Here is a 56,709-nt window from a genome sequence, read left to right on the forward strand (position 1 = left end):
CCCGGCCTTCGCCGCCCAGCAGGCCACCGGTGAGGTCGTCAAGCTGCCGCTGGCGGTACTGATGCGCGACCACTGGGCGGACGTCCTGCGGGTGGTCGCGGGCGCGCTCGTCGCCTCGGTCAGCACCATCTTCACGGTGTGGGCGCTGGCCTACGCGACCAGCGACTCGGTCGGGATGAGCCGCACCTCCATGCTGTGGGTGGGCGCGCTGGCCAACGTGGTCGCGCTGGCGGCCATCCCGGCGTGGGCCACGCTCTCCGACCGCATCGGCCGCCGTCCGGTGTACCTGATCGGCGCGGCCGGCAGCGCGGTGATGATGTTCGCCTACCTGTGGGCCATCTCCACCGGCTCCTACCCGCTGATCCTGCTGCTGGGCATCGCCACCTTCGGCGTGGTCTACAGCGCCGCGAACGGCGTGTGGCCCTCCTTCTACGGTGAGATGTTCTCCACCCGGGTCCGCCTGTCCGGCATGGCGATCGGCACCCAGATCGGCTTCGCGGTGGCCGGCTTCGCGGTCACCTTCGCCGCGCAGATCGCCGGCCCGGACGGCGACGGCTGGTCCTCGGTGGCCCTCTTCACCGCGGCGCTGTGCGTCCCGCCGGTGATCGCGGCCCTGTCGGCCCGGGAGACCGCGAAGATCCCGACGGAGCAGCTGGGTGAGCGGGGGGCGCGCAAGGCGTCACAGCCGGAAACGGTTACCGCCTGATCCAGGGTCCGCCGCGGAGATTCGCCCCCGGTACTCCGTGACGTCGCAACTCCCTGAAACGTGACGGCGTAACTCTCCGAAACGGGATTTCCGTGGCTCCCGGTTCCGCGACTCCCGAGCCCCCGGCCGCCTTCTCGGCGCCGGGGGCTCGGCCGTGCGGGCCGGTGGGGCAGGGGGGCGACGGGTGGGAGGACGGGCATGATGACCGGCAAGGGGTGACGGGCAAGAGGTGACGCTCAGTCCTGGGAAACGCCGGGAACGGCCCCCTCGACCGCCGCGTCCAGCAGGGGAGCCAGCTCCGTCGCGACCGTCGTCAGGGCCCGGACGTCCCGTTCCGCCCGGGCGATCAGGATCGCTCCCTCCAGGGCGCTGATCATGAGGGTGGCGAGTGAGCCGGCCCGGGCCGCCGGGACCCCCATGCCGGTCAGGGCCTCGGCGACCGGGCCGGTCCAGGTGGCGAACGCGGCGGCCGCGGCCTCCCGGGTGGCGTCGCCGGAGGCCGCGCAGTCGACGGTCGCGGCGGCGACGGGACAGCCGGCGGCGAACCCGGACGCCGCGTACTCGTCCGTCCACTGGCGCACCATCGCGGCGAAGAGCCCGGCGGGAGTCGGCCCGCCGGCCCTCGCCGACTCGTCCAGGAATCGGGCCACGCGTTTGCCGGCGTAGCGGCCCGCCCAGTCCACGGCCTCGTTGACGAGCTGCTGCTTGCCGCCGGGAAAGTAGTGCTGGAGCGAGCCCCGGGGCGCACCCGCATGGACGGCGACCTCCCGCATTCCGGTCGCGCCGACTCCGTCGCGGCGGATGAGCTGGGCCGCGCTGAAGACCATCCGCTCACGGGGTCCGCGTTCGGGCACCGGCATGGTCGGCCTCCTCCGGGCTGGGGCACTCGCCGCATCCAGCGAAAGGGGAATCCTATGACCGCCGTCATAGGATTCGCTACTATGACCGCTGTCATAGGACACCGCGGTCACAGGACACAGGGAGAGGCAGGCGCCATGCAGGTCGGATTCATCGGTCTGGGCGTGATGGGGCGCCCCATGGCGCTGCGGCTGGCCCGCGCCGGGACGCCCCTCGTGGTGTGGAACCGTTCGGCGGCCCCCGCCGAGGCTCTGCGGGCGGCCGGCGCCGAGGTCGCGGCGGACCCCGCCGAGGTGTTCACCCGCGCCGACGTCGTGATCCTCATGCTGGCCGACGAGTCCGCCGTCGACACCGTCCTCGGCCGCGGCACCCCGGACTTCGGCCCGCGGGTCGACCGGCGCGTGGTCGTCACCATGGGCACGACCTCGCCCGAGTACTCGGGCGCACTGGAGGCGGACGTGCGCGCGGCGGGTGGCCGCTACGTCGAGGCGCCCGTGTCCGGCTCGCGGGTCCCGGCCGAGCAGGGCCGGCTGGTGGCGATGCTCGCCGGCGAGGAGGAGGCCGTGGACACCGTACGGCCGCTGCTCGCCCCCATGTGTCACGAGACGTTCCGCTGCGGCCCGGCACCCGGCGCGCTGCTGATGAAGCTCGCGGTGAACCTGTTCCTGATCACGCAGGTGACCGGCCTCACCGAGGCGTTCCACTTCGCGCAGCGGCAGGGACTGGACCGGCGGCTGTTCCTGGAGGTCGTGGCGGCCGGCCCCCTGGCGAGCGGGGTCTCGCGGATGAAGGCGCCCAAACTGCTGACGGGCGACTTCGCGGTGCAGGCCGCCGCGCTGGACGTCCTGAAGAACAACCGCCTCATCGCCGACGCCGCACGCGCGTGCGGCCTGGCCTCCCCGCTCCTCGACACCTGCCACGCCCTGTTCGAGGAGACCGTGGCCCTGGGCCACGCGGGCGCGGACATGGTCGCCGTCCTGCACGCCCTGGAGGCCCGCAGCGACGCCGGCCACGGCAACGGCTGAACTTGATCGCTGGTCGACGGCGCCCTGCCTGCTCCGGCCTGGACCTCGGCCAACCGCCGAGCCCGTAGGACTGGCACGGCCGGGGCGACCGTCACCCCCCGACGACACCCGCCTCTGGCGTGGGCGGATAGAGGTCGAGAACGATGTCGAGCCCCAGTCCGCCGACCTCGGCAAGCAGACGCGCCGGCAGCACGCAGCCTCCCTGACCGTTCTCACTGCCGAAACCGAGATACAGCTCCAGATCACAATCGGCGGACAGCCGCGTCAGCTCCTCACGACACCCGTCGACCAGTCGGACCAGTGCCGCGACATGCTCCTCGAGCCGGTTGCCGCTTCCCAGTCCACTCCGCCGGATCCAGACACTGCTCTCCCGCCGGTGACTGTCCGGATTTCGGGGGCTCATCAAGCTCCCCCGCTCGAACTGCTCGTCGGGGACGATCCCCAGACGAACCGAGATCTCCTCGGCACGGACGGTCCGGCTCGTGATGCGGATCGATCCGACCGACCACTTCGTCTCCGGCAACGGCGCACGCATCGTCAAATGTTCTGGCACGTGCTCACGATCGCAGGCCGGTCAGGGGCAGGCGAGTGCATTCCTCAGGCGGTCCCTGCAGCCTGCCCACCCGACAGAGGCCGGCCGCCCGGATGCACTACGGAGAGGTGATTGCCACCGCACATGGCAGTCATGGGCTCGTGTCCCGCGCACCCGCGAGGACCAGACGGTACGCCATATGCAGACGCTCACTCCCAGCCATCGGCGTAAGTTCCGCATTTCCACATACGGTTGCCGCGTTCCGTCCTTGACGTCCACTCCCGCTCTGCTACTCCTAGTAAATCCGAGCACTTCGTCGGGGGGCTGCATGTCCGCATCACGCTTTCGCGCGTCGATCAACGGCTTCTGGTGTCACAATGAAAGCTGGGACGACGCGTTCAACTGGGACGGAAAACATGACGAGGTCTTTATCGATGTCAACACGAAAGTCGTTGACGCGAGCGGATCCGTACTCCAGAACTTCGACAGTGAAAGCGAGTTGATGGGCGATACGTGGAGGCTGCCCAATCGCGTACAGGCGGGTTCCGCGTCCGACCGCGGTGGAATCGTCAGTGGCGACAAGTTTCCGCCGTCCCCCACTCCCTGGCTCCGTTCCGGTTCGCTCAACGCACGACGCTTCCCGCCGTACGCGATCTGGGAGGGCGATCTACGCCCAGGTCAGGACATGATCCTGCTGACCCCCACGATCTGGGAGTGGGATCCGGGCGCCGGGTTCTGGGACGGGTGGCTCGACTGGCAGGTTCAGGTCGATGCGAAGTACGGGCAACGAGCCAAGGAGATATTCGGCAAGATCTGGCCCGTTTCGACTCCCGTATTCGATGCGGTTTCGCTCGGCATCCAGACCGTGGGGTCGATGGCCGGGATATGGTCACCGTTCGGCAAGTCCATGCGGCGACCGATCGGAACTCGTCGCAGTCCGGACGGTCCGGACGGAACGCTGTTCAATCCGATCACGATTGCGCTGAACAGTGAAACGGCCGAATATCTGGTCGCGAACAACCTGCAGGGCTATGGCAACGGTATCGTCGAGTTGAGGTACGCCGACGACCCCTATCTGCGCGGGGTCTACTCTCTCTTCGTGCAGATCGAAAAGATTCGGGACGGAAGTGACGGGAAAGGCGGAATCAGCGGTTGGCGGGACGTCGACGGTGCAGACCGGGTCGTCTCGATGGCTGCCGCAGACGGCCGCCTCTTCGCCGTCACGGCGGACAAACGACTCTTGATCCGCGACTCCGTGGAGCGGGAAAGCAGCTGGACGCACATCGGCAGCGCGGTGGGAGACGCGGGGCTCGCGGCCACCGGCGGACGTCTGTTCTGCGCAACGCGGGAGAACGAGCTCTGGACACGCCAGGCATCGCCGATCGACATGGAGTGGACCCGCATAGGTCACGCCAACGGCGTCGTCGGCTTGACCGCCCTCAACGGATCCCTGTTCTGCGCCACGGGAAACAACCGGCTCTGGACTCGCGCGCCGATCCTCGCCGACGTCGACTGGAAGGACATCGGTCACGCCAACGGCGTGATGAGCCTCGGCAGTTCACTGTCGGATCTCCACTGTGTCACCAGCGACGGCAGGCTGTGGCGTCGACCGCCGAGCATGACGGACACACCGTGGACGGAGGTGGGACCCGCCCCGAAGACACATGCACTGGCCGGCACCTCCAGGGGCCTGTTCGCGGCAACCGAGGAGGGCCGCCTCCTGTTCAAGCTCATCCCTCCGCCGGGGTTCTGACAGCAGGCACGGCGCCGCGGTCGGGCCGCACCGGCCTACCCGTCGTTGGCCCCCTTGGGGATGCCGTACGCCCGCTCCACCCGGAGGCGCAGCACCAGGCGGCGGTCGCGGACCATGGCGGCGCGGTAGTCGTCCCAGTCGGGATGCTCGCCCGCCAGATCGCGGTAGAGGCGGACCAGTTCCTCCACGGTGGCGTCGTAGGGGTCCTTCGCGACCGGTGAGAGGTCGGCGGCACCCTCGGCGACCGTGTAGGCGCGGCGGTCGGTGGCCGTGACGTGGTACGACGCCCGGGGGTCGCGCCGCAGGTTGCGGGTCTTGGCGCGGTCGTCCGTGACGGAGATCCGGATGACGCCCTCGTCCGGGTAGTAGCGGTGGCTGACGTTCGACAACTGGGGGCGGCCGTCGCGCTTGAGGGTGACCAGTACCCCACCGCGGCCCTCGGAGAGCAGTGCGAGCAGCGCGTTCTGCGTCGTGTCCTGAGTCATGTCGACACAACCGGCGGCGCCCCGGGCCGCATTCCCCCGGGTCGCATTTCCCCCGCCTCGATCCGGCGTCCGAGCCGAGGCGTGGGTAGACACTGTCTACGTCAACCTGGTAGACAGTGTCTATGAGTGACCCCGAAAAGCCGGTACCCAAAGAGTCGGCCTCCGAGAAGCCGGACCCCGATCTGCGGACCCGTCTCGTCGACGTCGGCGTGGACCTGGTCTCCCAGGAGGGCGCCGGAGCACTCACCCTGCGGGAGATCGCACGCCGGGCCGGCGTCTCGCACGGTGCGCCGCGCCGCTACTTCCCCACCCATCTGGAGCTGCTGTCGGCCATCGCCCACCGCGGCTTCGCCCAGCTGGGCGCCCGGGTGTCGACGACCCTCGGCGACGGCACCGCCGGGCCTCGCGAACAGCTGACCGAACTGGCGCGCGTCTACCTGGAGTTCGCGCTGGGCAATCCCGGCATGTACGAGCTGATGTTCCGTCACGATCTGCTGGAAAGCGGTCATTTGAGGCTGCGGGACACCAGCCTCCCTTTGTTCGGCGTCCTGGTGGACCTGGTCGGCCGGGTCCGGCCCGACGCCGACGCCCGGTCGGTCGCCGGCGCGCTGTGGGCGAACCTGCACGGCATCGCCCAGCTCTGGCGCTGGGGAAGCCTCCAACTCGCCACGGGGACCGATGACTTCGTCCCCCTTCTGCGGACCGCCCTGGACGCGCATCTCGGTGCGGAGGCCGGCCGGTGAAGCGTTCCCGCCCCTCCCTGCCGCTCACGCTGGCGAGCAGCGTGGCCGGTGCCATGGTGGTCGCCCTGGACGGCACCGTGCTCACCGTCGCCCAGCCCACCCTGCGCCGCGACCTGGGCGCCTCCTTCACCCAGGTCCAGTGGACCAGCACCGGATATCTCGTCGCGGTGGCTGGCCTGTTGGTGTTCGCCGGGCGGCTCGGGGACCGTTACGGACACCGGCGCACCTTCGCCCTCGGCATGCTCGGCTTCGGCGCCGCATCGGCGGGCATCGCGCTGGCGCCGGACGTCGGCTGGGTGATCGGGCTGCGGGTCGTGCAGGGGGTGTTCGGAGCGCTGTTGCAGCCGGCCACCCTGGGGATGCTGCGGGCCGCCTACCCGCCCGAGCGGCTGCGGACACCGATCGCCGTGCGCACCGCGTCCATCGGGGTGGCCGCGGCGGCCGGACCGGTGGTGGGCGGCGCGCTGGCCACCGAGTTCGGCTGGCGGGCCGTGTTCCTCCTCAACATCGTGCCCGCGCTGGTGTTCGGCCTGCTCGCCCTCGCCTCCCGGGACCGCCCGGAAGGCCGGGGCCGAGGGGGCCGTTCGGGTCCGGCCGCCGGCGTCCCGCTCGACCTGCCCGGCGCCCTGCTGCTCGCCGTGGCCCTGGCCTGCCTGGTCCACACCCTCGTCGCCCTCCCCGGCATGACGTGGTCGGCGCCGGTCGCCCTCCTCGCCGGCGCCGCCTTCGTACGGCACGAGCGCCGGACGGGCTCCCCGCTGCTGCCGCCGGAGGTCGTGGGTTCGCGGGCGGTGGGCGCGGCGCTCGGTGTGCTCGTCGTCGCGTCCGCGGCCCTCAACGGCGGACTGCTGACCTGCGTCTACGTGCTCCAGGACGACCTGGGGCTGACCCCGCTGCGCAGCGCGCTGCTCAGCCTTCCGCTGGCGGTGCTGCTGGTGGCCGCCGCGCCCACCTCCGCCGTCCTGCTGCGCCGCTCCGGGGCCCGCGCCACGGTCGCCGGAGCGATGGTCGTCCTCGCCGCCGGGCTTCTCGTCCTCGCCCGGGCCTCGGCGCCGGTCGCTCTGTGCGCCGGGTTCGCGCTGGTGGGCGCCGGGTTCGGCACCGTGATGGTCGCGGCGACCCATGTCGTCGTACGACAGGCCCCCGCGGAGTCGGCCGGGGTGGCCGGCGGGTTGCAGCAGACCGCGATGAACGTCGGACCGGTGCTGGGGGTGGCTTCGGCGACCGTGCTCATGGACCTCGGGGCGACGCGCTCACCCCTGGCCGTACTGGCGTTCGTGGCCGCGGCGGCGCTCCCGGTCTGCCGGGCACTGCCGGGCGGTCCGCGGACCGCCCCCGCCCCCCTTCCCGTCGGTCCCCCGGCTGGTGGAAGCGACGCAACGCACACCGATCACGGCGCCGAAAGGGGTCCGCACACGCGTTCCCTACGCGACCATGAGGTCTGAGGTCGTCCGGGCGGGGTAGGCCGGGACCGCACCTTGAACAAGCGCACCGGAGGAAAACCATGGCACTGCTGCGGCAAGAGGTCGACCCGAGCGAGGTCGGGCTGGACGCGAAGGCGCTGGACCGGCTCGACCAGCACGTCGCCCACTTCGTCGACGAGGGGCGCCTGCCCGGGTTCCTCGTGGCCGTCTCCCGCGGCGGCCGGGTCGCCCACCTCACCACGCACGGCCACCGTGACATCGCGGCCGGGCTGCCGGTCGAGGCCGACACCCTCTACCGGATCTACTCGATGACCAAGCCGGTCACCTCGGTCGCCGCACTGATACTGGTCGAGGAGGGCCGGCTGGGCCTCGACGACCCGGTCGCCGACCACCTCCCGGCCTTCGCCGACCAGCGGGTGTACGTGGAGGGCTCGGGCGCCGACCTCACCACCCGCCCGGTCGGGCAGCCCCTGCTGGTGAAGCATCTGATGACCCACACCGCGGGCCTGACCTTCGCCTTCTACCACTGCCACCCCGTCGACGCCCTGTACCGCGAGGCCGGTCTGGAGTCGGCGGTGCTGCCGGGCTCGGACCTGGCCGGGACGGTGGAGGCGTACGCGCGGCTGCCGCTCCAGTTCGAGCCGGGCACGCAGTGGAACTACTCGGTGGCCACCAACGTCCTGGGCCGGATCATCGAGGTCGTCTCCGGCCGACCCCTGGACGAGTTCATCGCCGAGCGGATCTTCCGCCCGCTCGGCATGCCGGACGCCGGCTTCCAGGTCACCGACGAACAGGCCGGCCGACTGGCGGAGCTGTACAGCGACGCCGACAGCGGGGGGATCGAGCGGATCCTGGGCCTGCCGCTGTTCGGCCGCCCCCGGTTCCTGTCGGGCAGCGGCGGTATGGTGGCGACCGCATACGACATCCACCGTTTCAGTGAGCTGCTGCGCCGCCGCGGCGAGCTCGACGGCGTGCGCCTGCTCCAGCCCGAGACGGTCGACCTGATGACCCGCAACCACCTCCCCGGCGGCGCCGACCTGCGTACCTTCGGCAGCCGCCCCGCCCACGACGAACCCGGCAACGACGGTGTTGGCTTCGGTCTCGGGGTCTCCGTGGTGACCGACCCGAGCCGCACCCAGGCTCCCTCCGGGCTCGGCACCTACGGCTGGAGCGGCGTCGCCACGACCACGTTCTGGATCGACCCGAGCCGCGATCTGAGTGTCCAGTTCCTGACCCAGCTGAGGCCGCGGAAGTCCCTGAAGCTCTACCCCGAGCTCAAGCGACTGGTCCACGAGGCGATCACCGACTGACCGGCCCGTCAGCCCGCGACCCGTAGCGTGAACTCGAGCCCCTGGTGACCGAGTTCACGAAGCCATTCCTCGGAGCGCGGTGCCGTCTCGGCCGCGCGGCTCAGCCCGGGTGACAGGGAGCCGTCCAGGATGTGCCGGACGCCCAGAGCGAGCGGTCGGGAGACGCAGCGCGCCATCGCGCTCTCCTCCTCGTCGCCCTCCAGGTCCAGCAGGTAACTCCCGGACCACACCGTGCCGTTGCCGACGCCCTCGGCCTGATCGCCCGCGTCGCCGCCGTCACCCGTGCCGCTCCCGGGCACCCGCACCTCCAGCGACACGGCGAGGACCACGCGGTCGCGGTCGGCGTCCGTGGTCGGGTGGGCTGCCGCCAACTCCTGGGCCAGCGCGGCGATACCGGCGTCGTCGTCCGTCCTCAGCCGCTCGAAGACCGTGTCCCAGGCCCGCAGCCAGCCGTCCAGGCGCAGGGTGCCGCGTACGAAGGTCTGCGGCTTCCAGGCCCGTGGCAGCTCGTACTGCTCGATGAACGGAACGCTGTCGCGGTTGGGGTAGACCTCGAAGGTCTCGCCGTCGACGAGGTGCTCCCGGGTGGCCTCCCAGGGCCGGCCGACCACGGTCTCGGTGCCGTTCTCGACGTAACGCGCGGGCGAGCGCAGGGCGTTGAGGACGCCGAAGGGTGCCCAGCTGAAGCGGTACCTGAAGTCGTTGGGAACGGCCGGGATGCCTCCGCAGTACGAGGTGAGGCGGTACGTGGCCGCCGTGTCGTCGCCGATCGCCCGCCGGGCGCGCGCCACCAGGCTGTGCGCGAAGAGGTGGTCGATGCCCGGGTCGAGCCCGGCCTCGGTGAGAACGACGAGCCCGGCCGCGGTGGCCGCGGGCACCTGCTCCAGCACCGCGTCGGAGACATAGCTGGAGCAGGCGAAGTGGGCCCGCCGGGTCACGCACGCCGCCAGCAGCGCCGCGTGCTCGGACGCGGGCAGCATCGACACCACGACGTCCCCGGGCGCCAGTCGCTCGGTGAGCGCGTCGAGGGTGTAGGCGAGCGGCTCGGCGCGTCCGGTCAGACCCAGCCGGTCCAGGGCCTCGGCCGCCCGCTCCACCGTGCGGTGCCACAGCCGTACGCCGTCGGTGTGCTCGCACAGGGCGGCCAGACCGCTGCCCGTGGAGAGGCCGGCACCGATCCAGTGGACGGTACCGGTCGCCGGAACCAGATCAGTCACGGCCGAACTCCTCTTCTGCCACTCCGAGTTCACGGGTGGCGCGATCGAAGCGGTCCAGACAGCGGCCCCACGGTCCGGCGACGCCGAAGTCCATCAGCCGGGGCGTCAGGTCCGCCGAGAAGTCGACGCTGGACTCGCGCGGCAGCAGGGACGGCAGGTTGTCGATGGCGATCAGGTCGAGCGGGGGTTCCTTGCGCAGCCGGCGCACGGGGTCCGTCCACTCGGTGGTGCGGTCGTACACCGGCAGGACGTTGAGGGGTGAGCCCACGTCGCAGGTGACGTCGGAGAGGGTGCGCAGCCGGCGGGCCGGGTCGTCGAGGTCCTGCTCACGGACGAACGGCGGCACCGGGGTCGTGGCGAGGACGCAGTTGACCATCACGTCGTGGGCCAGCAGGGCGGGGCGGTCCAGGTCGCCGGTCTCCGCCAGGTCCCAGCAGGTGGGTTCGGCTCCGGCCGTGGCGAACGCGGCCCGCGCACCCCGGCCGCTGCGGCCCAGGGCGCCGACGACGAGGGCGGTGAAGGCCTCGTCACCGGCTGCCGGACGCAGCGCCTCGTCCAACGCGTCCTTGCCGGTGGGAAGCAGGGGGGCGGTCAGCCGGCCCCGGTGCTGGAGGACCGCCAGGGCAGCGCCCAGGTAGCCCGCCCAGAAGCCGAAGGCGGCGAGCCTGCGACCGTCGTCGTCGACCAGGTACTCCAGGTCCAGGAGCGCCCCTCCCCCGGCGGCGAACCGACGCAACAGCTGCGCGGCACCCGGCTGTTGCTTGTACGCGTGCCCGAAGAAGACATGACGGTGCCTCAGCTGTGCCGGTTCATCCGGGAGTTCCTTCAGGCCGAGGACGACCGCTTCGGGCGGCGCGGACACCCAGGAGCCGGCGGGGGCGATCCGGGCGCCGACGGCCTCGTACTCGCGCGCCGGGAAGACGCGCTGCGGGGAGTCCTCGACGGTCAGTTCCACACCGGCCTCGACGAGGCGGCGGGCGTCGTCGGGGACGACCGGGGTGCGCCGTTCGGTGGTGCGGACCTCGTGCCGCAGCCACAGGTGCAGTTCGGTCATACGCGATTGGCCTCCGGACGCGGGGCGTCGGCCGCGAAACGGTCGGCGCTCAGGGGGGTGACGTCCACGAAGGGTACGCGGCCGAGACACAGGTCGCGGACGACCTCGCCGACGGCCGGCCCCTGGAGGAAACCATGACCGGAGAAGCCGGTCGCATACAGAAAACGGGATACCGAAGACGCCTCGCCGATCAGCGCGTTGTGGTCCGGGGTGACCTCGTACAGCCCCGCCCAGCCACCCGTGCGGCGCAGGTCGAGCAGGGCGGGGGCACGGCGCTCCATGGCCGCGGCGAGCCGGGGGATCCACCGGTCGTGGGTGTCGGTGGCGAAGCCCGGCCGTTCGTCGGGGTCGGACATGCCGACCAGCAGACCGGGGCCCTCGCCGTGGAAGTAGAGGCTGCTGGTGAAGTCGATGGTCATGGGGAGGTCCGGCGGCAGGCCGGGGACCGGTTCGGTGACCGCGATCTGGCGGCGCAGCGGCTGCACCGGCAGTTCCACGCCGGCCATCGCGCCGACGGCCCGGGACCAGGCGCCGGCCGCGCAGACCACCGTGTCGGTGGTGACGCGGCCGAGCGTGGTCTGCACGGCGGTGATCGTGGCGCCCTGCCGTTCGATGCCGGTGACCGCGGTGTGCCGCAGGATGCGCGCCCCGTACCGGCGGGCGGCGGCCGCGTACCCGTGGACGACGGCCTCCGGGGTGCAGTGCCCGTCGTCGGGCGAGAACGCGGCCGCGAGTAACCCGTCGGTGCGGATCAGCGGGGAGAGGCGCCGCGCCTCGGCCGGGTCGATCATGCGGCTGGGCACCCCGAGCGCGTTCTGGAGCCGCACGCCCGCCTCGAAGGAGGCGACCTCCTGCGGCGTGGACAGCAGGAACAGGTAACCGACGCGGTGCAGCCCGATGTCGTACCCGGTCTCCTCCTCGAACCGGCCGAAGCTCTCCAGGCTGCGCGCCCCGAGCTGGATGTTCAGCTCGTCGGAGAACTGGGCGCGCACCCCGCCGGCGGCTTTCGAGGTCGAGCCCGCGGCGAGTTCGTCGCGCTCCACCAGCAGGACGTCACGGACGCCTGCGGCGGCGAGGTGGTAGGCGATGCTCGTGCCCATCACCCCGCCGCCGATGACGACTACCGAGGCATGCGTGTTCACCCGAGCGGCTCCTTGTCACGGCGGCACCGGCCCGTACGCCGGGACCGGGGCTGTCGTACGCCATGGCCGCCGTGATCCCTACCCGTCGGGGCGGCGGTCCCACCCGCGATCAGGACCAGTGCGCCACCGCGTCCAGGTGGGGCAGCCGGTGGTCCAGGCGCTCCCGCTTGGTACGCAGGTAGGTGATGTTGTTCTCGCACGGCTCGATCAGCAGCGGGACCTCCTCGGCGACCCGGATGCCGTTGTCCACCAGCGCCTCGCGCTTGCGCGGGTTGTTCGACATCAGGCGGACGGAGTCGACGCCCAGGTCGCGCAGGATGTCGGCGGCCACCTTGTAGTCGCGGGCGTCGACCGGGAAGCCGAGCGCGACGTTCGCCTCGACGGTGTCCAGGCCCTCCGCCTGCAACGCCATCGCCCGCAGCTTGCCGAGCAGCCCGATCCCCCGGCCCTCGTGCCCGCGCAGATAGACGACCACGCCGCGGCCCTCGGCGACGACCGCCCGCAGCGCGGACGCCAGCTGGTCGCCGCACTCGCAGTGCTGGGAGCCGAACGCGTCGCCGGTCAGGCATTCCGAATGCAGCCGGGTCAGTACGTCCTCGGTGCCGATCTCGCCGTAGACCAGGGCGACTTGCTCGTCACCGCGGTCGTGGTCCATGTAACCGACCGCCTGGAAATTCCCGTACACGGTGGGCAGGGGGGCATTCACCACGCGTTCCACACCGGTGCGCTGCGGGGTCTTCGTGCCGAGTACGCCAATTTTTTCTGTCATGATCTGGTTCCTAAGCAGAGACGAAGGGCCGGGAAGAAATGAGTGGTTCGGAAATACGGTCGGCGGCGTACGGACTGGTGCCGACGGACACGTCCGAGGACGTAAGGACCCGGGGTGCCGGCGTCTCGACACAGGTGGCGGTCCTGCCCGTCGGAAGCTTCGAACAGCACGGACCGTACCTGCCGTTGGCCACCGACACACTGGTCGCCTGTGCCATCGCCCGGGAGATCGCCGGGGCGTACCCGGTGCACCTCCTCCCGCCGGTGACCATCGCCTGCTCGCACGAGCACGCGGCCTGGCCGGGAACCGTCAGCATCTCCTCCGTGACCCTTCACGCGGTGGTACGGGACATAGCGGCGTCGCTGCGCCGCTCGGGCGTCGAGGCCTTGGTGCTGGTCAACGGACACGGCGGGAACTACGTCCTGGGCAACGTCGTCCAGGAGTCCTCCGCCGCAGGTGAGCGGATGGCCCTCTTCCCGGCCCCGGAGGACTGGGAGGCGGCGCTGGAGCGGTCCGGGGTGTCGACCTCGCTGCTCACCGACATGCACGCCGGGGAGATCGAGACGTCGATCCTGTTGCACGCCCACCCCGAACTCGTCCGGCCCGGTTATGAGTCGGCCGATTTCGTCGCGGACGACCGCCGTCATCTGCTCACGCTGGGAATGTCCGCCTATACCGATTCGGGCGTCATCGGCCGTCCTTCCCTGGGGTCCGCGGAAAAGGGGAAGGAACTCCTGGCGAGCCTGGCGGATTCCTTCGGCGCGTATTTCTCCTTGCTGACCACGGGAACTTCGACGGCTTCGGGAACCGAAATCCGTACCGCCGCGACCGGTGAGTCCGACGCGGGCGACGACTCCGGAGCGGGTGCCGCGACGTCGTCGTGACGCCGCTCGTCGAGCCCGGGGCCCGTCTTCGCGGCGGCCCCGGCCCGCAGCCCCGCGTACCAGCGGGCGACCAGCACGACCGCCCCCGGCAGCGCCGCCACGAAGCTGAGCACGCCGTACACGACGGCGACCGCGAGACCGGTGCTCGCGCCGAGCCCGGCGGCGCCGAACGCCCACGCGGTGACGCCCTCGCGGGGGCCCCAGCCGCCGACGTTCAGCGGCAGGCCCATGGCGAGCAGGGCGAGGACGGCGATCGGCAGCAGCTCGAGGACCGAGGCGTCGGAGCCGGCGACCCGCGCTGCCACGACGAACATCCCGAGGTGCCCGGCCAGTACGACCGCCGACGACACGGCGACGCCCGGCCCGTTGCGCCGCGACAGCAGTCCCTCGCGCGCCTCGGCCAGTCCCGCCCGCAGCCGGCCGCCGCGTCGCGGTGCCGAGGAGTTCATCCGGACGGCGAGGACGACGGCGAGCGCGCCCACGCCGGCCAGCAGGACCAGCGGGGCGATGTGCCGTACGTCCTGCATGACCGGGGAGGGCAGGGTCAGCAGGACCGTTACGCCTGCGACGGCCAGCACGAGCTGTCCCGCGGTGCGCTCCAGGACCACGGCCCGCACGCCGCGTCCGACGTCACCGGCGCTCTGCCCGTGCCGTACCGCGCGGTGCACGTCGCCGAGGACGCCGCCGGGCAGGGCCGCGTTGAGGAACAGCGCCCGGTAGTAGTCGGCGACGGCCGGGCCGAGCGGCAGCCGGATGCGCAGCCCGCGGGCCACCAGCGCCCATCGCCAGGCGCTGAACACCGTGGTGACCGCGCCGATCCCGAGCCCCACCAGCAGCGTCGGCACGTCGATCCGGCGCAGTCCGTCCATGAAGACGCCGGTGCCCAGCCGCCACAGCAGCACGCTGAGGATGGCGACTCCGGCGACCGTCCCGAAGTGCGTGCGGACGGCCCGGTTGCCGAGCAGGGCGCGCAGCCGGGAGGGCTTCTTCGCCCGCGGCCCGGTCACGATGACACCGATCCGGGCCTCGGACACGGCGGCGCCGGTGCGGGCCACCGAGGGGCTGCGCCGGGGCCGGCGCGCGACCGTCCTGACTCCCTCCGTCCAGCCGGCCGGCGGCGCGACCGTCACCCGGGGGCTCACCGTCTCCGCGCTCATCAGACCCCGCCCGTCGGCCGGGCCAGTGCCAGCAGGTCGCTGTGGTGGACGGTGACGTGCAGTTCGCCCGCCGCGCAGGCCGCCAGCCGGGCGGCCAGGTAGGCCTCGGCGCGCTCGGCCAGTTCGGGGCGCTCCTCCACGGCCGCGCCGACCCAGCCGCGCAGCCACTGGGCGGTCAGGCCCACGTTCTCGGGGCCGAGCCGCCACGGGCTCGGGTGCACCTTGACGGTCGCACCGTGGGCGGCGAACGCCTCGCAGGCGACGGTCACCGAGTCGGGGCCGAGGAGACCTCCGCGCCGCTGGTGGTCGTTGAAGGCGGCGGCGATCTCGTCGTCCAGCGGGTCCGGCGCGCTGAGTTCGACGCGTCCGGCGACCGAGAGGGTCAGCAGCGCCGGGCAGCCGGCGCCGGCACAGGCCGCGGCGAGCGTCTCGACCTCCTCGCGGGTGAGGACGTCGAGCAGCGCGGACGCGGTGACCAGCGAGGCGCCGAGCAGGGCGTCCGGGGTGAGGCGGGCGACGTCGCCGCGCCGGGTCTCGACGGTGACCCGGCTGCCGTCGGCGGCCGCCCGGGGCGAGGCGACGGCAGCGAAGTGCAGGAGGTAGGGGTCACGGTCGTGCAGGATCCAGTGCTGGGCGCCGTCCAGGCGGGGGGCCAGCCAGCGGCCCATCGAGCCGGTGCCGCAGCCCAGGTCGTGGATGGCGAAGCCGCCGCGTCCGGGCAGGTTGGCGAGCCGGATCCGCAGCGGGTCCAGCAGCTCCATCGACCGGGCGGCGGCGTCGGCGGGCTCGCGCAGCTCCAGCCACTCGGGGGCGTAACGGGGCTGCTCGTCCGGCCCGACGTCCCGCAGCCGCACGGTGGGCCGCTCCCCGGTGCGGCTCACCGGTCCGGCGCCGGCTATCACGCCGAGCACCGCGTCGTCGGCAGCGGAACCCTGCGGCTCCCCCGCGGGCTGCGCACCGGCCGCCACGGCGTGCGGCACGGAACCGGAACCCGTACCGGAGGCCGCCGCCTGCGTCACCGGGCCCGAGCCCACCGACCGCGCCGCGGACTCCGCGCCCGGTGTCACCGCGTGTGCCGCGGAGCCGCCGTCGGGGATCAGGGACTCCACCACGGAACCAGCCTCCTTCCGGACCGGCTGTGCCGGAATGCCGCCCACGCGTCGTGCCACGTCGGCCGGCGTCGCCGTCGTCTTCCTCATGCAGCCCTCCGGGGTTCGCTGGGAAGCCGGCCCAGGACGCCGGCCAGGCTCTGGGCGGTCGTCGCCCAGCCGTTCAGGGCCGCCCGGCGGCCCCGCGCGGCGGCCTTGAGACGACGTCGTACGTCGGCCTCGCCGAACCAGCCGCGCAGTTCGACCGCGAGGGCGGCCGGGTCCTCCGGCGGGACGAGAATGCCGGGGACGCCGCCGTCGGGGGCGCGGCCGACCGCCTCGGGCAGTCCGCCGACGTCCGTCGCGAGGACGGGGATGCCGCGGGCGAGTGCCTCGGTGACGGCCATGCCGTACGTCTCCGCGTAGGAGGTGAGGACCATCAGGTCGGCGGAGGCGTAGGCGGCGTCGAGCTCGGCGCCGGCCTTCGGGCCCGCCAGCTCCAGCCGGTCCTGAAGGCCGTACTTGGCGATCAGGCCGCGCAGATGGGCGACGTACTCCGGGTCCTGCCCGAGTCCGCCCACGCACACGCAGCTCCACGGCAGGTCTCTCGCCGCGGCCAGTGCCTCCACCAGCCGGTGCTGACCCTTGCGCGGGGTCACGGCTGCCACGCACAGCAGGCGCGACACGCCGTCGGTGCCGGAGGCGAGGGGCGCGATGTCGGCGCCGGGGGCGGCGGCATGCACGCGCTCGGGGGCGAGGCCGTGGTGGGAGACGAGGCGGCGCACCGCCCACTCGCTGGTCGCGACGACGGCCGGGACGGCCCGCAGCACGGCCCGCTCCTTGGCGTCGAGTTCGGCCGCCACCTCGGGGGCGAGGCCCCGCTCGTCACCGAGCGGCAGGTGGACGAGGACGACGAGCCGCAGTCGCTCCGCCTCGGGGGCGATGATCTCCGGGACCCCGCAGGCCACCAGCCCGTCGAGCAGGACGACCGTGCCGTCGGGGAACTCCCGCAGCGTCCGCGCCAGTTCCGCGCGGGCGGCCGCCTCCGGGCGCGGCCAGGAACCGGACACCTGGTGCTTGTGCACCTGCCAGCCGAAGCCGGGCAGGTCCAGGCACAGGCGCCGGTCGTAGGCGTTGCCGCCGCTCGGGTTCGCCGGGTCGTCGACACCGCCCGGCATCACGAACTGCACGGAGCGCAGGGACATGGGGATGATCCCGCCGATCTTGGGAAGCGCGACCTGCGCGGGCACGTACGCGAGCGGGGCCTTGGGCACGGCCGCCTTCTCCAGGGTCACGTCGGTCACAGCGCACGCTCGTAACTCGCCCAGGCGACGTGCGACTCGTGCAGGCTGACCGCGATGGCGGCGATGCCCCGGGCGCCCTCGCCGAGCGCGCCCTTGTGGATCCGCTCCGCGAGCCGGTCCGCGACGACCTTGGCCAGGAACTCGGTCGAGGTGTTGACCCCGGCGAAGTCGGGCTCGTTGTCGAGGTTGCGGTAGTTCAGCTCGCTGACCACGGCGCCGAGCTCCTGCGTGGCCAGCCCGATGTCGACGACGATGTTGTCGTCGTCCAGCTGCTCACGGCGGAAAGTGGCGTCCACGAGGAACGTCGCTCCGTGCAGGCGCTGCGCGGGTCCGAAGACCTCGCCGCGGAAGCTGTGGGCGATCATGATGTGATCGCGGACGGTGACACTGAACAACGGACGACCCTCCAGGTGCGGCGCCTCTGCTCCCCCCGGCCGTTGGCCGCCCGGGGGATGCCGTGTAGTACGGACCTTCACTTCCCCGTGTTCAGCCCGATCTCACTCTTTTCTCAGGTCAGGCGCTCTTGCCCGTACCCGACGCGGTGACACAGGGCCGGAATCTCGCCTGCCGCGAGCTTCGGCATCACGTCCGGCAACTCCTCGAAAGCGCTGTCTCCGGTGACGAGGGCGTCGAGCGCCGGGTCGGCCAGCAGCTCCAGGGCGAGCGCGAGCCGGTCGGCGTACGTCCGGCTGGAGCGTCGGGCCGGGGAGACGGTGCCGACCTGGCTGCTGCGGATGACCAGCCGCCGGGAGTGGAAGTCCTCGCCGAGCGGGAGGGAGACCTTCCGGTCGCCGTACCAGCTCAGTTCGAGGACGGTGCCCTCGGCGGACAGCAGCTCCAGGGAACGGGCCAGGCCCTGTTCGGTGGCGCTGGCGTGCACGACGAGGTCGAGACCGCCCCGGGCGTCCTCGGGGGAGGCGAAGTCGACACCGAGGGCCTCGGCGACCTTCGCCCGTGCCGGGTCGGCGTCCACCAACTGCACGCGGACGCCGGGGAAGCGGGCCAGCAGCGCGGCCACCGAGCAGCCGACCATGCCGCCGCCGACCACCGCGATCCGGTCGCCGACCAGCGGCGCCGCGTCCCACAGCGCGTTGACGGCCGTCTCGACGGTGCCGGCGAGGACGGCTCGCGGCGCGGGCACCGAGTCCGGTACGACCGTCACCGCCGACGCCGGGACGACGTACCGCGTCTGGTGCGGGTAGAGGCAGAAGACCGTGCGTCCGACGAGCGCCGCCGGTCCCTTCTCCACCACCCCGACGTTGAGGTAGCCGTACTTCACGGGCGCCGGGAAGTCGCCCTCCTGGAACGGCGCCCGCATCGCCGCGTGCTGGCTCTCGGGCACCCCGCCGCGGAAGACGAGGGTCTCCGTGCCACGGCTGACGCCGGACCACAGCGAGCGCACCAGCACCTCGTCCTCGGCCGGGTCGGGAACGACGACCTCGCGGATCTCTCCTTCACCCGGAGAGCTGACCCAGAACGCACGAGCGGTGACAGACATCGGCATCCTCCTGAACGATCGGCAACCGGCCCACGTACCGAGGTGTGCACAGTCCGCGCACAGTACGCGGCACTGATCATCTTTGTCATCTGGCCGGAGGAATGTGCGGTGGCCCTGAACAACACTTACGACGCAAGGCTGGTCCAGCAGGAGACCGCTGTGGGAGCGGGCGTTCAGATCCTGTTGCTGGCTCTGCTCGGCTCGGCGATCGGCCTCGGGCCGGCGGGCTGGGTGACCGGTCTCGTCTTCGCCATCGCCACCTGGGGGGTGCTCTCCCGGGCGCTGCACCGCTCCAGCCTGCGCTCGTTCGGCCCGGCCAACCGGGTGACGCTCGGCCGGGCGACGCTGGTCGGCGGGGTGACCGCGCTGGTCGCGGACTCCTTCGAGAGCACGCCGCCGGTGACGCTGCTGGTCGGCCTGACGGCCGTGGCCCTGATCCTCGACGGCGTCGACGGCAAGGTCGCCCGCCGTACCGGCACTTCGACGGCGCTGGGAGCGCGCTTCGACATGGAGGTCGACGCGTTCCTGATCCTGGTGCTCAGCGTGTACGTCTCGATGGCGCTCGGACCGTGGGTCCTGCTGATCGGCGGCATGCGCTACGTGTTCGTCGCGGCGGCCCGCGTCGCCCCCTGGCTCAACGCCCCGCTCCCGCCGAGCACCGCCCGCAAGACGGTCGCCGCGCTCCAGGGCGTCCTGCTGCTGCTGGCGGGCGCGAACCTGCTGCCGTACGCGGCCAACTTCGCCGTCGTCCTGCTGGCGCTGGGCTCGCTGGTGTGGTCCTTCGGCCGGGACGTGCTGTGGCTGCGGCGGACCTCGCGGATCGCCGCGCAGGCTCCGGCGCCGAAGGTCCTGGAGCTCGTGTAGCTCCCCTCTCCCATGGGGCAGGGCCCGGACCGGGTTCACGGTCCGGGCCCTGCCCCATGGGCTTCCCGCATGGTTACGACCGAGCCGACCGCGTCCGTACGACGGCGAAGCCGGCCGCTGCGAGGCCCAGCACGCCGACGACCAGACCCGCGACGCCCAGTCCGCGGGCGGTGGAGTCACCGGCGTCGGCCGCGGTGACCTGGACCGCGCCGCTCTTGGTGCCGTCCGCGCCGCTCGTGCCGTCCGTGCTCTTCGAGGCGGCGTCGGAGGTGCTGTCGCTGTCGTCCGCCGCAGCCGCTGTCAGCTTCAGCACCGGCGCCGGGTCCTCCGGTTCGTCCGCGCCCGCCTCGGCCTCCTCGATCCAGCGGACGGTCTTGCCGTCGGAGTAGGTCTGGAGGGTCTTGAAGGCCAGCTGAGCCGTGTCGTCGGGAAGCTGACCGAAGGCGACGTCGAAGTCCTCGTACTGGCCGGCGCCGATCTTCCCGCCGGTCCAGGTGATCTCGGAGACGGCCTCGCTGATCGTGCCGTCGTCCGTCTTGACGGGCGTCGTGAGCTTCGTGGTCGTCACCTTGGCGGTCCAGCCGTCCTGCGGATGGACCAGCACGCCGAGCACGGGGTGGTCGGTGGGCAGGAAGACCTGGACCTTGGTGGTGCTCGCGGTGTCCTCCTCGTTGGGGACCCGGAAGCTGAGGACGCCGTCCGTGGCGCCCTTGGCATAGCTCTCGGGGTGCACGGTGACGTGCGCGGAGGCGGCACCGGCGGCGGCGAGGACCGCGGCGGCGGCGAGCACGGTGCCGAGACCGGCGCGGCGCAGGGCGGGGTGTGTCGTGGACATGAGTGGGTGATCTCCGTACAGGAAGGATGGGGGTCCGGCTCGGGGCCGGCTCGGGGTCAGATCGCGTACGGGATCGGGGCGGGCGGTCCGCGGCGGCTCACCGCATGGCGCAGCAGCAGCTGCCTCGGCGGGACGGGCGCCGGGGCGGCGGGGTGGACCGACGGCACGGGCAGCGGGGCAGGGGTCCCCCGCCACCAGGCCGCGAGGCCCGGCAGGAAGGCGGCCGCCCAGCGCAGCAGCGACCACAGGGCGGCCTCTCCGCGCCGCAGCCACCAGGAGGCGGCGAGCGCGGCGAGGACGTGGGCCGCCGTCGCGTGCGCGGTCATCGCCGAGGCGGTGTGGGCGTGCAGGTGCATACCGTGCGCGGACGTCATGGGCATCGCGGGCATGGTCTGCGCGGCCGTACGGGAGCGGGCCGCGTCGAAGGCGACGTGCAGGCCTGCCTGGGTGGCCAGCGTGGCCGCGCCGATCCCGGGCAGGGCGCGTTCCCGGGAGCCGAGCAGCCACCCGGCGGTGAAGACGGCCAGGAATCCGGCGCCGTCCGCCCACAGCGGCGGCGTGTCGCCCGTGGCGAGCCCGTGCCCGGCGGCGGCCAGCAGCACGCACACGGCGGCGAACACCGCGGCGCGCAGACTCCGGACGGCCGGGGACGCACTCATGGTGAGGGATCCTCCCACGCTCGACTGATACGTCGACCGCCGCTGCGGCGTTCACGTTCTCCAGGTTCCGGCGCTCCCGCGTTCACGCGTTCCCCTGCTACCGCGTTTCCCTGCAACCGCGTTCACGTGCTCCCGGGTTCACACGCTCTCGCGTTCACGTCCGCCGGGGCAGGAGCGCGACGGCCGCGGCCGGTACGGCGGCCAGGAGGAGCCAGGGGACGGCCGGGGGCAGCCCGGCGTCCAGGAGGGTGCCGGTGGCCGCGCTGCCGAGCAGCACGATCAGCCCGGAGACCGAGGACAGTGCCCCGGTGTACAGGCCGAGCCGGCCCTCCTCGGCGAGGTCGGTCACCCAGGCACGGGTGGCGGGCACGACGAGCATCTGACCGAGCGTGAGCAGCAGGACGAAGCAGGCCGCGGGCAGCAGCCCGGCCGTCCCGGTCCGTCCGGCGGGCCGGGCCACGGCCACCACGGCGAATCCCACGGCGATCAGCACGAGCCCGGCCGCCATCGAGCGGCGCAGGTCGATCCGCTCCCCCGCCCACCGGGTGACCGGCAACTGGGCCGTCACGACCAGCAGCGACGACAGCGCGAACAGCCAGGCGAGCGGCGCCTGCGAGGCGGCCGCCCGCTCCACCTCGGCGGGCAGGGCGAGGTAGAGCTGGTTGTAGGCGAGGAGATAGGTGCCGTACGCGCAGCACAGGGCGAGGAAGCGGCGGTTGCGGAGCAACGGGCCTGTTCCGCCGCGTACTTGGACCCGGGAGCGACCGGGGATGTGCTGCGGCAGCAGCCGGGCGTGACCGGCCAGGACGAGAACGAAGACGCCGGCTCCGGCCAGGCACACCGCGCGGAAGTCGACGGCGAGGAGCAGCGCGCCGAGCAGGGGCCCGACGAACGCCCCGGCCTGTCCGGCGACCGTGAACAGCGCGAGCACCCGGGTCCGCGGCCCACCGCCCGACTCCTCGTGCACGACGGCCTGCCGCGCCACCTCGGACTCGACGGCCGGTGAGAACAGCGCGGCCGCGAACCCGATCAGCAGCACCGCCCCGATGACCGTCCAGGTCTGTTCGGCATGTCCGAGCCAGCCGAACCCGGCGATGCGCAACACGCACCCGGCGAGGACGACGGGCCGGACGCCGTACCGGTCGGCGAGGGCCCCGCCGACCACGAACAGCCCCTGCTGGCTGAAGGTCCGCAGCCCCAGCACGAACCCGACCAGCCAGCCCGCCATGCCGACCGCGTCGCCCAGATGCCCGGCGAGGAACGGCAGGACGGCGAAGAAGCCGATGTTGAAGGCGAGTTGGGTCAGGATCAGCAGGCGCAGGAGGGGCGAGAGCGGAGGCGCCCCCTTCGCGCCGCGACGCGGGGAAAGCCGTGTCGCCGTCATCCGGCTCCCACCGACTCCGGTCGCGTGGAGGTCCGTTCCTCGACGATCGGGTCCACCGTACGAGGGCGCCGCGGCCTCGGTCGTCGCAGTCCGCCGGCCGCGGTCACCGCCAGGGCGCCGAGGACGGCGAGGACGGTCGCGGGGGCGAGGACGGCCCAGGGTGCGCGTTCGGCGTAGGGCTGGTTCTCGGCGAGGAGCAGGCCCCACTCGGGGGACGGCGGCTGGGCGCCGAGGCCGAGGAAGCCGAGCGAGGCCAGGGCGAGGGCGATGCCGGGCAGCCGGAGGAGGGCGTGCCGGGCCACGGGCGGGAGGACGGCGGGCAGGAGCTCGCTCCTGAGCAGATAGCCGGGGCCCGCACCGAGGGCGCGGGTGGCGGTCAGGTGGAGTGTGGCCCGTTCCTGGCGCAGCAGCGCGGAGGTGTGCGCGGCGAGCGGCGCCCAGGCCACGACGGCCACGGCGAGCACGGGCGTGGCGGACCCGCTGCCCCAGACCGCGGCGACGAGGAGCGCCGCGAGCACCGGCGGTACGGCGTTCACGGTGTCGACGAGCGGCCCGGACAACCGGGGCAGCAGCCCGAGCAGCAATCCGGCCGTCAGTGCGACCGCGCTGATGGCGAGGGCGAGGAGCAGGGTGTCGAGGGCGCCGTGCGCGACCCGGGCGAGGACGTCACGGCCGAGCGCGTCGGTGCCGAACGGGTGGGCGGCGGAGGGGGGTCGGAGGCGGGCCGCGGTGTCGAGGGCGAGCGGATCGCGGGGCAGGCCGAGGGAGATGACGACGGACAGCAGAAGACTGTATGCAATAGGCAGGATCCTGCGGACGGGCGGCGGAGGCCGGTGGAGTGTATGCAATGCGCCGTCGCGCAGCGCGGGGCCGATGAGCAGCCGGGCGGCGAGCCGGGCGCCCACGGTGGTGACGGCGGCGAGGGCGACGAGGACGAGGGTGCCGGCCTGGAGGACGGGCAGGTCCTGCGCGATCGCGGCCTGGAGGGTGGTCCGGCCGAGCCCGGGGATGTCGAAGATCTGCTCCACGGCGACGGATCCGCCGGTCAGCCCCACGACGAACAGCCCGAGGTTGGGCAGCAGTCCGGGCACACAGCGGCGCAGCGCCTTGCGGCCGATGCTCCGGCCGGGCAGTCCGCGCGCGGCGGCGGCCGCCGCCCAGGGCTCGGCGAAGGCGGCCGGCAACTGGTCGTCGAGAAGGCGTCCGAGCACCGCACCGGCGGGCAGGCCCAGGGCGAGCGCGGGCAGCACCGTCCACTGCGGGCCGTACCAGCCGAGAGCGGGCAGCCATCCCCACTGCACACCGACGACGGTGGCGAGCACGGAAGCGGTGAGGAACTCGGGCAGCGCGGCGAGCACGGCGGAACCGGAGCCGCCGGCGGGCCGGCCCTCCAGCCGCCGCCGGGCACCCAGGTACAGGGTGCGGGCGCACACGCCGGCGGCGGTGACCAGGGCGACCGCCAACGCCACCACCACCAGCAGCAGCGAAGCGCCGAGCGCCTCGAGGACGCCGGGCAGGACATCGGCACCGGAGATCCACGACCGTCCGGCGTCCCCGCGCGGCAACCCGGCGAGCCACTGCCCGAGAAGGCGCAACGGTCCTTCCTGCAGCCCGAGTTGGGCTCGGATGTCGGCGAGTACCGCGGGTGTGGCGTCACGGTCGGCGGACCGCGCCTTCAACACGGTCAGCGCCGGGTCGGTGTGCGACAGCCAGGGCAGCAGCCCGATACCGCACACCAGCAGCGCGGCCAGCACGGCACGCCACAGCAGCGCGCCCAGCCTGCTCCTCATGCCGTCAGCGCCGGGTCCCGGCACCCACGAGCGTGCGCTCGTACGGATCGAGGAGCACCCCGCCGACCTCGGCGCCGACGCCGGTGATGACGCGCTGGTGGACCAGCGGGACGACGGCGTCGGTGCCGAGGATCGCGGCCTCGGCGGCCAGGGCGGCGTCCTGCCGCTCACCGGTGTCGGCCACCGTCTGCGCCTCGGTGACCGCCCGGTCGACACCCTTGTCGCACAGCAGGGCGAGGTTGTAGCCGCCGTCGCAGGTGAAGTCACTGGCCAGGAGGGAGACGGGGTCGCCGGTGTCGAGGAGACTGTTGCGGGCGCCGAGGAAGGCGTCGAACTTCCCCGCGAGCGCGTCGCTCTCCAGCCTCGAGTACTCACGCACCTCCAGCTTCACCTTGAAGCCGGCCTTCTCCAGCTGCTGCTTCAACACCTGTGCGGCTTCCGGGAGTTCGGGCCGGTTGTCGTAGGTGGCGAGAGTGAGCGAGACACCGCCGGGACGACCGGCCTTCGCTCGCCCGGCGGGCTGGACACGCTTGCCCTCGGCCCAGGTGACGGCGGGGCCGTAGATGCCGGCGCCGGCGTCCGCGTGCCCCTCGTAGACACCCTCGGCCAGGGCCGAGGTGTCGACGGCCGCCCGCGCGGCGGCCCGCAGGGCCGGGTCCTTGAAGACACCCGACTTCGCGTTGAGCAGCAGGCTGGTGGTACGGGTCGTGGCGGTCTCGCGGCGGGTGTCCGCGTCGAGGGTGGCGGCCTGGGCGACGGGTATCGCCTCGGCGAGGTCGACCTGTCCGGTGCGCAGGGCGTTGGCGCGGGCCGTGCCGTCGGCGATGAAACGCACCTCGACTCCGGAGGCCTGCGCCCGGCCGCCCCAGTAGTCGTCGAAGCGGTCCAGGTCGGCGGCGGTGGCGCCGGTGACCTCGGTGAGTTCGAAGGGTCCGGTGGCGGTGCCGACCGGATCGACGGCGCCCTTCTTCCCGTAGGCCTTCGGAGCGAGGACGGCGAGACCGGGGCTGGACAGGCGCAGGGGCAGGACCGGGTCGGGGGCGGCGGTGGTGACGCGTACGCCGGTACCGCCCTCCGCCTTCGCCGTGAGGGTGACGCCGGAGAGCGCGGCCGGGACCGGCTGGGCCTCGGTGGCGTGCGTGAGGGAGGCGGCGACGGCGGCGGGTGTGACCTCCGTACCGTCCTGGAAAGCGGCCTCGCGCAGGGTGAACAGCCAGTTGCGGTCGTCCACTCGGCGCCAGGACGCGGCGAGTGCGGGAGCGGCGGCGCCGTTGGCGTCGAGCGCGGTCAGCCCCTCGGTGACCCCGAGCCGGCTGAGGATCGTCGCGTCGGCGCCGTAGGGGGAGAGGTTCTCGGCGGGCGGGAAGGCGAGCGCGACGCGCAGCCGGGAGCCGTCGTCGGCGCCGGAGTCCGCGCCGTCGTCGTCACCTGAGGAGGCGAAGCAGCCGGCGAGCAGCGGGGCGAGGAAGACCGCGGCGAGAAGCCGGGGAGGACGGGGACCGCGGGAAGGGCGGGGACGGCGGGGGAAGCGCATGGAGTTACCGGCCTGTGGGACGAGGGCGGGAGGAGGAAGAGGCAGCGGGGGCAGAGGGGGCGAAAGGGGAGGGAGAAGCGGGGAGGAGAACGTCGCGGGGGACGCCGAGAGGGACATCGAGGGGGACATCGAAGTGCACGATGCCCTGACCGCCGGTCACTCCTTCCCGCTCGTCGTGCACGACGGTGCCGAGCGAGCGCCAGAACCCCTCGGCCCCCTCCACGGCCGGGTCCGTGTGCAGGTAGACGGCCCCGTAGCCGCCGTCCGCGACCGCGAAGGCGAGGAGTTCGGCGACCAGCCGCCGGGCGAGGCCGCGTCGACGGTGCTCCCGGCGGACGTAGACGCGGCGCAGCTGCGCGGTCGTGCCGCAGGGGTAGCGATCGGCGACATGGCGTGGGTTCGGCGGATGCGCGGGACCTCGGGAGTCCAGGGCCGCCGTGGCGACGACCTCGCCGTGCTCGCCGTCGAGCGCGACCAGCAGGGTGTGGCGGGCCGGGACGAGGTAGGCGGCGACGGGGTCGATGATGTCGCCGTGCCAGCGGGGCACGTAACCGGTGCCGAAATCGCGGTAGACGGTGTCGAGCATGACGGCTCGGGCGCCGTCGAGGTCCTCGGGGCCCGCGGGCCTGATGCAGTAGTCACGCACTTGCGCATCATATGCATTAAGCGGAGCAAGTTGATCACTTAACCATCCCTCCCGGATTTGACAGAGATCACGGCACGCCCCTAAATCTAGCCACATGACTTTCATTTTCAACAAGGGGGTGCTGTGATGCGCGTCGCGTTCGTGGGGAAGGGCGGCAGCGGCAAGACGACCCTGTCGGCCCTGTTCGCCCGGCAGTTGGCACGATCCGGCGCACCGGTGCTGGCCGTGGACGGCGACATCAACCAGCATCTGGCCCAGGCCCTGGACCCCGCGGCGGACACGGCGCCCTTCGAGGCCCCGCCCCTGGCCGCGCAGCTGGGCGACATCAAGGACCTGCTGCGCGGCACCAACGCGCGGATCACCTCCCGCGCGGCGATGGTCAAGACGACCCCGCCCGGCCGGGGCTCCCGGCTGCTGCGCCTGCTGGGCGACGACGCACTGCACACACGGCACGTCCAGCGGGTCGGCGGCGTGCCGTTGATGGTGACGGGCGAGTTCGACGAGAGCGACCTGGGGGTGGCCTGCTACCACTCCAAACTGGGCGCGGTGGAGCTCTACCTGAGCCACCTGGTGGACGGACCGGGCGAGTACCTGGTGATGGACATGACGGCCGGCGCAGACGCCTTCGCCTCCGGTCTGTTCACCCGTTTCGACATGACGTTCCTGGTGGCCGAGCCCACCCGTAAGAGCGTCTCCGTCTACCGCCAGTACCGCGACCACGCCCGCGAGTTCGGCATCCCCCTCGCCGTGGTCGGCAACAAGGTCACCGGCGAGGACGACCTGCTCTTCCTCAAGGAGGAGGTGGGCGACGACCTCCTCACCCACCTCGTCGTCTCCCCCTGGGTCCGCTCGGCCGAACGGGGCAATCCCCAGGGCGAGCCGGAGGACGTCAACCGCCACGCCATCGACCTCCTGCGCGAGACGGTCGACGCCCGCGAGAAGGACTGGCCGGCCCTGCACCGCCACGCCGTGGAGTTCCACCTCCGCAACGCCCGCGCCTGGGCGGACGCGGCGACCGGTGAGGACCTGGCCGCCCAGGTGGACCCGGAGTTCGTCCCCGGCCCGGCGTCACTGGCCTGAGAAGACGCCGCGCAGACCCCGCGCGTGTCGAGGCGGGCGCGGCCCCTCCCCCACCCCTCCACCGGAACAGGACACCACTTCGGCGTGACCCTGGCCTTCCAGAACTGCCACCGGGTGGCCGCCTGCCGCCCGGCGGCAGGCGGCGGTTCCACGCACGCGCGGTCCACCTCGACGCGGGCGCAGGTACTGAACCGGTCGGCGGAGCTGCGGGACTGCTGATGCGCCCCCGTTGATGCGCCCCGGCTGGTCCCTCCGCCGGACGGGCCGACCCACCGCACGGCGACCAGGCCGGCCCGTCAGCGGTCCGTGAACTCCTTCACGATCGACACGAACCGCACGGCATCGTCCCGCCAGGGAAAGTGGCTCGCTCCCGGCTGCACGACGAGTTCCGTTTTCGGGAACAGTTCCGCGAACTCGCTCATCACGCGTGGGGGAGCCGCCAGGTCCGTCTCCCCCGCCAGGAGCAGGACCGGCGACGGGAAGGCGGCCAGCGCCGCGCGGGTGGCAGCCGGGGAGAAGGCGCCCTCGGCCGTGTACGCGGCCGCCGCCTCGTGGTTCTTCGCCCGCTCGCCGGCCTCGTCGAAGGCACGGGCCGCCTCGTCCCAGCGGGCGTGCCAGAAGGGGGCGACGGCGTTCCAGGAGTCGGCCGTGGCCCGCCCGGCGGTAACCGCTTCCAGGGCCGCGTACGCGGGGGCGAACCACGGCTCGTCCCGACGCAGGCGGGCCGTGGCGAGACGGTCCTCCGCGGTGATCTCGAGGTCGACGGCGTAGACGCTCGGGGTGATCAGCAGAAGACGGGCGACGCGGTCGGGGTGGCGGGCGGCGTAGAGCACCGCGAGGTTGGCTCCGCCGGAATGGGCGAGCAGGTCCATACGATCGAGGCCGAGGTGCTCACGCAGGGCCTCGACGTCGTCGACCAGGCGATCGCACCGGTACGACGACGTGTCCCGCGCCATCGCCGACTCCCCCGTGCCCCTCGGATCCAGCCCGATCAGTCGGTGGTGAGCCGTGAGCCCGCCCAGGTCTCCCAGGTATCCGGCGGACTGCATGGGCCCGCCGGGCAGACAGACCAGGGGCGGCCCGTCACCCGACTCGTGGTGGGCGAGGCGGGTTCCGTCGTGGGCGGTGAAGGTGACCATGCGCCCGAGCGTTTCAGGGCAGTGGACGCGGAACAAGCGGATTCGACGGCTGGGAGCCGAGGCCCGCCCCTCGTACACATGCACGCATTTCCTTCACCGTTTCATGCAACCTTTCCCGCATCCGGAGAGTCCGCGTCTATATGTACGCGCACGTCCTGAACCGACAGGCCCCTACGGGCCGACTCGCCCCGACCGCACAGCCCGCCGCAGGCCACGGCCTCGTCGCCCCGTCCTCCGAGTGAGTCCCCGTTGATCAACAGCACGACCTCCCCGCACTCCCACCGGGACGGGCTCGCTTCCGTCCCTCCCGCCCTCGCCGACGTCCGCGCGGACCGCCGTCGCCTGATCGAGGCCATACGCGCCCTCCGCCGCCTCCTCGACAAGCGCCGCCCCTTCGAGCTCACCGACCGCCGCCGTCTGAACCACGAGGCGAGGAAGCGAAGCCGCGCGGAAGCCACCCACGGCAAGTCGCTGCACCGGATCCATGAGCAGCAGATACGCCAAGAGCGTTCCCTGTCACGGCGGCTGAGCGGCCTCGACGGCAAACGTGACCATCAGGAACGACAGGTTCTCGCCGTCCTGCGCCGAGAGTCCGTCCAGCGCACGCTCAACGGCAGCCGTCTCACAGCGAGCGAGGTGAACGGCATCGGCAGCGGACTCGTTCGCGCCCTCGCCGCCCAAGGCATCACCACGGCCGCGGACTTCACCCGCGTCAGCTGGGGCAAGGCTCCCAACGGCAAGGGCGGCGAGGTCCTCTACATCCACCGCGCCCAAGGCCGCAAGGTGCACATCAACGGCATCGGCGAGCACCGGGGCCGACCGCTGATGGAGTGGCGCCGAGCCGCTCTCGCCCGCGCCGAGGCCCGCGCCCCGCGCGAGCTCCCGCCGGACGAACGTCACCGCATCGCCGAGATCATCGAGGCCGAACGCACCCGCCTGCAAGGGGAACTGGCCCAGGCGCCCAGCACGGCGCAGGCCGCCCGCGCGGAAGCCGAACAGCTACACGCCGAGGCACTCCAGCACCTCACCACCGCCGAACGCGAGGCCGCGCACCTCGCCGCCGAACGCCGAGCCGAGTTCGACGCGATGGCGGAGCAGTTGCTCACCCTCCAGGCCGAGCTGTCCGCCCACATGGACCGGCACGGCGACGCCGGCCGCCGCATCCGCCGCGCCCAGACGCGAGCGCTGCGCCCCCTCCCGGAGAGCGCGCCCATCCCCGCCGCGCCGATCCCCGCCGCGATCCCGGCTCCCCGCATGCCCCTCGCCCTCACCAAGACGGGGACGGAGACGGGGACGGAGACAGGGACGAAGACGGGGTCGGGGTCGGGGTCGGGGTCGGAGGCAAAGGCGAACACGAGGGCCAAGGCCCCGGCGACAGCCGCGGCCCCAGTGCCCTCCCCCGGCACCCGGGCGAGCCTCGGCTGGCTGCTGCCGATCCTCTACTTCGGCTTCACGACCCTCGTCGGCGTGGGCGAACTGGGTGACAACACCGCCCCCTTGGGACTGATGATCACCTCCAGGATCTTCGCCCTCGCGGCCACCGCGGAACTGCTGCGCCTGTGGATCCCCCGCAGGAACCGGCGGACGCCGAGCCCGATGCCCTCGGGGACGGGCCCGCAGGCCTTCGGGGTGTTTCTCGCCCTCACCGCCGCCGGCATGTTCGCGGACGAGAAATCCGACGTGTTCCTGGTCGCCTGCGTCACGTCCGTCCTCGCTGCCGCGCTGCTCGTCACGGGGGCCTGCCTGCGCTGGAGGGCGCGAACGGGCGGAGAAGGCAGGACGACCGTCCCCCTCGGCTGATCCACCACGCCATCTCCCGCCACTCCGCCACTCCCGCCACTCCCGTCGTCCGGTATCGACCGCGGCTATCCCTTCTGCTCCACCCGCACCCAATCCACCTCCGCCTGCACTCCCCCGCCGGCGATCCGGTCCACGCTCGACTGCGGCAGGCCCCAGTACGGGGTCGTGACCTGGTTCCAGCCGGCCGGGTACGCGCCGCCGAGGGCGAGGTTGAGGATCACGTACTGGTTGTGGCCGTAGACCCATTGGCCGCGGGTGGACTCCAGCTTGTTGCGGGTCGTCTCCTGGACGAGGCGGTCGTCGACGTAGAAGCGCATGCCGGTCGGCGTCCACTCCACGGCGTACGTGTGCCAGGCGTCGGCCCGGCCGCCGTTCGGGTAGGTCTGGCGGGCACCGATGTTGCCGTCCGCGGAGTAGCCGGGGCCGTGCAGGGCGGAGCTGGTCCAGTCGGCGTAGCCGATGTTCTCCATGATGTCGGTCTCCCCGGAGGCGGGCCAGGACACGGAGGGGTCGTCGACGTTGCTGCCCAGCAGCCAGAAGGCGGGCCAGAATCCGTCGCCGACAGGCAGCTTCATCCGGGCGCTGACCCGGCCGTAGGTGAAGTCGAACCTGGTGTTGGTGTCCACGCGGCCGGAGGTGAAGTCGTAGGTGCCGCCGCCCGCCTGGGTGCAGCCCTTGCAGTACTTGGCCCGCAGGACCAGGGCGCCGTTCTCGGTGCGGAGGTTCTCGGTCGAGTCGACGTACGCCTGCGCCTCTGCGTTGACGGAGCCCATCTCCGTGCCGGTGCGTACGACACGCCACTTGGAGCGGTCGAGGGACGCGGCGGTGAAGTCGTCGAAGAACGTCGTCCGGTAGGTGCCCTGTTGCTCGCCGGGGAGGGCGGGGTAGGCGGCCAAGGCGCTGCCGCCGGTGCCCCAGACCTCGAACTCGTAGAGGGAGTAGCCGAACTGCGCGGTGGCGGGGGCCGGGTTGTAGAAAGAGCGGCGTTCCTTGCCGAGCATCCGGACGTAGCGCCCGGTCGCCGGCTGGGGCAGTCGCACGCTGTCGTGCACGCCGACCGCCTCGGACGGGGATTTCACGTTCGCCCGGCGCGTGGCGACCTCGGCGGCGGACGGCTGGTACACGGTTCGCCAGGTGCGGTTGTCGTCGGAGACCTGCAGTTGGTAGTCGACGGCATAGGCCGCCTCCCAGTACAGGTCGACCGTGTCGATCGTCGACGTCGCACCGAGGTCGACACCGACCCAGCGGTCCGCGTTCCAGTCGCTCGACCAACGGGTGGCGTCGTCCTTCAGGTTGGCCGGGTGGCCGCCGTCCGTGACGAACGCCGGTGAGTTGCCCGCGTGTTGGTAGTAGTTCGTGTAGGCCGGGTGGTTCAGGGCGAGGTTGGAACGCACGGTGGAGGCGGGGGCCGGTTCGCCGCCGTAGACCTTGAGGGAGTAGAGCGAGTAGCCGTACGGCGTGGCGCGTTCCAGGCCGCGCAGGCGGAGGTATCGGCCAGTCGCCTCCTGGGGATAGGTGTGCGCGGTGACCGTGCCTCCGGTGCCCGCGGTCTCCGTGTAGAAGGGCGTCCAGTCGGTGCCGTTCTTCGACACCTCCAGGACGTAGCGCTTGCCGTAGGCGGCCTCCCAGTCCAGGACGACCCGGTCGACCCGGAGGGTCGTGCCCAGATCGAGGCGGATCCAGGCGTCGTCGGCGAAGTTGCTGGACCAGCGGGTGGCGGCGTTGCCGTCGAAGGCGAGGCCGGGGCCGGTTGCGCCGTTCTCACTGCCGGAGGCGGTGACGGCGGCCGGGTTCGCGGCGTACGCGGCTGCGGCGCGGTCGGTGTCCCAGGCCGGTGCGTCGGCGGCGGGCGCGGCGGCCGCGACCGGTGCCCCGAGGGCGGGTCCCGCGCCCAGCAGGGCCAGGGCGGCGACGGCGGTCAAAAGGGTGCGGGGAGTGCGAGCGGTACGTGATGACATGCGGCTCTCCTCGGTAACAGACGGTTTCCTCGGTAGAAGTCAGATCTCCTCGGTGGACAACAGGCGGCAGGGGCGACGTCGAGCTGTCGTGCTCATGACATTCAGGGACCTGGGGCGTGGCGGGCGCGCGCTCCCACACCCGCGCCCGCCGTGCCCCGCGCCCTCAGGCGGCCTTCACCACCCCTTCCCGGTGGCTACGGATGATCTCCGCGTAGTGGCGTCCGGTGCCCTTGATCGTGCGGGCCTGGGTGCGGTAGTCGACGTGGACGAGGCCGAAGCGCTTGTCGTAGCCGTACGCCCACTCGAAGTTGTCCAGCAGGGACCAGGCGAAGTAGCCGGCCAGCGGGGCGCCCTTGCGGGCGGCGGAGGCGCAGGCGGCGAGGTGGCCCGTCAGGTAGGCCTGACGCTCGGGGTCGTCGACGCTGCCGTCCGGGCGGACGATGTCGGGATACGAGGAACCGTTTTCCGTGACGTACAGCCGTCGCGCACCGTACTCGTCGGTCAGGCGGAGCAGCAGTGTCTCGATGCCGCTCGCGTCGACCTCCCAGTCCATCCCGGTGCGCGGGACGCCGTCCCGGCGGACGGAACGGGCGTGCGGGGCGGGCCCGTCGGGGTCGTCGCTCACCGTGGCCGGGAAGTAGTAGTTCAGGCCCAGCCAGTCAAGCGGCGCGGCGATCGTCGTCAAGTCCCCTGGCTGCTCGGGGAGTTCGACTCCGTACACCTCCCGCATGTCGGCCGGGAAGCCTCGGCCGTGTACCGGGTCGAGCCACCAGCGGTTGGTGTGGCCGTCCATGCGGCGGGCGGCGGCGATGTCCTCGGGACGGTCGGTGGCGGGGTGAACGGTGGAGAGGTTGTTGACGATGCCGATCTCGGCGTGCGGGACCGCCGACCGGATGGCCTGGACGGCGAGTCCATGGCCGAGGAGCAGGTGGTAGGAGGCGCGGACCGCCGCCGTCAGGTCCGTGAGGCCGGGGGCCATCTTGCCTTCGAGGTGGCCGATCCAGGCCGAGCACAGCGGTTCGTTCAGGGTGGCCCAGTGGGTGACGCGGTCGCCCAGCCGCTCGGCGACCACCGACGCGTACGCGGCGAAGTGCTCCGCGGTCTCCCGCTCGGGCCAGCCGCCGCGGTCCTGGAGTGCCTGCGGAAGGTCCCAGTGGTAGAGGGTGACGGACGGGGTGATGCCCGCCTCCAGCAGGCCGTCGATCAACTTGTCGTAGAAGCCGAGGCCCTTGGGGTTCACCGGACCGTCCCCGCCCGGCACCACCCGGGGCCAGGCGATCGACAAACGGTAGGCGTTGGAACCGAGTTGACGCATCAGGCCGATGTCGTCGCGCCAGCGGTGGTAGTGGTCGCAGGCGACGTCGCCGTGGTCGTCGCCCGCGATCTTTCCGGGAGTGTGCGAGAAGGTGTCCCAGATCGACGGCGAACGGCCGTCCTCCGCCACGGCTCCCTCGATCTGGTACGCCGAGGTGGCGGTTCCCCACAGGAAGTCCTGGGGCAGGGCGGCAAAGTCGATGGTCACTGAAGTCCTCTCGGAATCGGGGTGGTTGCTCACTTCACGGCTCCGGCCGTCAGCCCGGCGACGAGATAGCGCTGGAGCAGCAGGAAGCCGGCCACCACCGGCACACTGACCACCAGCGAGGCGGCCATGATCTGGTTCCAGTACACGTCGTTGAGGGTGGAGTAGCCCTGGAGTCCGACGGCGAGCGTGCGGGTGGTGTCGTTGGTCATGACGGAGGCGAACAGCACCTCGCCCCAGGCGGTCATGAAGGCGTAGACGGCGACCGCCACGATGCCGGGGATCGCGGCCGGTACGACGATCCGGAAGAGCGCGCCGAGCGGACCACAGCCGTCCACCAGCGCCGCCTCGTCGAGGTCGCGCGGCACCGAGTCGAAGTAGCCGATCAGCATCCAGATGGAGAAGGGGAGGGAGAAGGTCAGATACGTCAGGATCAGGCCGCCGCGCGAGCCGAACAGCGCGATGCCGGTGGCGTTGCCGATGTTGACGTAGAGCAGGAACAGCGGGAGGAGGAAGAGAATCCCGGGAAACATCTGCGTCGACAGCACGGTGACCGTGAAGACCCGTTTCCCACGGAAGTCGTAACGGCTTACCGCGTAGGCGCTGAACACGGCGATCACCACGGAGCAGACCGTGGCCGCGCCCGCCACGACCAGCGAGTTCACGAAGTACCTGGCCAGCGGGACCGTCGACCAGATGTCGATGTACGGGCGGATCGTCAGCCCGCTGGGCAGCCAGCGGAACTTGCCCGTGACGTCGGCAAGCGGCTTCAGGGAGCTGGAGACCATCACGTACACCGGCAACAGCACGAACCCGGTGAGCAGGGTGAGGAAGATCCGCCGGGACCAGAGGAACGAACGCGGTGGTGCCATGGGGGAGTCAGCGCGCATGTGAAGCCCTCCGTCCGCGCGAGGTGACGGCCAGGTAGACACCCGTCACGGCCAGTAGGAAGAGCAGCAGCAGGACCGACATCGCCGAACCCGTGCCGAAGTTCCAGGTCACGAAGGAGGCCTGGTAGATGTGGACCGAGATGAGGTCCGCGGCCTCCGGGGCGGCCCTGCCGAACAGGACGAACGGCGTGTTGAAGTCGTTGAAGGTCCACAGGAACAGGACGAGGAGCAGGACCTGGTTGACCGCGCCCAGGGACGGAAGGGTGATGCGGCGGATCTGCTGCCACCTGCCCGCGCCGTCCAGTGCGGCCGCCTCGTACAGCTCGCCGGGGATGTTCTGGAGGCCGGCCATCACGATGAGGAAGGCGAACGGCCAGCCCTTCCACACCGACACGGTGAGCAACGCGTAGAAACTGTTGTCGCCGATCAGCCAGAAGGAGGGCTTGTCGGTGAGGTGCAGCTGGTCGTGCAGGACATGGTTCACCAGGCCGTTGTCGTGCTGGAACATGAAGACCCAGGTGATCACCGCCGCGTACACCGGCAGGGCGTACGGCACCAGGAAGAGCGCCCTCAGCAGGCCCCGGCCGCGGAAGGTGTCCTGCATGAAGATCGCCGCCGCGGTGCCGATAAGCCAGCACAGCCCCACCGAGAGCAGGGTGAAGCCGACGGTGACGAAGAACGAGTGCAGCAGGGCCTCGCCGACCGGGGCGTCGAAGTCCACCGACACCTTGTAGTTGTCGAGGCCGGACCACGGCGCCGTGCCCCAGTCACGGATGTAGAACTGGGTGAGCTCCTTGAAGCTCATCACGATGCCGATCACCATCGGCACCAGATGGACGAGGAGTTCGAGAACCAGGGCGGGCAGGAGCAGCAGGTAGGGCAGTCCGATGCGGCGGATCCGGCCGGGACGCGGGCGCGGGGCCCGCTCGGATCCAGGGTCCGTCCGAGGCTTTTCGACCTCGGCTGTGGTGGTCATCTGGCTCACTTCGTCCGGCTCACTTCGTCGGCATCTGCTGCTGGGCCTTGGCGAGCTTGGCCTTCACGGACTCGGTGGTCACCGCTCGGCCGGCCGCCGCGTCGGCGAACAGCTCCTTGACGGCCGTACCGATCACCGTCTCGAACTGCGACTCGTCGGCGACCTGCGGCAGCGCTGCGGCGCTCTTGGCGAGGGTGTCCTTCAGGACCGCGTTCGCGGGGGAGTTGAACCCGGGGTCCGACTGGGCGGAGGCGACCGGCGGGATGGTGCTGTACGCCTTGTTGAGGATCTTCTGCTCCTCGTCGCCGGTCATGAACTTCACGAACTCGGTGGCGCCCTCGAGGTTGTCGGTGTTCTTGAAGACGGCCAGGTTGATACCCGCGACCATCGAGTTGACCTGGGCGCCGGGGCCGGGGGCGCCGGACTGCACGGGCACCGGGGCGATGCCGTACTTGTCCTCGCTCATGCCCTGGGACTTGAGGTTGGCGGACGCGGTCTGCCACAGCAGCATCGCCGTCTTCCCCTTGGCGAAGTCGCTCACGGACTGGTTCTGCGCGTACTCGGCGTTGCCCTGCGGGATGGCCTTGTCCTTCGCCATCAGGTCGACGTACTGCTTGACCGCCGAGACCGCACCGTCCGACGTGAAGTCGGGCTTTCCGTCGGCGGTGAAGAAGTCGGCGCCGTGCTGCTTGGCGAAGACGAAGACGTGATGGACGTTTTCCGAGACGTTCGCGCCCTCGGCGCCCAGGACCTGCTTGCCCTTCGCCTGGATCTTCTTGCCGTCGGCCACCAACTCGGCCCAGGTGGCGGGCGGTTGGGCTATGCCGGCGTCGGCGAAGATCTGCTTGTTGTAGTACAGGGCGTAGGCCATCGAGTACAGCGGCACCGCGGCCGGGTCCTTGCCCTGTGCTCCGGTCGAGCCGAGCGCAGATTCGACGAAACGGTTTCTGCCGCCGATCTTCGCGAGGTTCGCCTCGTCCCAGGGCAGCAGCGCGCCCGTCGCCTGGAGCGAGGCCGACCAGGTGTTGCCGATGTTGAGGACGTCGGGGCCCTGGCCGGAGGTGGTCGCCGTGAGGATCCGGTTGAGCAGGTCCGACCAGGGGACGACCTCCAGCTTCACCTTGATCCCGGTCTGCTTCTCGAACTTGTCGAGTTCCGGCTGGAGGACCTTCTTGTCCACCTCGATGCTCGCGCCCTGGTTCGAGGCCCAGTACGTGAGGGTCTTCGGCGAGTCGTTGGAGCCTTCGCCGTCCGTCGAGGTGCCGCCGCCACAGGCCGTGGCCGCGAGGGCGAGTGACATGACGACGGCGCCTGTGGCCGCGGCTCGGATGGTGCGCATGGGTCGGCTCCCGGTGTCATCAGGACTTAATTTAGGACGTGAGTTAAACCTCGGAAAGGGGCCGCGTCAAGTGTTCCGGCACAGTCCGGGGAACTCCGGTCCCGCCACTTGACGCGCACGTTCAGGTAGTTGAAGCATTCAGCGCTGAGAGAGCGCTCTCAACCCAGCGACCGTTCACTTCCTTAAATCAGCCGTTCACTTGGAGCGGCCTGGACCGAGGAGAGCCGCCCATGCCCCACACGCCGTCGTCGCAACCGCCCGCCGTGCGCCGCAGAACAGTCCTCGCCGCAGCCGCCACGGCCGCCGCAGCCCCCGCCCTCGCCGGACTCGCCGCCGCGCCGGCCTCCGCCGCCCCGCGCGGAAAGCGGTTGCGCGCCCTTCCGGGCGGTGGCGACCTCGGACCGAACGTCCTGGTCTTCGACCCGTCGACCCCGGACATCCAGGCCCGGCTGGACGCCGTGTTCCGGCAACAGGAGTCGGCCCAGTTCGGCACCGGCCGCTACGCGTTGCTGTTCCGGCCCGGCACCTACCACGGCCTCAACGCCCAACTCGGCTTCTACACCTCGATCGCCGGCCTCGGCCTCTCCCCCGACGACACGACCATCAACGGTGACGTGACCGTCGACGCGGGCTGGTTCGGCGGCAACGCCACGCAGAACTTCTGGCGTTCGGCGGAGAACCTCGCGCTCGTCCCGGTCGGCGGCACCAACCGGTGGGCCGTCGCGCAGGCCGCCCCCTTCCGCCGGATGCACATCCGCGGCGGCCTCAACCTCGCCCCGTCCGGCTACGGTTGGGCCAGTGGCGGCTACATCGCCGACAGCCGTATCGACGGCGAGATCGGCCCCTACTCGCAGCAGCAGTGGTACACCCGGGACAGCGCGATCGGCAGCTGGCTCAACGGCGTCTGGAACATGGTGTTCTCGGGCGTCGAGGGCGCGCCCGCCCAGAGCTTCCCCAACCCGCCGTACACCACGCTCGACACGACCCCGGTCTCACGTGAGAAGCCTTTCCTGTACGTCGACGGCGCCGGCGCCTTCCGCGTCTTCCTGCCCGCCAAGCGCACCGACGCGCGCGGGGTCAGCTGGGGCAACGGCACACCGCGCGGCAGCTCACTGCCCCTGTCGCGGTTCTACGTCGCCAAGCCGGGCGTCTCCGCCGCCACGCTCAACCAGGCGCTCGCGCAGGGCCTGAACCTGCTGCTGACGCCGGGGATCTACCACCTCGACCGGCCGATCCAAGTGAACCGCGCCGACACCGTCGTGCTGGGCCTGGGTTACGCCACCCTGATCCCGGACAACGGCGTCGGCGCGCTGAAGGTGGCCGACGTCGACGGGGTCCGGCTGGCCGGCTTCCTCGTCGACGCCGGACCGGTCAACTCCCCGGTCCTGCTGGAAGTCGGTCCGCCCGGGGCATCGCGCGACCACTCCGCCAATCCCACCACCGTCCAGGACGTGTTCGTCCGGATCGGCGGGGCGGGCGCCGGCAAGGCCACCACCAGCATGGTGATCAACAACCGTCACACGATCGTCGACCACACCTGGGTCTGGCGCGCCGACCACGGAGAGGGCGTCGGCTGGGAGACCAACCGGGCCGACTACGGCGTCGTCGTCAACGGCCACGACGTGCTGGCCACGGGCCTGTTCGTGGAGCACTTCAACAAGTACGACGTGCAGTGGAACGGCCAGCGCGGCCGCACGATCTTCTTCCAGAACGAGAAGGCCTACGACGCGCCGAACCAGGCGGCGATCCAGAACGGCTCGGTAAAGGGTTACGCCGCCTACAAGGTCGGTGCCCACGTCACCGCGCACGAGGGCTGGGGTCTGGGCAGCTACTGCTACTACAACGTCGACCCGACGATCGTCCAGCACCACGGCTTCGCCGCCCCGAACGTACCGGGCGTGAAGTTCCACGACCTGCTGGTGGTCTCCCTGGGCGGACAGGGCCAGTACGAGCACGTCATCAACGACCTCGGGGCGCCGACCTCCGGTACGTCGACGGTGCCGTCGACCGTGGTGTCGTACCCCTGACCTGCCCGTGCCGCCTGGACGACCCTGACGGGACACGGCCCGCGCCGCACACAACGCAGGGGTGACCTACGCCTTCGGTTCGTGCCACGAACGTCAGGTGTTCGTGGCACGAACCGCCGAGACGGCCTGGGCCTGCGACCTCGCGGGAAGGCGTGGACCTACCGCGTCGTCGCCTGCGCCGGCGCCGGGGCGTACCCCGTCGGCCGGGCCGAGAAGGTGCCTCGGCCCTGGGTCCGGCTGCGCAGCCGGGTCGCGTAGCCGAACAGTTCGGCCAGCGGCACGGTGGCGGTGACCACCGCCGAACCGCCCCGCACAGCCGAGTCGGTGACCCGCCCGCGCCGTGCCGCCAGGTCGCCGAGGACCCCGCCGACGGCGTCCTCGGCAACGGTCACCGTGACCTCGACGACGGGTTCCAGCACGACCATCGCACAGCCGCGCAGGGCTTCCCGCAGCCCGAGCCGACCGGCCGCGCGGAAGGCCATCTCGGAGGAGTCCTTCACATGGGTCGCCCCGTCGGTCAGGGTGACCCGCAGCCCGGTGACCGGATGCCCGCCCACGGGACCCTCGGCGAGGGCGTCCCGGCAGCCGGCCTCGACCGCGCGGACGTACTCCTGCGGCACCCGTCCACCGACGACGGTCGACCGGAACGTGAAACCGGTTTCGGCACCGTCTCCCGCCTCCTCGACGTCGAGTGGCTCGACGTCGAGCACGATCTGCGCGAACTGCCCGGCCCCACCGTCCTGTTTGACATGCCGGAAGACCAGACCGGACACCCCGCGGGCGACCGTCTCCCGGTAGGTCACCCTCGGACGACCCACGTTGACCTCCAGACCGAGACTGCGCCGGATCTTCTCCACCGCCACCTCCAGGTGCAGTTCGCCCATGCCCGACAGCACCGTCTGACCGGTCTCCGGGTCGGTCCGGACGACCAGCGAGGGGTCCTCCTCGGCGAGCCGGGCAAGCGCCGAGACCAGCCGGTCGGCGTCGGTGCTCGTGCGTGCCTCGACCGCCACGGAGACGACCGGGTCGGCGACCCCCGGCGGTTCCAGCACGATGGGCGCCCCGGGCGCGCTCAGCGTCGAACCGGCACGGGCCGACTTCAGCCCGATCACGGCCACGATGTCCCCGGCGACCGCGCGCTCCAGCTGGGCGTGCCGGTCGGCCTGCACCCGCAGGATCCGGCCGATCCGCTCGATACGCCGCGCGCCGGACTCCCACACCGCGTCTCCTTTCTCGATCGTGCCCGAGTACACCCGCAGATAGGTGAGCCGGCCCGTGGGGGTCGCGGCAACCTTGAACGCGAGCGCCGCGAACGGGGCGGCGGGGTCGGCGGGGCGTTGCTCGCCTACGGCATCCTGCATACGGTCGGCACTCTCGCGCTGACGGTCGGCGGTTTCGTGCCGACGGTCGGCAGTTTCGTGCATACCGTGGACAGTGCCGCGCATACCGTCGCCAGCGTCACGCATACCGCCCTTGGTATTTCGCATACCGGCAACGCCACCCGGCATCCCGCATACCGGCGGCACGTCCGACGGCGACGGCAGATAGGCGACGACGGCATCGAGCAGCGGTTCGATCCCGCGGTTGCGGTAGGCCGAGCCGCACAGCACGACCACCGCGTCGCCCGTCCGGGTCAGCTCGCGCAGGGCACCGGAGAGGGTCTCGGCGGAGAGTGTCTCCCGGTCGCAGAACTCCTCCAGCGCGGCCGGGTGCCGCTCCGCCACGGCTTCCTCCAGCAGCCGGCGCCGGCGCAGCGCCTCCTCCCGGAGGCCCTCCGGCACGACGTCCTCGACCGCCGTCTCGCCGCCGTCGTCGCTCCAGGTCAGCGCCCGCATGCGCAGCAGGTCGACGACGCCGCTGAAACCGTCCTCCGTGCCGATCGGCAGTTGCACGACCAGGGGGACCGGATGGAGCCGTTCCCGGATCGACGTCACCGCGGCATCGAGGTCGGCGCCCACCCGGTCCAGCTTGTTGACGAACGCGATCCTCGGTACACCGTGCCGGTCGGCCTGCCGCCACACGGACTCGCTCTGCGGTTCCACGCCCGCGACGGCGTCGAACACCGCCACCGCCCCGTCGAGCACCCGCAGGGATCGCTCCACCTCGTCGGCGAAGTCGACGTGCCCGGGGGTGTCGATCAGGTTGATACGGTGACCGTCCCAGTCGCAGCTGACGGCCGCGGCGAAGATGGTGATGCCACGGTCGCGCTCCTGGGGGTCGAAGTCGGTGATGGTCGTGCCGTCGTGGACCTCGCCGCGCTTGTGCGTGGTCCCGGTGGCATACAGGATCCGCTCCGTGACGGTGGTCTTGCCGGCGTCGACGTGGGCGAGGATGCCCAGGTTGCGCACGGCGGAGAGATGACGGTCGAGGTGGTTGCGCACGGCCCTTGGCCTTTCGGGGTGTTTCCGAGAACGGGCAGCGCGATTTCCGGACGTACGTCGGGACACGTGATGGACGTGCCGATGCGCACACGCGCTGACGCACCGTCAGGTACGGCACATCAGCGGCGCATTGTCGAACTCAGACGTTCGTCAGGACATCCGGTGCCGGCCGCGCAGCGAGCACCGGACGGACGGAGACACGAGGATCACCTCGTAGCGGGAGCGGGGAGCGACGACAGCGGTGTGGTCACGCATGGCCGGGCTCCCCTCGTTCGTCTCGGTAACCGCGCTGCCCATGTCTTGGGCCGCGCTCGGTTGCGGCGAGTGTAGGGGTGAACGGGCCCGCCTCGCACGCCATTTATCGCTCGCTATTCATCGCACGCGTCCCGCGGCTGTGCCGGCGCGGCTCCGCCTCCCGGCGTGAGGCGAGCGCGTCCGTCGGTCACCCGGGCGTGGCCTGCGTCGCCGTGTAGAACTGCCTGCGCACCCGGCGCAGCCATGCGTCGGCGGCCGTCTCGTCGGGCTGTTCGGGCAGCACGCTGCGCGTCTCGGCGAACGCCTCCTCGAAGCCCCGCAGCAGCGGCAGCGCGGCTTCGGGATCGGCCGCGACCTGCTCACCGAAGGTGTGGTAGCCGTCGGGATCGTCGACGCGGATCGTCAACCGCCCGGTGGCATAAAGCTCGTAGCCCTGGGTGCACAGTCGCTTGAGGTGACGGGCGTGCTTGGCGGTCCGTTTGCGGGCCTCCGCGGCGAGGGGGCCTTGGCTGCGGTTCTGCAGTTTCCGGAACTGCTGCGTGGCGTAGCCGAGATAGGCGTCCCGGACCCGGCGGGCGCTGAGCAACGTCGCACGCAGGTCGATGAGTTCGTCACCGAGCGGGGTCCGCACCTCGTACAACTCGTCCGGCAGCCAGACGAGTTCCATCACCGTCGGGTTACCACCGAGGGCGAGTCGGCACCACTTCGCGGCCTCGTGCAGGGTGCGGTCGGGCGCCGTGCTGACGTGCGACTCCTTCGGCTGGCGCAGGCCGTGCAGGTCCTCGGTGGGGGCGGCGAACATACCGAGGCGGTCCACGTCGGAGCCTTCGTGGGCGAGCCCGTAGGCGGTCGAGCCGACGATTCCGGACAGCAGGAGGTTGGTGACGGTCACAGGAGCCCCCGGTCGTTCCCTGGTGGTGATCACCTGCCCCCGTGGCCGGGCGGCAGAACCGCCATGATGCCCCGGCTCCGGCCCGGCCCACCTCGTATTTTCCAGCCGGCCGGACTGCTCCGCCCGCGCTCGGCCCGGTGCCCCCTCCCATCGGCCGCTTCACCCGTACGGATCAGTGCGCTGGTCGAGCGGCCCGGCCGGTGGTGCCGTGTAGGGGCAGAGGCAGCACCACAAGAGCCCACAGGGTGCCTGGGAAGCACCCAGGTCGACGAGAGGAATCCCTCGGGAACCCGCCCGGGGCGCGCCCACGCGGGGACCGTCCCCGCCCGCCCCGTCCCCGAACCGTCCTCAGGAGGTATTCGTGACCAGCCCTCGCCTGTCGTCCCGCCCGTCCACCCCACCCCGTCCCGCCGGGCCTGCCGGGCCGGCCGGGCCGACGCGTCCCGGTCGTCCGGTCCGTGTGCTGGCCGTCGCCCTGGCCGTCGGAACGCTGCTGGCCACGGCGGCCTGCTCCGACGACGGGGACGACAGCGCGTCGACCGAATCGAGCACCGCGACCTCGTCCGCCGGCGGACGGACCGCCACCGCGTCCCCCACCATCACGCCGCTCACCTCGGCCGGCGCGCAGACGGCGCTGATCACCGCGGGAGACCTCGAGGACAACTGGACGCAGGTGAAGACCGCGGCCAGCTGGCGGAACCGGATGCTCATCGGCACCGTCGACGCCGCGCAGTTCCTCACCGGCAAGACACAGGCCGCCGACTGCCAGCGCCTGCTCGACGGGCTCTACGACGAAGACCTCCTGGGGCCCCCGCCCGGCCCGTCGGCGCTCACCGGTTTCACCGAGGGGAACTCCCGGCTGCTCTACCAGGTCGCCGCCTACCAACCGGCGAGCCTGGACCAGTCGTTCGACTGGCTCAAGACCCTGCCGACCGCGTGCGACCAGTTCAACGCGGTCGCCTCCGACGGCTCGACCCGTACCGTGCAGGTCGTCGAGGCCTCCCTGCCCAAGTCGGGCGACGCCCGGCAGGGCCTCACCGTGACGGTGGCGGGCCCCTCCGGTGGCACCCCGGTCACCCTCACCATGGACGTCGCCGTCGTACGGGTCGGGGACGACGCGATCACGGTCACCAACGGCGGCACCGACGGTGCGGACCACGACAGCACCGAGGACGCGGTCAGCCACGGCACCACACGGCTCAAGGACGTACGGGAGGGCCGCACGCCGGCGCCGGAGCCCAGCGAGTTCGACTGAGCGAGCCGGTTCGGCCGGGTGTGTCCCGCTGCTCCGGCCTTCTTCCCCGCCTCTGCACCATGTGACATATTACTGGCGTGACCAAGCGACCGAGCGGTGACGTCGTGGTCGTCGGCGCCGGCATGGTGGGCGCCGCCTGCGCGCTGTACGCGGCCCGTGCCGGACTGGACGTGATCCTGGTCGACCGGGGTCCGGTGGCCGGCGGCACGACCGGCGCGGGCGAGGGCAATCTCCTGGTCTCCGACAAGGAGCCGGGACCCGAACTCCAACTGGCTCTGCTGTCGGCCGGATTGTGGGGCGAGCTGGCGCAAGAGCTGGGCGCGGCGGTCGAGTACGAACCCAAGGGCGGTCTCGTCGTCGCCTCCACGCCCGCATCGCTCACCGCCCTCGCCGAGCTGGCGGCCGGTCAGCGCGCGGCCGGGGTGTCGGCGGTCCAGGTCCGGGCGGATCAACTCCACGAGCTGGAACCGTATTTGGCACGCGGTCTCGCGGGCGGGGTGCTGTACCCGCAGGACGCCCAGGTGATGCCCACCCTGGCCGCGGCCCACCTCGTACGGGCCTCGGGCGCACGTCTTCAGACGGGTCGCACGGTGATACGGGTACTGCTGGACGGCGCCGGCGCCGTGCGGGGCGTACGTACCGACCGGGGCGACATCCTGGCGCCGGCCGTGGTGAACGCGGCCGGGACCTGGGGATCAGAGGTGGCCGCGCTGGCGGGGGTCCGGCTGCCCGTACTCCCCCGCCGCGGCTTCGTCCTGGTCACCGAGCCGCTGCCGCGCCGGGTACGGCACAAGGTGTACGCCGCCGACTATGTGGCCGACGTGGCGAGCGACTCGGCCGCCCTGCAGACCTCACCGGTCGTCGAGGGGACCGCCGCCGGGCCCGTGCTGATCGGCGCGAGCCGTGAACGGGTGGGCTTCGACCGGTCCTTCTCGCTGCCGGTCGTACGCGCCCTGGCGGCGGGCGCGACGCGCCTGTTCCCGTTCCTGGAACACGTACGGGCGATGCGCACCTACCTCGGCTTCCGCCCCTACCTGCCCGACCATCTGCCCGCCGTCGGACCCGACCCTCGGGTGCCCGGGCTGTTCCACGCCTGCGGGCACGAGGGCGCGGGCATCGGGCTCGCCACCGGCACCGGCCATCTCATCGCGCAGACACTCACCGGCCGACGCCCGGAGCTGGACCTGGCACCGTTCCGCCCCGACCGATTCGACCGCCCCGACCCCCTTGACCGCTTCGCCGAGGAGGCCCCGCCATGGATCCCCTGAAGCTGACCCGCGCCCGCCCCGGCGCGCCGTTCACCGTGACCTTCGACGGCCGGGAGATCGAGGCGCTGCCCGGTCAGACGATCGCCGCCGCACTGTGGGCGTCCGGCGTCACGGCCTGGCGCACCACGCGGGGCGAGGGACGTGCGCGCGGGGTCTTCTGCGGGATCGGCGTGTGCTTCGACTGTCTGGTGACCGTCGACGGCCGGCCCGGCCGACGGGCCTGTCTGGTAGCGGCGGTGCCGGGCGCGGACGTCCGTACGCAGGTGGGGACGGGCCACGAGGAAGCGAGTCCTGGGCAAGCGGGTCCTGGGCAAGCGGGTCCTGGGCAAGCGGGTCCCGGGCAAGCGCGTCCCGAGGGGGCGGAGCCACGATGACCGCGCATCGCCCGGTACTCGCGGTGATCGGCGCCGGCCCGGCCGGCCTCGCCGGCGCCTTGGCGGCCGCTGCCCGTGGCGTGCGCGTGGTCCTGATCGACTCCGCCGCCGAGGCGGGCGGACAGTTCTACCGGCAGCCCGCGCGAGGACTCGGCGCGCGGCGCCCACAGGCCCTCCATCACCAGTGGCGCACCTGGGAGCGACTGCGTGCCGGACTCGACACCCACCTTGCCGCCGACCGCGTCGCGCACCTGAGTGATCGTCATGTGTGGTGTGTGGAGCGGCAGTCGGACGGGTTTGTCGTGCACGCGTTGATCGGACCGGAGCAGGAGGAGTCCGTGGCGGTACACGCCGACGGGGTGTTGCTGGCGACCGGCGGCTACGAGAAGGTTCTGCCGTTCCCCGGCTGGACACTGCCCGGCGTGGTCACCGCGGGCGGTGCCCAGGCGCTGCTGAAGGGCGGGCTCGTACTGCCCGGCCGTACGGCCGTCGTGGCCGGCACCGGGCCCCTGCTGCTTCCCGTCGCCACCGGCCTCGCGGCTGCGGGCGCCCAGGTCGTCGCCCTGGTGGAGTCGGCCGGACCGGCGGATTTCACACGTCGGGCGCGGACCTGGGCCGGTGCTCCCACGAAGCTCGCCGAGGGAGCCGTGTACGCGGCCCGACTCCTGTGTCACCGCGTTGCGGTGACGGCCCGTCATGCCGTGGTGAAGGCGCACGGGACCGAGCGGCTGCAGTCCGTCACCGTCGCCGCGCTGGACCCGGAAGGCCGGCCGGTGCCCGGCACGGAACGACGTATCGTCTGCGACACCCTCGCCGTGGGCCACGGTCTGCTGCCGCACACCGACCTCGCGGAGGGGCTCGGCTGCCGGCTCGACGGACCGGGCGTGAGCGTCGACGACGAACAGCGCACCGACGTCCCCGGCGTCTGGGCCGCCGGCGAGACCACGGGGATCGGCGGCTCGACGCTGTCGCTCGCCGAGGGGCACATCGCCGGACGGTCGGCGGCGGCCAGGCTGACGGGCAGGGTCCCCGACCCGCGGGAGTGGGCCCCCGCCGCGCGGGCCCGTACCGGGCTGCGGTCCTTCTTCGCGGCACTGGACGCCGCCTATGCCGCCCGGCCCGCCCGGTGGACGGAGCAGGTCACCGACGAGACGGTCGTGTGCCGCTGCGAGGAGGTCACCGCCGGCGCCGTCCGCGAGGCCGTCGGCACGCTCGGCGCGGGTGACCTGCGCACCGTGAAACTGCTGACCCGGGCCGGCATGGGCTGGTGCCAGGGCCGCATGTGCGAGCCCGCAGTGGCCGGCGTCGCGGGCTGCGCCCTCACTCCGGCACGACGGTTGCTGGCCCGCCCCGTGCCCCTGGGTGTGCTGGCCGCTCCGGCCGATCCCTCGACACCTCAGTGATATGTCACACGGCACACTCGGAAGGGATGACTCACCGTATGCCCGACTCCACCGCCCCCGCCGCTCCCCCCGCTCCCGTCACCTCCCCTCACCGTCCCTGGCGTGGCGTCCTCGTCGCCACCGCGCTTCCGCTCCGCGAGGACCTCTGCGTCGACTACGACCGGTACGCCGAGCACTGCGCCTGGCTGGTGGCGAACGGCTGTGACGGCGTAGTACCCAACGGCTCCCTGGGCGAGTACCAGGTGCTCACGCCGGAGGAACGCGCCAGGGTGGTGGAGACCGCGGTGGCCGCGATCGGCGGGGAGCGGGTGATGCCCGGTGTCGCCGCGTACGGCTCGGCGGAGGCCCGCCGTTGGACCGAGCAGGCGGCCGAGGCGGGCTGCTCGGCGGTGATGCTGCTCCCGCCCAACGCCTACCGCGCGGACGAGCGTGCCGTCGTGGCCCACTACGCGGAGGTCGCCGCGGCGGGCCTGCCGGTCGTGGCGTACAACAACCCGATCGACACCAAGGTCGACCTCGTCCCCGAACTGCTGGCCCGGCTGCACGGCGAGGGTCACATCCACGGCGTCAAGGAGTTCTCGGGCGACGTCCGCCGCGCCTACCGGATCGCCGAACTCGCCCCGGATCTGGATCTGTTGATCGGCGCGGACGATGTACTGCTGGAGCTGGCCGTGGCGGGCGCCAAGGGCTGGGTGGCCGGATACCCCAACGCCCTTCCCAAGTCGTCGGTGGAGCTGTACAGGGCGGCGGTCGCCGGTGATCTCACCGCCGCGCTGCCCCTCTACCGTCAGCTTCATCCGCTGCTTCGCTGGGACTCGCGCGTCGAGTTCGTCCAGGCGATCAAACTCTCGATGGACGTCGTGGGCCGCCACGGCGGTGGCTGCCGCCCACCTCGGGTCCCGCTGTCGCCGGGCCAGGAGGCGACCGTCCGCGCGGCCACCGAGAAGGCCGTCGCGGCCGGTCTGGCGTAACCACCGGGACAACGCAACTCGGCCGATCCAAGGGGAAGTTCATGCGCAGCAAGCTCGTCCTGCACGCCGTCGACTCGCACACCGAGGGCATGCCCACCCGTGTGATCACCGGCGGGATCGGCACCATCCCCGGCGCGACGATGAACGAGCGGCGACTGTACTTCCGCGAACACCGCGACGAAATCAAGCAGTTGCTGATGAACGAGCCGCGCGGGCACTCCGCCATGAGCGGCGCGATCCTCCAGCCGTCCACCCGACCGGACTGCGACTGGGGCGTCCTCTACATCGAGGTCTCGGGCTATCTGCCGATGTGCGGGCACGGCACCATCGGGGTGGCGACGGTGCTCGTCGAGACGGGCATGGTCGAGGTCGTCGAACCGGTCACCACCATCCGGCTGGACACCCCGGCCGGGCCCGTCGTCGCCGAGGTGACGGTCGAGGACGGCGCGGCCACGTCCGTGACCTTGCGGAACGTCCCCTCCTTCGCGGTCGCGCTGGATCGCAGGGCGACGCTGCTCGACGGCCGTACCGTGACATACGACCTGGCGTACGGCGGCAACTTCTACGCGATCCTGCCCCTGGAGGAGTTCGGGCTGCCCTTCGACCGCGCACGCAAGGACGACATCCTGCGAGCCGGCCTGTCACTGATGGAGGTGATCAACTCCGAGGGGGAGCCGGTCCACCCCGAAGACCCGTCCATCCGTGGCTGTCAGCACGTCCACCTGTACGCGCCCGGCGCGACCGCCCGCCACTCCCGGCACGCGATGGCCATCCACCCGGGCTGGTTCGACCGCTCACCTTGCGGTACGGGGACGAGCGCGCGCATGGCGCAACTGCACGCTCGGGGGGAACTGCCTTTGCACACCGAGTTCGTGAACGAGTCGTTCATCGGCACCCGGTTCACGGGCCGACTGCTCGCCACGACCGAAGTGGCGGGCCGTCCGGCAGTGTTGCCCAGCTTCACGGGCCGAGCCTGGATCACCGGCACGGCCCAGTACCTGCTCGACCCGACGGACCCGTTCCCGGCGGGCTTCGTACTGTGACGCCCACCGCGGCGGCCGCGGCTCGATGGATACTGACGGTGCACAGAGATACGTGACATGGCACAGCAGTTTCCGTGCCCCGTTTCCAGGAGATCCCCATGGCCGCCCCGCACGACAGCAGCCCGGCAGCCGCCGTGCCCTCCCTTCCTTCGCTCGGCGGCCGGCGGAGCAGCTACCGCGAGCGGGTGGCCGATGCCCTGCGGGCCGCGCTGATCGCGGGTGAACTGCTGCCCGGCGAGGTGTACTCGGCGCCGGCCCTGGCCGCCCGCTTCGGTGTCTCGGCGACCCCGGTGCGCGAGGCGATGCTGGACCTCGCCAAGGAGGGCCTGGTGGACGCGGTGCCCAACAAGGGGTTCCGGGTCACCGAGGTCTCCGACCGACAGCTCGACGAGTACACGCATGTCCGCGCGCTCATCGAGATCCCCACCGTGGCGACGCTGGCGACGACCGCCGATCCGGTGTCACTGGAGGCGCTGCGCCCGGCCGCCCGGGAGATCGTCACCGCCGCGGTCGCGGGCGATCTCATCGCCTACGTCGAGGCCGACACCCGCTTCCACCTGGGCCTGCTCGCTCTCGCCGGCAACTCCCACCTGGTCGAGGTGGTGCGCGGGCTGCGCGGCCGGGCCCGTCTCTACGGCCTGACCGCACTGGCCACCTCGGGCCGACTGCTGGCCTCCGCCGAGGAGCACCTGGAGCTCCTGGACGCCCTGCTGGCACGCGACGAGCGGGCCGTGCACAAGGTCATGACACGACATCTCGGACATGTGCGGGGGCTGTGGGCATCCGCCCGGGAGTGAACAGCCGGGAGTGAACAACCGGGGGGCAACAGCCGCATGCCTCCCCCGGAGTGCGCTGTGATCCTCGTCGCTGGCGGTCGAAGAGTGAGAGGAACACCGGATGGGCAGTCACCTGCCCGTGCGCGAAAAGATGGTGTCTCACCTGTGGGGGAATCCGTGCGTCTGTGTCTGATCGGTGCGGGCTTGTCGGGGCTGGCGACGGCACACGCCCTGAAGACAGCCGGTGTCGACTTCGTCTGTCTGGAGCAGGCGAGCGATGTCGGCGGGATCTGGCGCCGGCCGCAGGCGGGCGAGCGCGGCCCCGGCTATCTGTCACTGCATCTCAACACCGCCAAGGAACTGACGGGTTACTCCGCCTATCCGATGCCCGCCTCCTACCCGCTCTACCCCCGGCACAGCCAGATCGCCGACTATCTGCGTTCGTTCGCCGAGTGGGCCGGCGTGCTGGACCACATCGAGCTGGGGACGACCGTGGAGTCCGTGCGCCAGGAGGCCGACGGCGGGTGGAGGGTCGTCAGCCGGGATGCCGACGGCACGCTCTCGTCCCGGCACTTCACGCACGTGATCGTCGCCTCCGGGCACAACTCGGAGCCGTCGATGCCCGCCCTGCCGCGGGGCGCCGAGACGTTCACAGGAACGATTCAGCATTCCTTCGACTACCGCGACGGCAGCGACTACGCCGGACAGCGCGTCGTCGTGGTGGGGCTCGGCGCCTCGGCTGTGGACATCGCCGCGGACCTCTCCAGATACGCGGAACAGACGGTTCTCTCGGTGCGCCGGGGGCTGCACATCGTGCCCAAGCAGTTGTTCGGCATGGCCCTCGACACGATCGCCGACGCGCCGTGGTGGATCAGTATGTCGCTGTCCGAGCAGCGCCGTTTCGTCGAACAGGCTCTGCTGGTGGCCCGCGGCAAGCTCGGCGACTACGGTCTGCCCGAGCCGGACCACCCGATCTTCGCGTCGGCGATCACCATCTCCGACGAGATCCTCAGCCGTATCCGCCACGGCGCGGTCACGCCGAGACCCGCGATCGACGCCCTCGACGGCGACCGGGTCTCCTTCACCGACGGCACATCGGTGAAGGCCGACGCGATGGTGTACTGCACCGGTTACCAGATGGGTTTCCCCTTCCTGCAGCCCGGCAGTCCGGTCGGCGCGCAGGGCACGGTCGAGCTCTACAAGCGGGTCGTCGCCCCCGACCGTCCCGGGATGTTCTTCGTCGGTCTGGTCCGCCCGGTCGGTTCGATCACCCGGATGGTGGAGGCCCAGGCACAGTGGGTGGCGCGGCTCGTCACCGGCCAAGCGGTGCTGCCGGACGCGGAGGTCATGCGCAAGGAGATAGCGACGTATCTGAGCGGGATCGCGGGTCAGTACGGGCAGCGGGAGGGCGCATCGATCCAGGTCGACGTGGCGCCGTATCTGGAACAACTGCGCGGGGCGTGAGGTGTGGCGGGCAGGGGCCCGGCGGGGAACGCCGGTCCACCCCCGGCAAACGCTTCCGAAACGCCTCGGACAAGCAGATACCCGCCCTGGGGGGCGGGTATCTGGCCTTCCTGCCTGCGCACTCGAATGCGGAAAGTTCACACGATCGACGTGACGGCTGCGAGAGTCTGTCGCATCACTTGGTCAGCCAGTTGAGGAACTTGCTCCACACACCCGCCTGTTCGGCCTGGCGGGGCGCTGCGGCACCCTCACGCGCCGGGGCTTGGGTGGGGGTCCGCCGGGCCGGTCGGCTCACCGGCTTGACCGGGGTGAACCGCGCGGGGAGCGTGACGAGACCACGGCTGAAGGGTCCCGGACGCCAAGTCAGGCTCTCCTCGGGGACGCTGAGCTCGACGTCGGGCAGTCGGTTGAGGAGGTTCTCGATGGCCGTCACGGCGATCTGCCGGGCGGGTTCCTTCGAGGGGCAGGCGTGCGGACCGGCGCTCCAGGCGAGATGCGCCCGGTTACTGCCGGCCTTGCGGGCCGCCGACAGCGCGGGACCGGTGTTGGCTGCGGCGATGCTGACCAGCATCAGGTCACCGGCCGTGAGCTTCTGACCGGCGAACTCCATGTCGGCGACCGGGTAGTGGGCGGCGAAGTTCGTCATGGGCGGGTTCTCCCACAGCGTGTCGTCCATCGCCTCGTCGATCAGCCCGCCCTCGTGAGCGTACCGGTCGTCGGTGAGCAGCCGGTGCAGGGTGTTGCCGATGAGATTGACCAGCGCCTCGGCGCCCGCGCCCAGCAGCAGGGCGACCTGGTGCAGCATCTCCTCGTCGCTGAGGCCCGTCTGATGCTGCATCAGCCAGGACGTGACGTCCTCGCCGGGCTTGCGCCGCTTGAGGGCGACCAGCTCGCCGACGGCCTGGAACAGCACCTCGATGGCTTTGTCGGCGTTGACTCCGTCGAACATGCCGGAGATGCCGAAGAAGACGCGGTCGCCGATGTCGGCGGTGCAGCCGAAGAGCTCGTTGAACACGAACAGCGGAAGCTGCTTGGCGTAGGAGCCGATCAGGTCGGCCGAACCTCGCTCGCAGAACTGGGAGATGAGGAAGTCGGAGATCTTCTCGACACTCTGGCTCAGCTGCATCGGGTCGACGCGCGCCATGCTGTCCGTGATGGACTGACGGAGCCTCAGGTGCTCGGCGCCGTCGGTGTACATGCAGTTGGGCCGGTGAGCGAGCACGGGCAGGACGGGACTGTCGGGGGCGATCCGGCCCTCGTTGAAGTCCCGCCAGCGGCGCGCGTCCTTGCGGAAGGAGCCGGAGTCCTGCAGGAGTTGGAGGGCGCTGGCGTAGTCGGTGACGAGGGTGGCCTCGACTCCGGGGGTGATCTCCACGGGCGCGGTGGGCCCGTAGTGCCGCAGGTACGTGTAGTAGGCCTGCGGGTCGGCTGCGAACTCCGGTCCGTACAGCGGAACTCTGCCGCCGGCCTGATGCGCCGGGCACCCGGGCGGGGGCACGGGTGCGGTGGGTTGGTCCATGTCTGCTCCTAGTGTGCACGGTCCTGGAGATGGCGGACGAGGGTGATCAGCGCGTCGGCCGACGACCGCTCGTCTCGCGCGTCGCAGGTGACGACGGGGGTGTCGTCGAGCAGGTCCAGTGCGTCGCGCAGAGCCATCTCGTCCCGCAGGGGGGCGCCGTCGAAGTGGTTGACGGCGATGGCGTAGTCGAGTCCGTACTGCTCGATCAGGTCGATCACAGCGAAGGAGTCCGCGAGCCGCTCGGGGTCGACGAGCACCAGTGCGCCGAGGGCGCCCCGCGCCATGTCCTCCCACATCTGGACGAATCGCTGCTGACCCGGCGTTCCGAACAGGTACAGCACGACACGGTCGCTGATGGTCAGACGGCCGAAGTCCATGGCGACCGTGGTGGTGGTCTTGCCCTGGACTCCCTTGAGGTCGTCGACCGACTCGGCTGCCCGCGTCATCGTCTCCTCGGTGGTCAGCGGCTCGATCTCGGAGATCGCTCCGATGAACGTGGTCTTGCCGACCGCGAAGTGACCCACGACGAGGATCTTGACCGCCGTCTGCGTCGCCCCGTCACGGACGTAGGCCTGCTCATCCAAACTTGGCCCTGAGACCATTCAGCACCTCCTCCAGGATGTCCCGGTCGGCGAGCGGAGCCCGCTGTACCGGCGGGCGCGTGATGAGGTAGCCGCCTTCGGTGAGGGCGGCGAGGAGGATCTTCACCACGCCCAGAGGCAGTTGGGTGTGCCCGGCGATCTCGGCGACCGACAGGTAGCCGGCCGAGCACAGGTCCAACAGGTTCTGTTCCTCGGGGGACAGCCGGGTCGGCCGCTGCTCGTGATCGGCGGCCGCCGTGACCAGGGTGATGAGGGAGAGCTGCCCCTCGTCGGGCAGCCCACGCCCCTTGGTGATGACGTACGGACGCACTAACTCCGGCGTCTGCGGCTCCAGTTCGTCGAAGCCGTTCATGACCGTGCGCCGAGGTTCTCGCGCGGCGGTGTCGTCAGCGCCTTGCCGAGCTGGCCGACGAGCTGCTGCATCCGGAAGGTGATGTCCGCCATGTCGACGTCCGGCGAGGCGGAGACGCCGAGGTAGGCACCCTCACCGGCGGAGATGAGGAAGACCCACCCCCCGTCGAACTCGACCAGCGTCTGCCGCCACCCCATCTGCGGGTCCTCGCAGAAGAACGCGAGCGAGCGGCTGAGCGACTGCACGCCGCTCATCGCGGCGGCCACCCGGTCCGCGTCGTCCTTGTCGAAGTCCTGCGTCCGCGCCATCAGCAGGCCGTCCGCGGAGATGAGGACCGCGTGTAGGGCCCCAGGTATCTCCAAGGCACTGTCAAGCATCCATGACAGATCGTCGTTCACGAGACCTCATGCCCTTCGCTGCCAGCACCACGGGTGCTGCTCGACTTTTCCGCGGGACTCGCAGGTGTGGCCCGGCCCGACTGGGTGCCCCGCTGGAAGGCGCCCATGATCGCCGCCGTCTCGGCGCCCGAACGGGCGGGAGTGGACGCGGACGCACTGCCGGGCACGATGGCCATGGGCCGCTTGCGACGCCGCTTCGGCAGGCCGTCGGCGGTGGTGCTGCTGCTGGAAAGCCCGCCTTCGGGGCCGCTGCGGGCCGGGGTGGCGACGGCGGGAACGACCGGAGTCGGCTCCTTCTGCTCGGGCGCGTTGGTGAGCAGGTCGTGCGGCAGGAGGAGGACCGCACGGACGCCTCCGTAGGGGGAGGTGGAGTCCACCGACACCTCGAAGCCGAAGCGCTCACTGAGCACACCGATCACCGCGAATCCGAACTGCGGCGGGTTGCCGAGCGCGGAAACACCCGAGACCCGCTGGCTCGACAGGAGTTTGTCGGCACGGGCGCGCTCTTCGTCGTTCATACCGACACCCGCGTCGTCGACGACGATGCAAATACCCTTGGGCACGGTACGAATATTGATTTCGACGACGGTGTCCGGGCTGGAATAGCTCGTCGCGTTGTCGAGCAGTTCGGCGAGGGCCAGTGCGACCGGTTCGACCGCACGGCTCGTGATGCCGAAGTCGACCTGCGAGAGAATTTCGACCCGCCGGTAATGGCGAACCCTGCCCTGCGCGCTGCGTACCACGTCGTACACGGACGCGACATCACGTGCGCGCCCCAGCCAGCCGTCGCAGAGAACGGCGATGGACTGGGCCCGCCGACCGAACTGCGAGTTCGTGTGGTCGATCTCCAGAAGGTCCTGGAGGATAACCGACTCGCCGTATTTGTTCTGCAGCCGGGAGACAATCAACTGCTGTTCCGCGGCAAGGCCCTGAAGGGTCCGCATCGCGGACTTCAGGACCGTTTTCGTAGCCTCTTCGGCTTGTTCCTGAGCTGCCTCGACGGATTGCGCGTACTCGTTTTCCAACGCGGAGTAGTGAGACCTGAGCCCCGCTATCTCCTGCCTCAAGACACGCGCCGCCCTGCGCTGGCGAACAATGAGGGCGACGGCGGCGAGTACGGCCACGAGGAGAGCCCAGAGTACCGGGTTCTGTATGTAATGCGTCATAAGACTCTCTTCAGGCGACTGACGGCCAGTTGCTGAATTCCCGTCAACGCGGGTGGACCGGCGGACCGCCCGAATTGACGGGTGACCGCCCGGACTGTCCCCGTAGTCGGAGATGTCGTCTTGCACCCATCCGCCCGCTCTACAAGCGAGCGTGATCGTATCACCACAAGATGGAGTCACAGACCGTCAATATGCCTACGGAGATGAACATTGACGGATCGTCAGCGGGGGCTGCGAGCAACGGCGGAGTGACCGGGAAGTGCCCCCGCGGGCGAGATGACGCACAGCCTCACAGGACAACCGATAAACGGGCTTCCGCGACATTCCGGAGGCAAGGGATACGGAAACAACAAAACCCGCATCCGGCAGAACGCCGAATGCGGGTAATTGACCGTTCACCGAGCGGAAGCCGCTCGATACGGAGAGTGAGAGTGTCCGAGGGGGGACTTGAACCCCCACGCCCGATAAAGGGCACTAGCACCTCAAGCTAGCGCGTCTGCCATTCCGCCACCCGGACCAGGTGTTGCCGCTGCGTGAGTTGTCCCCGCGGCGACAGGCACAACAATACCAAGGTTTCGGAGTGGCTCTCACCTGCATATCCGCTGGCCGCACGGGTGACGGGACCGCCATGCGGGCACCTCACACCGGGTGACCGGGCGATCACTTCGACGTCGGCTCCTCGACGACGAGCATCCGCAGCGCCCGCAGCAGCGCGGCCGCCGCCTGATCGTCCAGCGGGGCGAGGAACCGGCGCTCCGCGGCCAGGCGCGCCGCCTCGGCCCGCTCCAGGCAGACCAGGCCGGCGTCCGTGAGCCGGACGATGTTCCGGCGGCGGTCCCGGGGGCTGCGCCGCCGTTCCACCAGACCGTGATCCTCCAGACCGTCGACGAGCACCGCCATCGTGGTGCGATCGACGCCGAGCCGCTCCGCCGCCTCGGCCTGCGACAACGTTTCTTCATGGGCGAGCAGGACCAGGACGGCCAGCTCGCGGCCGTCCACCCCGTACGGGACGAGCGCCTCCGCCGACTTCCTGGCCAGTTTGGCCTGTGCGTGCTGGAGGAGGTGGCCGAGCCGGTACTCCTGCGGCCCGGACGGCGCTTCGCGATCACTCACCATGCCCCGAGAGTATCGGTCCGTACCAATCAGCGATCGTTTGCTGCGATGGTGATCGATCCGAGCGGAAATGCCACCCTGTGCGGCC

At 71.5% G+C, this 56,709-nt stretch carries 49 protein-coding genes, 1 tRNA gene and 3 pseudogenes (1 of these 53 cut by a window edge); 20 read left to right on the forward strand and 33 right to left on the reverse strand.

The genetic code is table 11. The annotated features are described in order from the left end of the window. On the forward strand, window positions 1-706 hold the 3' portion of the coding sequence (locus tag OG933_RS09225; protein WP_362526896.1) for an MFS transporter. Its footprint begins 635 nt before the window's first position; the window shows 706 of its 1,341 coding nt (coding positions 636-1,341); the start codon falls outside the window, past its left edge; the stop codon is at window positions 704-706. 236 nt (window positions 707-942) lie between these two features. Here the strand turns inward: OG933_RS09225 and OG933_RS09230 are convergent, their stop codons facing one another. Then, on the reverse strand, window positions 943-1,566 hold the full coding sequence (locus tag OG933_RS09230) for a TetR/AcrR family transcriptional regulator (protein ID WP_362526899.1): 624 nt from the start codon (window positions 1,564-1,566) through the stop codon (window positions 943-945). An 81-nt stretch (window positions 1,567-1,647) separates the two neighbouring features. Here OG933_RS09230 and OG933_RS09235 point away from each other — a divergent pair, with 81 nt between their 5' ends. Further along, a complete protein-coding gene (locus OG933_RS09235; protein ID WP_405626429.1) occupies window positions 1,648-2,589 on the forward strand; it encodes an NAD(P)-dependent oxidoreductase in 942 nt (313 codons plus the stop codon). Between the two features lie 91 nt (window positions 2,590-2,680). Here the strand turns inward: OG933_RS09235 and OG933_RS09240 are convergent, their stop codons facing one another. After that, window positions 2,681-3,142, reverse strand: a complete 462-nt coding sequence (locus OG933_RS09240; protein ID WP_405626430.1) for a DUF4279 domain-containing protein — start codon at window positions 3,140-3,142, stop codon at window positions 2,681-2,683. A gap of 307 nt (window positions 3,143-3,449) precedes the next feature. Here OG933_RS09240 and OG933_RS09245 point away from each other — a divergent pair, with 307 nt between their 5' ends. Then, window positions 3,450-4,874: a hypothetical protein gene (locus OG933_RS09245; protein WP_405626431.1), complete on the forward strand. Its 1,425-nt coding sequence runs from the start codon at window positions 3,450-3,452 to the stop codon at window positions 4,872-4,874. Window positions 4,875-4,909: 35 nt separating this feature from the next. On the opposite strand, the gene OG933_RS09250 is transcribed toward OG933_RS09245, so the two are convergent. After that, complete coding sequence (locus tag OG933_RS09250; protein ID WP_362526910.1) at window positions 4,910-5,359, reverse strand: TIGR03618 family F420-dependent PPOX class oxidoreductase; 450 nt, start codon at window positions 5,357-5,359, stop codon at window positions 4,910-4,912. 122 nt (window positions 5,360-5,481) lie between these two features. Here OG933_RS09250 and OG933_RS09255 point away from each other — a divergent pair, with 122 nt between their 5' ends. The 3 genes from OG933_RS09255 to OG933_RS09265 are packed head-to-tail and all read left to right on the forward strand — an operon-like array spanning window position 5,482 to window position 8,836. After that, window positions 5,482-6,102 carry a TetR/AcrR family transcriptional regulator gene (locus OG933_RS09255; RefSeq protein ID WP_405626433.1) on the forward strand — a complete coding sequence of 207 codons (621 nt, stop codon included), beginning with the start codon at window positions 5,482-5,484 and terminating at the stop codon, window positions 6,100-6,102. Window positions 6,103-6,155: 53 nt separating this feature from the next. Continuing rightward, window positions 6,156-7,547, forward strand: coding sequence for an MFS transporter (locus OG933_RS09260; protein ID WP_405633308.1), 1,392 nt, complete (start codon window positions 6,156-6,158; stop codon window positions 7,545-7,547). Window positions 7,548-7,606: 59 nt separating this feature from the next. Beyond that, window positions 7,607-8,836, forward strand: a complete 1,230-nt coding sequence (locus OG933_RS09265; protein WP_405626435.1) for a serine hydrolase domain-containing protein — start codon at window positions 7,607-7,609, stop codon at window positions 8,834-8,836. Between the two features lie 8 nt (window positions 8,837-8,844). Here the strand turns inward: OG933_RS09265 and OG933_RS09270 are convergent, their stop codons facing one another. The 4 genes from OG933_RS09270 to ribA form a co-directional block, all read right to left on the reverse strand. Then, window positions 8,845-10,053, reverse strand: a complete 1,209-nt coding sequence (locus OG933_RS09270; protein WP_362526917.1) for a saccharopine dehydrogenase family protein — start codon at window positions 10,051-10,053, stop codon at window positions 8,845-8,847. Next, window positions 10,046-11,107, reverse strand: coding sequence for a saccharopine dehydrogenase (locus OG933_RS09275; RefSeq protein WP_405626437.1), 1,062 nt, complete (start codon window positions 11,105-11,107; stop codon window positions 10,046-10,048). The genes OG933_RS09270 and OG933_RS09275 overlap by 8 nt, the downstream gene beginning before the upstream one ends. Further along, window positions 11,104-12,249: an NAD(P)/FAD-dependent oxidoreductase gene (locus OG933_RS09280; protein ID WP_405626439.1), complete on the reverse strand. Its 1,146-nt coding sequence runs from the start codon at window positions 12,247-12,249 to the stop codon at window positions 11,104-11,106. The genes OG933_RS09275 and OG933_RS09280 overlap by 4 nt, the downstream gene beginning before the upstream one ends. A 109-nt stretch (window positions 12,250-12,358) precedes the next feature. Continuing rightward, window positions 12,359-13,018, reverse strand: a complete 660-nt coding sequence (ribA, locus tag OG933_RS09285) for a GTP cyclohydrolase II (protein WP_267021599.1) — start codon at window positions 13,016-13,018, stop codon at window positions 12,359-12,361. Between the two features lie 38 nt (window positions 13,019-13,056). Here ribA and OG933_RS09290 point away from each other — a divergent pair, with 38 nt between their 5' ends. Then, window positions 13,057-13,902, forward strand: a complete 846-nt coding sequence (locus tag OG933_RS09290; protein WP_405626442.1) for a creatininase family protein — start codon at window positions 13,057-13,059, stop codon at window positions 13,900-13,902. Between the two features lie 143 nt (window positions 13,903-14,045). Here the strand turns inward: OG933_RS09290 and OG933_RS09295 are convergent. The 5 genes and pseudogenes from OG933_RS09295 to OG933_RS09315 form a co-directional block, all read right to left on the reverse strand. Continuing rightward, a pseudogene (locus tag OG933_RS09295) lies at window positions 14,046-15,059 on the reverse strand (YbhN family protein); the annotation flags it as partial. Further along, complete coding sequence (locus OG933_RS09300) at window positions 15,059-16,258, reverse strand: trans-aconitate methyltransferase (protein ID WP_362526926.1); 1,200 nt, start codon at window positions 16,256-16,258, stop codon at window positions 15,059-15,061. The gene OG933_RS09300 and the pseudogene OG933_RS09295, both read right to left, overlap by 1 nt. Beyond that, on the reverse strand, window positions 16,255-17,451 hold the full coding sequence (locus OG933_RS09305) for a glycosyltransferase family 4 protein (RefSeq protein ID WP_362526928.1): 1,197 nt from the start codon (window positions 17,449-17,451) through the stop codon (window positions 16,255-16,257). Before OG933_RS09305 ends, OG933_RS09300 begins: the two co-directional genes overlap by 4 nt. After that, window positions 17,448-17,846 carry a 6-carboxytetrahydropterin synthase gene (locus OG933_RS09310; RefSeq protein WP_020125703.1) on the reverse strand — a complete coding sequence of 133 codons (399 nt, stop codon included), beginning with the start codon at window positions 17,844-17,846 and terminating at the stop codon, window positions 17,448-17,450. Before OG933_RS09310 ends, OG933_RS09305 begins: the two co-directional genes overlap by 4 nt. Window positions 17,847-17,959: 113 nt before the next feature. Beyond that, window positions 17,960-18,949 carry a zinc-binding alcohol dehydrogenase gene (locus OG933_RS09315; protein WP_405626445.1) on the reverse strand — a complete coding sequence of 330 codons (990 nt, stop codon included), beginning with the start codon at window positions 18,947-18,949 and terminating at the stop codon, window positions 17,960-17,962. 108 nt (window positions 18,950-19,057) lie between these two features. Here OG933_RS09315 and OG933_RS09320 point away from each other — a divergent pair, with 108 nt between their 5' ends. After that, window positions 19,058-19,813: a CDP-alcohol phosphatidyltransferase family protein gene (locus OG933_RS09320; RefSeq protein ID WP_314220925.1), complete on the forward strand. Its 756-nt coding sequence runs from the start codon at window positions 19,058-19,060 to the stop codon at window positions 19,811-19,813. 73 nt (window positions 19,814-19,886) lie between these two features. On the opposite strand, the gene OG933_RS09325 is transcribed toward OG933_RS09320, so the two are convergent. The 6 genes and pseudogenes from OG933_RS09325 to OG933_RS09350 form a co-directional block, all read right to left on the reverse strand. Next, a complete protein-coding gene (locus tag OG933_RS09325; RefSeq protein ID WP_405626447.1) occupies window positions 19,887-20,648 on the reverse strand; it encodes a YcnI family protein in 762 nt (253 codons plus the stop codon). A 56-nt stretch (window positions 20,649-20,704) separates the two neighbouring features. Further along, the gene (locus OG933_RS09330; RefSeq protein ID WP_405626448.1) at window positions 20,705-21,307 is read right to left on the reverse strand and encodes a hypothetical protein; all 603 of its coding nucleotides are present in this window, start codon (window positions 21,305-21,307) and stop codon (window positions 20,705-20,707) included. 154 nt (window positions 21,308-21,461) lie between these two features. Further along, the gene (locus OG933_RS09335; RefSeq protein WP_405626450.1) at window positions 21,462-22,691 is read right to left on the reverse strand and encodes an MDR family MFS transporter; all 1,230 of its coding nucleotides are present in this window, start codon (window positions 22,689-22,691) and stop codon (window positions 21,462-21,464) included. Next, window positions 22,688-24,481: an ABC transporter permease subunit gene (locus tag OG933_RS09340; protein WP_405626452.1), complete on the reverse strand. Its 1,794-nt coding sequence runs from the start codon at window positions 24,479-24,481 to the stop codon at window positions 22,688-22,690. The genes OG933_RS09335 and OG933_RS09340 overlap by 4 nt, the downstream gene beginning before the upstream one ends. Window positions 24,482-24,485: 4 nt before the next feature. Continuing rightward, window positions 24,486-26,015, reverse strand: coding sequence for an ABC transporter substrate-binding protein (locus OG933_RS09345; protein WP_405626455.1), 1,530 nt, complete (start codon window positions 26,013-26,015; stop codon window positions 24,486-24,488). A 118-nt stretch (window positions 26,016-26,133) separates the two neighbouring features. Further along, window positions 26,134-26,661 (reverse strand): annotated as a pseudogene (locus OG933_RS09350) (GNAT family N-acetyltransferase); the annotation flags it as partial. A gap of 126 nt (window positions 26,662-26,787) precedes the next feature. Between OG933_RS09350 and OG933_RS09355 the strand changes: the two are divergent. Beyond that, window positions 26,788-27,741, forward strand: coding sequence for an ArsA-related P-loop ATPase (locus OG933_RS09355; RefSeq protein ID WP_362526951.1), 954 nt, complete (start codon window positions 26,788-26,790; stop codon window positions 27,739-27,741). A gap of 75 nt (window positions 27,742-27,816) precedes the next feature. Next, window positions 27,817-27,960: pseudogene (locus OG933_RS09360) on the forward strand (hypothetical protein); the annotation flags it as partial. A gap of 77 nt (window positions 27,961-28,037) precedes the next feature. Here the strand turns inward: OG933_RS09360 and OG933_RS09365 are convergent. After that, window positions 28,038-28,880, reverse strand: coding sequence for an alpha/beta fold hydrolase (locus OG933_RS09365; RefSeq protein ID WP_405626456.1), 843 nt, complete (start codon window positions 28,878-28,880; stop codon window positions 28,038-28,040). A gap of 249 nt (window positions 28,881-29,129) precedes the next feature. On the opposite strand from OG933_RS09365, the gene OG933_RS09370 reads away from it, so the two are divergent. Then, complete coding sequence (locus OG933_RS09370) at window positions 29,130-30,680, forward strand: hypothetical protein (protein WP_405626457.1); 1,551 nt, start codon at window positions 29,130-29,132, stop codon at window positions 30,678-30,680. 65 nt (window positions 30,681-30,745) lie between these two features. Here the strand turns inward: OG933_RS09370 and OG933_RS09375 are convergent, their stop codons facing one another. From OG933_RS09375 to OG933_RS09395, 5 genes are all read right to left on the reverse strand, one after another. After that, a complete protein-coding gene (locus OG933_RS09375) occupies window positions 30,746-32,638 on the reverse strand; it encodes a discoidin domain-containing protein (RefSeq protein WP_405626458.1) in 1,893 nt (630 codons plus the stop codon). A gap of 163 nt (window positions 32,639-32,801) precedes the next feature. Then, the gene (locus OG933_RS09380; protein ID WP_362526962.1) at window positions 32,802-34,160 is read right to left on the reverse strand and encodes a GH1 family beta-glucosidase; all 1,359 of its coding nucleotides are present in this window, start codon (window positions 34,158-34,160) and stop codon (window positions 32,802-32,804) included. A gap of 29 nt (window positions 34,161-34,189) precedes the next feature. Further along, window positions 34,190-35,029 carry a carbohydrate ABC transporter permease gene (locus OG933_RS09385; RefSeq protein ID WP_028806141.1) on the reverse strand — a complete coding sequence of 280 codons (840 nt, stop codon included), beginning with the start codon at window positions 35,027-35,029 and terminating at the stop codon, window positions 34,190-34,192. A gap of 7 nt (window positions 35,030-35,036) precedes the next feature. Next, window positions 35,037-36,023, reverse strand: coding sequence for a sugar ABC transporter permease (locus OG933_RS09390; RefSeq protein ID WP_362526965.1), 987 nt, complete (start codon window positions 36,021-36,023; stop codon window positions 35,037-35,039). A gap of 19 nt (window positions 36,024-36,042) precedes the next feature. Then, on the reverse strand, window positions 36,043-37,362 hold the full coding sequence (locus OG933_RS09395; protein WP_362526967.1) for a sugar ABC transporter substrate-binding protein: 1,320 nt from the start codon (window positions 37,360-37,362) through the stop codon (window positions 36,043-36,045). A 230-nt stretch (window positions 37,363-37,592) separates the two neighbouring features. On the opposite strand from OG933_RS09395, the gene OG933_RS09400 reads away from it, so the two are divergent. Continuing rightward, window positions 37,593-39,389 (forward strand): coagulation factor 5/8 type domain-containing protein, encoded by a 1,797-nt coding sequence (locus OG933_RS09400; protein WP_405626460.1) that lies wholly within the window; start codon window positions 37,593-37,595, stop codon window positions 39,387-39,389. A 158-nt stretch (window positions 39,390-39,547) separates the two neighbouring features. Here OG933_RS09400 and OG933_RS09405 read toward each other — a convergent pair whose 3' ends face one another. Both OG933_RS09405 and OG933_RS09410 read right to left on the reverse strand, forming a co-directional pair. Further along, a complete protein-coding gene (locus OG933_RS09405) occupies window positions 39,548-41,770 on the reverse strand; it encodes an elongation factor G (RefSeq protein WP_405626462.1) in 2,223 nt (740 codons plus the stop codon). Window positions 41,771-42,212: 442 nt separating this feature from the next. After that, entirely contained in the window at window positions 42,213-42,917 is a 705-nt protein-coding gene (locus OG933_RS09410; RefSeq protein ID WP_405626464.1) for a DNA polymerase beta superfamily protein, read from the reverse strand. A 460-nt stretch (window positions 42,918-43,377) separates the two neighbouring features. Here OG933_RS09410 and OG933_RS09415 point away from each other — a divergent pair, with 460 nt between their 5' ends. The 8 genes from OG933_RS09415 (at window position 43,378) to OG933_RS09450 (ending at window position 51,471) form a co-directional block, all read left to right on the forward strand. Beyond that, window positions 43,378-44,172: a hypothetical protein gene (locus tag OG933_RS09415; RefSeq protein WP_362527032.1), complete on the forward strand. Its 795-nt coding sequence runs from the start codon at window positions 43,378-43,380 to the stop codon at window positions 44,170-44,172. A gap of 77 nt (window positions 44,173-44,249) precedes the next feature. After that, on the forward strand, window positions 44,250-45,440 hold the full coding sequence (locus OG933_RS09420; RefSeq protein ID WP_405626465.1) for an NAD(P)/FAD-dependent oxidoreductase: 1,191 nt from the start codon (window positions 44,250-44,252) through the stop codon (window positions 45,438-45,440). Next, a complete protein-coding gene (locus OG933_RS09425; RefSeq protein ID WP_405626467.1) occupies window positions 45,428-45,814 on the forward strand; it encodes a (2Fe-2S)-binding protein in 387 nt (128 codons plus the stop codon). The genes OG933_RS09420 and OG933_RS09425 overlap by 13 nt, the downstream gene beginning before the upstream one ends. Continuing rightward, the gene (locus tag OG933_RS09430) at window positions 45,811-47,217 is read left to right on the forward strand and encodes an FAD-dependent oxidoreductase (protein ID WP_405626469.1); all 1,407 of its coding nucleotides are present in this window, start codon (window positions 45,811-45,813) and stop codon (window positions 47,215-47,217) included. The genes OG933_RS09425 and OG933_RS09430 overlap by 4 nt, the downstream gene beginning before the upstream one ends. Window positions 47,218-47,255: 38 nt before the next feature. Then, on the forward strand, window positions 47,256-48,188 hold the full coding sequence (locus tag OG933_RS09435) for a dihydrodipicolinate synthase family protein (protein WP_405626470.1): 933 nt from the start codon (window positions 47,256-47,258) through the stop codon (window positions 48,186-48,188). Between the two features lie 41 nt (window positions 48,189-48,229). After that, a complete protein-coding gene (locus OG933_RS09440; RefSeq protein WP_405626472.1) occupies window positions 48,230-49,231 on the forward strand; it encodes a proline racemase family protein in 1,002 nt (333 codons plus the stop codon). Window positions 49,232-49,329: 98 nt separating this feature from the next. Then, a complete protein-coding gene (locus OG933_RS09445) occupies window positions 49,330-50,028 on the forward strand; it encodes a GntR family transcriptional regulator (RefSeq protein WP_405626475.1) in 699 nt (232 codons plus the stop codon). Window positions 50,029-50,184: 156 nt separating this feature from the next. Beyond that, window positions 50,185-51,471 carry an NAD(P)-binding domain-containing protein gene (locus tag OG933_RS09450; protein ID WP_362527034.1) on the forward strand — a complete coding sequence of 429 codons (1,287 nt, stop codon included), beginning with the start codon at window positions 50,185-50,187 and terminating at the stop codon, window positions 51,469-51,471. 175 nt (window positions 51,472-51,646) lie between these two features. On the opposite strand, the gene OG933_RS09455 is transcribed toward OG933_RS09450, so the two are convergent. From OG933_RS09455 to OG933_RS09485, 7 genes are all read right to left on the reverse strand, one after another. Continuing rightward, window positions 51,647-52,990: a cytochrome P450 gene (locus OG933_RS09455; protein WP_405626477.1), complete on the reverse strand. Its 1,344-nt coding sequence runs from the start codon at window positions 52,988-52,990 to the stop codon at window positions 51,647-51,649. 8 nt (window positions 52,991-52,998) lie between these two features. Beyond that, the gene (locus tag OG933_RS09460) at window positions 52,999-53,592 is read right to left on the reverse strand and encodes an ATP/GTP-binding protein (protein WP_028806138.1); all 594 of its coding nucleotides are present in this window, start codon (window positions 53,590-53,592) and stop codon (window positions 52,999-53,001) included. Then, complete coding sequence (locus tag OG933_RS09465) at window positions 53,567-53,944, reverse strand: DUF742 domain-containing protein (protein WP_020125672.1); 378 nt, start codon at window positions 53,942-53,944, stop codon at window positions 53,567-53,569. The genes OG933_RS09460 and OG933_RS09465 overlap by 26 nt, the downstream gene beginning before the upstream one ends. Then, entirely contained in the window at window positions 53,941-54,342 is a 402-nt protein-coding gene (locus OG933_RS09470; RefSeq protein WP_020125671.1) for a roadblock/LC7 domain-containing protein, read from the reverse strand. Before OG933_RS09470 ends, OG933_RS09465 begins: the two co-directional genes overlap by 4 nt. Beyond that, window positions 54,339-55,508 (reverse strand): ATP-binding protein, encoded by a 1,170-nt coding sequence (locus tag OG933_RS09475; protein WP_405626479.1) that lies wholly within the window; start codon window positions 55,506-55,508, stop codon window positions 54,339-54,341. The genes OG933_RS09470 and OG933_RS09475 overlap by 4 nt, the downstream gene beginning before the upstream one ends. A 432-nt stretch (window positions 55,509-55,940) precedes the next feature. Then, window positions 55,941-56,025, reverse strand: a tRNA-Leu gene (locus OG933_RS09480). A 143-nt stretch (window positions 56,026-56,168) separates the two neighbouring features. Further along, complete coding sequence (locus OG933_RS09485; RefSeq protein WP_405626481.1) at window positions 56,169-56,624, reverse strand: MarR family winged helix-turn-helix transcriptional regulator; 456 nt, start codon at window positions 56,622-56,624, stop codon at window positions 56,169-56,171. Window positions 56,625-56,709 lie beyond the last annotated feature (85 nt).

This window comes from Streptomyces sp. NBC_00016, assembly GCF_045040885.1.
Lineage (GTDB): Bacteria > Actinomycetota > Actinomycetes > Streptomycetales > Streptomycetaceae > Streptomyces > Streptomyces coriariae.

Excerpts from the sequence above, each read along its gene's own strand:
- ribA (WP_267021599.1), bottom strand. The coding sequence starts at position 13,018 with ATGACAGAAAAAATTGGCGTACTCGGCACGAAGACCCCGCAGCGCACC.
- OG933_RS09265 (WP_405626435.1), top strand. The coding sequence starts at position 7,607 with ATGGCACTGCTGCGGCAAGAGGTCGACCCGAGCGAGGTCGGGCTGGAC.
- OG933_RS09395 (WP_362526967.1), bottom strand. The coding sequence starts at position 37,362 with ATGCGCACCATCCGAGCCGCGGCCACAGGCGCCGTCGTCATGTCACTC.
- OG933_RS09400 (WP_405626460.1), top strand. The coding sequence starts at position 37,593 with ATGCCCCACACGCCGTCGTCGCAACCGCCCGCCGTGCGCCGCAGAACA.
- OG933_RS09460 (WP_028806138.1), bottom strand. The coding sequence starts at position 53,592 with ATGGTCTCAGGGCCAAGTTTGGATGAGCAGGCCTACGTCCGTGACGGG.
- OG933_RS09445 (WP_405626475.1), top strand. The coding sequence starts at position 49,330 with ATGGCCGCCCCGCACGACAGCAGCCCGGCAGCCGCCGTGCCCTCCCTT.
- OG933_RS09250 (WP_362526910.1), bottom strand. The coding sequence starts at position 5,359 with ATGACTCAGGACACGACGCAGAACGCGCTGCTCGCACTGCTCTCCGAG.
- OG933_RS09235 (WP_405626429.1), top strand. The coding sequence starts at position 1,648 with ATGACCGCTGTCATAGGACACCGCGGTCACAGGACACAGGGAGAGGCA.
- OG933_RS09290 (WP_405626442.1), top strand. The coding sequence starts at position 13,057 with ATGAGTGGTTCGGAAATACGGTCGGCGGCGTACGGACTGGTGCCGACG.
- OG933_RS09340 (WP_405626452.1), bottom strand. The coding sequence starts at position 24,481 with ATGAGGAGCAGGCTGGGCGCGCTGCTGTGGCGTGCCGTGCTGGCCGCG.
- OG933_RS09330 (WP_405626448.1), bottom strand. The coding sequence starts at position 21,307 with ATGAGTGCGTCCCCGGCCGTCCGGAGTCTGCGCGCCGCGGTGTTCGCC.
- OG933_RS09425 (WP_405626467.1), top strand. The coding sequence starts at position 45,428 with ATGGATCCCCTGAAGCTGACCCGCGCCCGCCCCGGCGCGCCGTTCACC.
- OG933_RS09390 (WP_362526965.1), bottom strand. The coding sequence starts at position 36,023 with ATGACCACCACAGCCGAGGTCGAAAAGCCTCGGACGGACCCTGGATCC.
- OG933_RS09260 (WP_405633308.1), top strand. The coding sequence starts at position 6,156 with ATGGTGGTCGCCCTGGACGGCACCGTGCTCACCGTCGCCCAGCCCACC.
- OG933_RS09325 (WP_405626447.1), bottom strand. The coding sequence starts at position 20,648 with ATGTCCACGACACACCCCGCCCTGCGCCGCGCCGGTCTCGGCACCGTG.
- OG933_RS09375 (WP_405626458.1), bottom strand. The coding sequence starts at position 32,638 with ATGTCATCACGTACCGCTCGCACTCCCCGCACCCTTTTGACCGCCGTC.
- OG933_RS09345 (WP_405626455.1), bottom strand. The coding sequence starts at position 26,015 with ATGCGCTTCCCCCGCCGTCCCCGCCCTTCCCGCGGTCCCCGTCCTCCC.
- OG933_RS09300 (WP_362526926.1), bottom strand. The coding sequence starts at position 16,258 with ATGAGGAAGACGACGGCGACGCCGGCCGACGTGGCACGACGCGTGGGC.
- OG933_RS09245 (WP_405626431.1), top strand. The coding sequence starts at position 3,450 with ATGTCCGCATCACGCTTTCGCGCGTCGATCAACGGCTTCTGGTGTCAC.
- OG933_RS09435 (WP_405626470.1), top strand. The coding sequence starts at position 47,256 with ATGCCCGACTCCACCGCCCCCGCCGCTCCCCCCGCTCCCGTCACCTCC.
- OG933_RS09455 (WP_405626477.1), bottom strand. The coding sequence starts at position 52,990 with ATGGACCAACCCACCGCACCCGTGCCCCCGCCCGGGTGCCCGGCGCAT.
- OG933_RS09365 (WP_405626456.1), bottom strand. The coding sequence starts at position 28,880 with ATGGTCACCTTCACCGCCCACGACGGAACCCGCCTCGCCCACCACGAG.
- OG933_RS09385 (WP_028806141.1), bottom strand. The coding sequence starts at position 35,029 with ATGGCACCACCGCGTTCGTTCCTCTGGTCCCGGCGGATCTTCCTCACC.
- OG933_RS09355 (WP_362526951.1), top strand. The coding sequence starts at position 26,788 with ATGCGCGTCGCGTTCGTGGGGAAGGGCGGCAGCGGCAAGACGACCCTG.
- OG933_RS09230 (WP_362526899.1), bottom strand. The coding sequence starts at position 1,566 with ATGCCGGTGCCCGAACGCGGACCCCGTGAGCGGATGGTCTTCAGCGCG.
- OG933_RS09335 (WP_405626450.1), bottom strand. The coding sequence starts at position 22,691 with ATGACGGCGACACGGCTTTCCCCGCGTCGCGGCGCGAAGGGGGCGCCT.
- OG933_RS09440 (WP_405626472.1), top strand. The coding sequence starts at position 48,230 with ATGCGCAGCAAGCTCGTCCTGCACGCCGTCGACTCGCACACCGAGGGC.
- OG933_RS09485 (WP_405626481.1), bottom strand. The coding sequence starts at position 56,624 with ATGGTGAGTGATCGCGAAGCGCCGTCCGGGCCGCAGGAGTACCGGCTC.
- OG933_RS09465 (WP_020125672.1), bottom strand. The coding sequence starts at position 53,944 with ATGAACGGCTTCGACGAACTGGAGCCGCAGACGCCGGAGTTAGTGCGT.
- OG933_RS09255 (WP_405626433.1), top strand. The coding sequence starts at position 5,482 with ATGAGTGACCCCGAAAAGCCGGTACCCAAAGAGTCGGCCTCCGAGAAG.
- OG933_RS09430 (WP_405626469.1), top strand. The coding sequence starts at position 45,811 with ATGACCGCGCATCGCCCGGTACTCGCGGTGATCGGCGCCGGCCCGGCC.
- OG933_RS09275 (WP_405626437.1), bottom strand. The coding sequence starts at position 11,107 with ATGACCGAACTGCACCTGTGGCTGCGGCACGAGGTCCGCACCACCGAA.
- OG933_RS09315 (WP_405626445.1), bottom strand. The coding sequence starts at position 18,949 with ATGTCTGTCACCGCTCGTGCGTTCTGGGTCAGCTCTCCGGGTGAAGGA.
- OG933_RS09475 (WP_405626479.1), bottom strand. The coding sequence starts at position 55,508 with ATGACGCATTACATACAGAACCCGGTACTCTGGGCTCTCCTCGTGGCC.